Below are 45539 nucleotides of genomic sequence, written 5' to 3'. Positions count from 1 at the left end.
CCCCATCCCGGCCTTCCCCCAGAGGGGGAAGGAGCAATTCGGGGTGCGGAGGGGTCGCATCGTCAATGTTCCGTGCCGAGGTATGCGCGGATCACGTCCTCGTTGTTCCGTACCTCATGTGGCGTTCCATCGCCGATCTTCTTGCCGTAGTCGAGCACCACCACGCGATCCGAGATGTCCATCACCACGCCCATGTCATGCTCGATCAGCACGATGGTGGTGCCGAACTCGTCGTTCACGTCGAGGATGAAGCGGCTCATGTCTTGCTTCTCCTCGACGTTCATGCCGGCCATCGGCTCGTCGAGCAGCAGCACCTGGGGCTCCATGGCGAGCGCGCGTCCGAGGTCGACGCGCTTCTGCAGGCCGTAGGGCAGGCGACCCACCGGTGTCTTGCGGTGTAACTGGATCTCGAGGAAGTCGATGATGCGTTCGACGAACTCGCGCTGCGCGAGCTCCTCGCGTTCCGCCGGGCCCCAGCGCAGCGCCTGCGCCAGCAGGCCGCTCTTCATCTTGAGGTTGCGGCCCGTCATGATGTTGTCGAGCACGCTCATGCCCTTGAACAGCGCCAGGTTCTGGAAGGTGCGCGCCACGCCCATCTCGGCCACCTGACGAGAGTTCATGTGCTTGAACTGCTGCCCGCGGAAGGTAATGGAGCCCTGCTGCGGCTGGTAGACGCCGTTGATGCAGTTGAGCATCGAGCTCTTGCCCGCGCCATTGGGACCGATGATGGCGCGCACCTCGTGCTCGCGTACGTTGAAGCTGATGTCCGTCAGCGCCTTCACGCCACCGAAGCTCAGGCTGATGTTCTGCACATCCAGGATGACCTCGCCGATCTTCCTGTTCATTGCGGCCCCCACGCTCGGCACGTCGTGTCCTCGCTGCCCCCCGAGGGGGTGCGAGCTTGCTTGGGGCGGCCCGGCGCTGCGCTCGTCATGCGGCCGCCTTCATGGGCGCGAAGCCCTTGGCTTCGACGATCTTCAAGGTGGCGCTGACCATGCCCGTGCGGCCGTCCTCGAACTTGACCTGCGTCTCGATGTACTGCTCGGACTTGCCACCGTAGAGCGCATCGACCAGCACCGCGTACTTGCCGGCGATGAAGCCACGGCGCACCTTGCGCGTGCGGGTGAGTTCGTCGTCGTCGGGGTCGAGCTCCTTGTGCAGCACCATGAAGCGCGCGATCTGCGTGTCGGCCATGCCTTCCTCCCCGGCGAGGTCGGCGTTGACCTTGGCGATGCAGTCGGCCACCAGCGCCAGCACTTCCGCCTTGCCGGCGAGATCGACGTAGCCGCCGTAAGGCAGTCCGCGGCGTTCCGCCCAGTTGCCCACGGCCTCGTAGTCGATGTTGATGAAGGCGCAGACCTGGTCGCGCTCGTGGCCGAAGCACACGGCCTCCTTGATCTGCGGAAAGAACTTGAGCTTGTTCTCGATGTAATTGGGCGCGAACATGGCCCCGGCGGCGGCACCGACCGGCGCGGCCATGCGGCCCACGTCCTTGGCGCGGTCGATGATGCGCAGGTGGCCTTCCGCGTCGAGCACGCCGGCGTCGCCGGTGTGGAAGTAGCCATCCGCGTCGAGGACCTCGGCGGTCGCGTCGGGCCGCTTGTAGTACTCCTTGAGCACCGACACGCCGCGCACGAGCACTTCGCCATCCGGTGCGATCTTGAGTTCGATGCCGGGCGCGGCGCTGCCCACGGTCTGCAGCTTGACCTTGCCGTCCTGCTGCAGGCACACGTAGGCACAGGTCTCGGTCTGGCCGTAGAACTGCTTGAGGTTGACGCCGATGGAGCGATAGAAGCGGAAGAGGTCCGGTCCGATCGCGGCGCCCGCCGTGTATGCCACCCGGATGCGGCTCATGCCGAGCACGTTGCGCAGCGGCCCGTAGATCACCAGATTGCCGATGGCGTACATCAGCCGGTCGCCGAATCCGACCGGGGCGCCGTTGAGGATGTCGGCGCCCACGCGTCGCGCCAGCGCCATGAATTTCGCATACAGCCAGCGCTTGGGCGCTGCGGCGTCTTCCATGCGGATCGATACCGCCGTGAGCAGGCCCTCGAAGGTTCGCGGCGGGCCGAAGTAGTAGCTCGGGCCGATCTCGCGCATGTCGTTCATGACCGTGTCGGACGATTCCGGACAGTTGAGCGTGAAGCCGCCGACCAGCCATTGCGCCACCGAGAACAGGTGGTCGCCGACCCAGGCCATCGGCAGGTAGCTCATGATGTTGTCGCCCGGGCCGAGCTTGTCGGTTTCCACGCCGCCGCGGCCCGCTGCGATGAAGCTCGCATGCGTCTGGCACACGCCCTTGGGTCGGCCGGTGGTGCCGGAGGTGTAGAGGATGACCGCGACGTCCCCAGGCTGACCGGCCGCCACGCACTGGTCGAAGATCCCGGGGTGCGCGGCGTCCCAGGCGCGGCCCAGTTCGCACAGCTTCTCGTAACTCATCAAGCCCGGCTGGTCGTAGTGGCGCAGGCCGCGCGGGTCGTCGTAGACGATGTGGCGGATGGCGGACCGCTTGTCCTTCTGGATGTCGCGGCACTCGAGCAGCTTGTCGACCTGCTCCTGGTCCTCGACGATCACGAACTCGACGGAGGCGTCCTCCAGCATGAAGACCATCTCGCCGGCAACGGCATCCTGGTAGAGCGGCACGGGCACGCCGCCCAGGCTTTGCGCCGCGACCACCGCCATGTAGAGATGCGGCCGGTTCGCGCCGACGATCGCGAGGTTGTCGCCGGCCTTGAAACCCAGGCTTGCCAGCCCGCACGCAATCTCTCGAACCTCCCGCGCGACCGCGGACCAGCTCCAGGTCTGCCAGATGCCGAGATCCTTCTCGCGCACGGCCGGCGCGTCGGGCTGCTGCCTGACGTGGCTCAGCAGGAGGCGAGGGAAGGTATTGGCTGTGGTCTGCACGATGGGCGGACTGTAGAACCAGCTTTGACGCCAACTTGTCGTTCCGACGACAATCCTAGGGACACTACTCCCGGGAGTTTCCCGATGCCCATCGGCAGTGACGGCGGCACTTCATCGATCCGCGACCGCGTGCGTCCGGCCAGCACGGAGGAGCTCGACAACATCCCCTGGCTGCGCACGCTCTCGCCCGTCGAACGCCGTCGGGCCGAAACGGCCGTGGTGGTCGGCGAGGCCGAACCCGGCGATCTCGTGTGCCGCATCGGCCGACCGCCGACCTACTGGTTCGGTGTGGTCGAAGGCCTTCTCAAGATGAGCAACGACAATGCCGACGGCACCTCCATGACCTACAGTGGACTGCCGCCCGGCGGCTGGTTCGGCGAAGGCACGGCGCTCAAGCGAGAACCCTATCGCTACAACATCCAGGCGCTGCGGCGCAGCCTAGTGGCGGGATTGCCGGTCGACGATTTCCACTGGCTCCTCGACCACTCGATCGGCTTCAACCGCTTCGTGATGAACCAGCTCAACGAGCGGCTGGGCCAGTTCATCGCCGCGCGCGAAGCCGACCGGCTCAACAACCCCGATGCGCGCGTGGCGCGCAATCTGGCGGCGCTGTTCAATCCGGTGCTGTTCCCCGGCGTGGGCGAGTTGCTGCGCATCACCCAGCAGGAACTGGCCTATCTCATCGGGCTGTCGCGCCAGCGGGTCAACGAGGCGCTACGGACCTTGCAGGCCCAGGGCGCGATACGTGTCGAATACGGCGGATTGCGTGTCACCGACCTCGAAGCGCTGCGGGTGAACGGGTTGTCGGGGAAGGGTGCAGGCTAGAGCCTACGCGTCGACCGGCAGGGCCCGGCGCACCAGCTTGTCGTCGGCATAGGGCCGAAGGTACGCGGCTGTTTCCTCGACCGGGCAGTGCAGCCAATCGTCGATCCACGCGTCGCGCAGGATGACGCTGCGGCGTCGCTCGGGCTGTTCGGGAGCGCCAAAAGTCAGCAGCGCAAAGCTCTCGACGCACTCGCCGGCGGGCGATCGCCAGCCGTTCCACAGTCCGGCCAGAGCCAGTGGCTGGCCATCGACGCGCGAAACGCGGACAACCGATTCCTCGGTTTCGCCGGCCTGGAAAATGGCGTCCGCCAGGATCACACAGCGGTGTCCGCGCTTCCAGGGCTGGTAGAAATTGCGCTCAGCGGACGCGGTTTCGCTGCGGGCCTCAAAAGTGTCCTGGTCCTGCCCGTCCTTCGAGAAAAGCGGGATCAGGCCCCAACGGCCGGGCGCGACCTCGAAGCGCGCCAGCGCATCCTGGCTGGTGCGATCCGCGCGGGGGCATCGAACGAACAGACCCTGTTGTCCTGGCCGGACGATCGCCCCGTCCGGTTGGCATGCGATACCAAAACGCTGGGCGAAATGGTTCGGCTCGCTCGCTGCTTGGTAGTGGGTTGGCATGGCCGGGAATGTAAGAAGGGCGCCCGATTTTAGTCAACACATCGATACCATCGCCTGGGCGCGGAGCCATCGCCCGCACAACCTTTCTCACGAAGACGCTCATGACTTCATCTCACCTCACCGTCATCACCGGCGCCTCCCGCGGCCTGGGCCGCGCCATGGCCGAGCAGTTGCTGCAGCCTGGTCGGCGCCTGCTTTGCATTTCGCGCCAGAGCGACGGGCAGCTTGCCGCGCTCGCCCGTGACGCCGGCGCCGAACTGGAGCAATGGCAACAGGACCTCGCCGATCCGGTCGCCGCCGCCGAGCGCCTGTCGGCCTGGCTGAAGGCGATCGACCCGCAAGGCGTCGACAGCGCCACGCTCATCAACAACGCCGGCACCGTCGGACGCCCGTGTCCCCTGTCGGAAGCCGTACCAGCGGAGTTGGCGCAGACGTTGCGCGTGGGCCTGGAGGCGCCGATGTTGCTGACGTCCGCCTTCCTGGGTGCGACCAAGGGCTGGCGCGCCGTTCGCAAGGTCCTCAACATTTCGTCCGGCCTGGGCCGCAACGCGATGGGCAGCCAGGCGCCCTACTGCGCCTCCAAGGCGGGCATGGACCATTTCTCGCGCGCCGTGGCGCTCGAGGAAAAGGGCGATGGCGGCGCAAGGATCGTCTCGCTCGCACCCGGCGTGATCGACACCGACATGCAGGTCCAACTGCGCGAAAGCGAACCCGCCATGTTCCCGGACTACGCGCGCTTCCAGAAGCTCAAGGCCGAGGGCCTCCTCGACTCCCCGACCTCCGCCGCCGCAAAGATCCTCAAATACCTCGACCGCCCCGATTTCGGCACCACCCCCGTAGCGGACATCCGCGACCAATAGGCCGGCCGGCGAAGCCAGGCCCCTTCGCGGAACACCGCGGAACCGGCTCCGCCGGGCCGCCGGTGTTGCCCCCTGCAAGGGGGTGGAGAGTGACACGAAGTGCACGAGCCTGGGGGTGTGCCTATTCAACCGTTGCGCCAGAGGCCTGCACGATGCCGCGCCACTTCTGGTAGTCGGTCTTCAGCAGGGCGCCGAACTGTTCCGGCGTCATGCTCTGCGGCTCGGCGCCCTGGGCGATGATCGCGGCCTTCATCTCGGGCGTCGCGAGCAGCTTGTTCACCTCGGCGTTCACGGTCATGACGATTTCCTTGGGCGTGCCCGCCGGCACGAACAGGCCATACCAGGTGCTCACGTCGAAGTCCTTGTAGCCCAGCTCGGCCACGCTCGGCACGTCGGGCAGCGAGCTGCTGCGGCGCAGGGAGGTCACCGCCAGCGGGCGCAGCTTGCCCGACTTGATCTGGGCCATCGCCGAAGGTAGCGAGGACACCATCAGGTCGACGTTGCCGGCCAGCACATCCATCATCGCGGCGTTGGAGCCCTTGTAGGGCACATGGCGCATCTTGATGTTCGCGGCGGTCTTGAAGATCTCGCCGGCCAGGTGAATGGTCGTGCCGTTCCCCGGCGATCCGTAGGTGATCGAATCGGGCGCCGCGCGCGCGGCATTGACCACATCGGCCAGCGTCTTGAATTTCGATTCGGTGCGGGTGACGATCACCACGGGCGTGTAGGCCACGTGCGCCACGGCCGTCAGGTCCTTGGTCGGGTCGTAGCTCAGGTTCTTGTAGAGCCACGGCGCGACGACCATGTTGTCCTTCTGGCCCATCACCATGTCGTAGCCGGTGGGTGCGGAGCGCACGGCCTCGGCGATGCCGATGGTGCCGCCCGCGCCGGCGCGGTTGTCGGGCACCACCGTCCACTTGCTGGTTTCGGTGAGCTTGTTCGCGACCAGGCGCGAGAGGATGTCGGTGCCGCCGCCTGGCGGGAAGGGCACGATCAGTCGGATCGGCTTGGCGGGGTAGGGTTGGGCGTGTGCGACGGCGGCGAATGCCAGCCCCAGGGCGACAGAGGTGAGCAGCTTTCGGATCATGGGATGTCTCGTTGTGTCGGAGCGCCACCGGGTGCGGCGCTGTGCGCCGGTCAGTGTGCCGGAACGGGACAACCCAAGCGTTCGCGATTCGAGATGGCCGCCGTATCGAACGGCGACTTCCTCGAAAGCGCCGGGCTCAGTGGATCGTGGGCGGACCGAGATCCTCGAACGGATCGACGTAGGCCGTCACGATCGGGGCGACGCTCGCGCCGGGCCCGCGGTCGTCGGCGCGACGCTGCAGCGCCGCGATGCCGGCCATCATGGCCGCGCCGTAGGTAGGCATCGGGCCTGCGGCGGCGTCGATGGGTCGGCAGTCGCAGCCGTCCTGCTTCTGCAGCACCCAATAGAAGTGGCCGGCGATCGGTTCGTCGACGACCAGTGCGATTGCTTCGGCGTCCATGTCATGTTCCCTTCGTCACTGCGGATGTAGGGGTTGTACGCATCGCCCGGGCGATCGGATAGCAACGAATTCACGTCCCGGTGGGCGCCATTGCAAAAGGGCGGGCATTTGTGCAATACGCACACTTCGCGGCGGCGAAATGCGAAAAGTCTGATGGCATTTACGCTTTCTTTACGGCCTCCCTTCGACTCTCTTCCCCCTTTTTACGCACGCCTGCCGAGACTGGAGCCCTTGTCTCGCATCAGGAGTGATAGATGGACATCGTGTGGATTGCCGCCCTCGCGGCGCTGTGGGTCGTGATGGCCGAGATGGTGGTCGGGCTCTTCAAGCTGGCCGGCCCCAAGGGAGAGCGTTCGTGATCAGCCTCGAAGTCCTCTACGGATTCGGCGGCCTGCTCACCGTGATTCTGTTCGCCTACCTTGTGTTCGCGCTCATCTGCGCGGAGGAGTTCTGAAATGAACGCCTCTGCCTGGGGCCTGCTGGCCCTCTACCTCGTCGTCCTGGGCGTTCTCGCCTGGCCCCTCGGCCGCTACCTCGCGGCCATGTGCGATGGCCGCCTGCCGCGCTGGATGCAGCGCGTCGAAGCGCCGGTCTACAAGCTTGCGGGCGCCTCGCCCGAGGCTTCGATGCACTGGCGCACCTACGCCCTGGCGCTGCTCGCATTCAATGCGATCGGCGCCGTGGCCGTCTACGGCCTGCAACGCCTGCAATCGCTGCTTCCGCTCAACCCGGCAGGCATGTCGGCGGTGTCGCCGGATTCGGCCTTCAACACTGCCGTGAGCTTCGTCTCCAACACCAACTGGCAGGGCTATGCCGGTGAATCGACGATGAGCTATCTCACGCAGATGCTCGGACTCACGGTGCAGAACTTCTTCTCCGCTGCTACCGGCATCGCGGTCGCCTTCGCGTTGGCGCGGGGCTTCGCCGCGCGCAGCACGGACGGCAAGGGCTTCGTGGGCAACTTCTGGGTGGACGTCACGCGCATCACCGTGTGGCTGCTGCTGCCGATCTCCTTCGTGCTCGCGATCTTCTTCGCCGGCCAGGGCGTGATCCAGAACTTCGATGCCTACAAGACCGTAACCACGGTGGAGGCCACGGCTTACCAGAATCCCAAGCTGGACGCCGCGGGCCAGCCGCTGAAGGATGCGTCGGGCAACCCGGTGACGGAGGACGCAACGACCACCACGCAGACCCTCGCCATGGGTCCCGTCGCCTCGCAGGAGGCGATCAAGATGCTCGGCACCAACGGCGGCGGCTTCTTCAACGCCAACTCGGCGCATCCCTACGAGAACCCGACCGCGCTCGCCAACTTCGTGCAGATGCTGGCGATCTTCCTGATCCCGGCCGCGCTTTGCTTCGCTTTCGGCCGCGTGGTCGGCGACCTGCGCCAGGGCTGGGCAGTGCTGGCTGCGATGACGGTGCTCTTCGTCGCCGCGGTCGTCGTGGTCATACCCGCGGAGCAGGCCGGCAATCCGCTGATCGGCGCACTGGGCGTGGACCAGGCTTCGAGCCTGATGCAGGCGGGAGGCAACATGGAAGGCAAGGAAGTGCGCTTCGGCATCGCCGCCTCGGGCCTGTTCGCGGCGATCACGACCGCTGCATCGTGCGGTGCAGTCAACGCGATGCACGACTCCTTCACGCCGCTCGGCGGCATGGTGCCGCTGGTGTTGATGCAGCTTGGCGAGGTCGTCTTCGGCGGCGTCGGCACGGGGCTCTACAGCATGCTGATCTTCGCGATCCTCGCGGTCTTCATCGCGGGGCTCATGATCGGCCGCACGCCCGAGTACCTCGGCAAGAAGATCGAGATCCACGAGATGAAGCTGACCTCGATCGCGATCCTGGTCACGCCCATCCTGGTGCTGGCTGGCACGGCCGTCGCGGTGATCGCGGACGCGGGCAAGGCGGGCATCGCCAACCCGGGTGCGCACGGCTTCTCCGAGATCCTCTACGCGCTGACCTCCGCCGGCAACAACAACGGCAGCGCCTTCGCGGGGCTGTCGGCCAATACGCCTTTCTACAACGCGCTGCTTGCGGTGGTGATGTGGTTCGGCCGGTTCGGCGTGATCGTGCCGGTCCTCGCCATCGCCGGCGCACTGGCCGCCAAGAAGCGCCTGCCGGTGACCGCCGGAACGATGCCCACGCACGGCCCGCTCTTCGTGACGCTGCTGATCGGCACCGTGCTGCTGGTTGGCTTGCTCAACTATGTGCCTGCGCTGGCCTTGGGCCCCGTTGTCGAGCACCTGATGCTCTGGAAGTGATCGATATGCAAACCAAGACTTCCCTGTCGCTGTTCGATGCAGCGCTTCTGCGCCCCGCGCTGTGGGCCTCGGTGACCAAGCTGAGCCCGAGCGTGCAATGGCGCAACCCGGTGATGTTCATCGTCTACATCGGCAGCATCCTCACGACGCTGTTGTGGGTGCACGCGATGAGCTTCCCGGGCGACACCGGCATGCCGGCGCCCTTCGTTCTCGCCGTCTCGATCTGGCTGTGGTTCACGGTGCTCTTCGCCAACTTCGCCGAAGCCCTCGCCGAAGGCCGCAGCAAGGCGCAGGCGGCGTCGCTGCGCGGACTGCGCAAGGACACCTGGGCCAAGAAGATGGAGCAGCCCTTCCACGGCGGCAAGTGGTTGCCGCTGCAGGCGCCCGACCTGCGCCGTGGCGACGTCGTGTTGGTCGAGGCCCATGACGTGATCCCGCTCGACGGCGAGGTGATCGAAGGCGTGGCCTCGGTCGACGAGAGCGCGATCACCGGCGAATCGGCGCCTGTGGTGCGCGAATCCGGCGGCGATTTCTCTGCCGTCACCGGCGGAACGCGGGTGCTGTCGGACTGGCTGGTCGTGCGCATCACGGTCAACCCGGGCGAGTCCTTCCTCGACCGCATGATCGGCATGGTCGAAGCGGCCAAGCGCCAGAAGACGCCGAACGAGATCGCGCTGACGATCCTGCTGGTGGCGCTCACGCTCGTGTTCCTGGTCGTCACCGCGACGCTGCTGCCCTACTCGGTGTTCAGCGTCGGCGCGGCGAACGCCGGCACGGTGGTGTCGCTCACGGCGCTGGTCGCGCTGCTCGTGTGCCTGATTCCGACCACCATCGGCGGGCTGCTGTCCGCAGTGGGCGTGGCAGGCATGAGCCGCATGATGCAGGCCAACGTGATTGCCACATCGGGCCGCGCCGTCGAGGCGGCGGGTGACGTCGACGTGCTGCTGCTCGACAAGACTGGCACCATCACGCACGGCAACCGGCAGGCGAGTGCATTCCTTACAGCTCCCGGCGTTCCGCAGGACCGGCTGGCGCGTGCCGCACTGCTCGCGTCGTTGGCCGACGAAACGCCCGAAGGCCGCAGCATCGTCGAACTGGCTCGCCGTGGCGGCACCGACGACAAGGGGGCCGAAGGCGCGCACTTCGTGGCCTTCACCGCGCAGACCCGCATGAGCGGCGTCGACCTGCCGCCCGCGCCGAACAGCCTCGACGCTGATGCAATCACGCTGCGCAAGGGCGCGGTGGACGCGGTGCGCCGTCACGTCGAGGCGCTCGGCGGCACCATGCCCGCCGAGGTGCTGCGCGCCGCGGACACCGTTGCGCGCCGCGGCAGCACGCCGCTGGCGGTGGCCGAGGACCGGCGCGTGCTCGGCATCGTCGAGCTGAAGGACATCGTCAAGAACGACATCAAGGAGCGCTTCGCCGAGCTGCGCCGCATGGGCATCAAGACTGTGATGATCACCGGCGACAACAAGCTCACCGCCGCCGCCATCGCGGCCGAGGCCGGCGTGGACGATTTCCTCGCCGAGGCCACGCCGGAGGACAAGCTGGCGCTGATCCGCCGCTACCAGGCCGACGGCCGCCTCGTCGCGATGACCGGCGACGGCACCAACGACGCACCGGCGCTGGCACAGGCCGACGTGGCCGTCGCGATGGGCAGCGGCACGCAGGCCGCGAAGGAGGCCGGCAACATGGTCGACCTCGATTCGAACCCGACCAAGCTGCTCGAAGTGGTCGAAACCGGCAAGGCGCTGCTGATGACGCGCGGCTCGCTCACCACCTTCTCGATCGCCAATGACGTAGCGAAGTACTTCGCGATCATTCCGGCGATCTTCGTGTCGACCTATCCGCAGCTGGGCGCGCTCAACGTGATGCGACTGGCGAGTCCGTCGTCGGCCATCCTGTCGGCGGTGATCTTCAACGCGCTGGTGATCGTTTTCCTGATCCCGCTCGCGCTGAAGGGCGTGCGCTACCGGCCCGTCGGTGCGGCTTCGCTGCTGCGGCGCAATCTCGCGATTTACGGCCTGGGCGGCCTCATCGTGCCCTTCGTCGGCATCAAGTTGATCGACTGGCTGCTCGTGGCGGTCGGCCTGGTCTGAGGACTTCATCATGAACAACATTCTTCGTCCCGCCCTGGTGCTCTTCGTGCTGCTCAGCGCGATCACGGGCATCGTCTATCCGCTGGCCGTCACGGGGGCCGCGAAATCGGTCTTCCCGGCGCAGGCCGCCGGCAGCCTGGTCGTGCGCGACGGGGTGACGGTCGGCTCCGCGCTCATCGGCCAGAACTTCACGGACCCGAAGCACTTCTGGGGACGGCCCTCGGCGACGGCGCCCATGCCCTACAACGGCGGCGCCTCGGGCGGCGCCAACCAGGGGCCGCTGAATCCGGCGCTGGTGGATGCGGTCAAGGGCCGCATCGAGGCCTTGCGCGCAGCCGACCCGGGCAACACCGTGGCGGTGCCTGTCGACCTCGTCACGGCTTCGGCCAGCGGGCTCGATCCGGACATCAGCCCGGCCGCGGCCCACTACCAGGCGGCACGCATCGCGCGGCTGCGCAGCCTGCCGATCGGCCAGGTCGAGCAACTCATCGACGCCCATACCCAGGCGCCGCTCTGGGGGCTGCTCGGCGAGGCACGCGTCAACGTGCTGGCACTCAACCTGGCGCTCGACGCACAACAACCTTCTCCTTGAACCGGAGCCTCCATGACCTACGCCGCCTACCGTGAACACCCCGGCGTGACGCGCACGCGCAGCTCGACGCTGTGGCAAGTGCTCGACGTCACCGTCACCTGTGCCGACGCCCAGCGCGTGCGCCTGGCGATCGCGCGTTGCCCCGATGCAGATCGGGCGCCTCGTCAGTTGGCGCGATCATCTGGCGCGTTGCGGGCCGCGCCATGGCCGATGACGTGATTCACGCCCTGTGCGCGCTCGTGGCCCTTTTTATCCCGATGGGCTTCGTGTGGTTGGTGGTCTCCCGCACGGCGCGGCGGCATCACCGTGCGGGCCGGCGCAAGGATCGGTCGATGAGATAACCTGCGTCGCCTTGCTCCGATGAACGACGACGCCCGCCCCGACCCCGACGTCCTGCTCGCCCAGTTGCGCGCGGAGGAGCAGCGCTCGCAACGCGGCAAACTGCGCATCTATTTCGGCGCCAGCGCGGGTGTCGGCAAGACCTGGGCGATGCTGAGCGCCGCGCAGCGCGAACGGGCCGCCGGGCGCGACGTGCTGATCGGCGTGGTGGAGACGCACGGCCGCAGCGAGACAGCGGCGCTGCTCACGGGCCTGGACACGCTGCCCTTGCGCGAGGTGGCCTACCGCGGCCACACGCTCGCCGAACTCGATCTCGACGCCGCGCTCGCGCGCAAGCCGGCCGTGCTGCTCGTCGACGAGCTGGCGCATTCCAACGCACCCGGGTCTCGCCACGCCAAGCGCTGGCAGGACGTGCAGGAGTTGCTTGCGGCAGGGATCGAGGTCTGGTCCGCGCTCAATGTGCAGCATCTGGAGAGCCTCAACGGCACGGTCGGCGCGATCACCGGCGTGCGCGTGCACGAGACCGTGCCCGACACAGTGCTCGACGAGGCCGACGAAGTGGTGCTGGTCGACGTCACGCCCGACGAACTCACGTCGAGGCTTGCTGCGGGCAAGGTCTACCTGCCGCAGCAGGCCGAGCGCGCGGCGCAGAATTTCTTTCGCAAGGGCAACCTCATTGCGTTGCGCGAGATCGCGCTGCGCCGCACCGCCGAGCATGTGGAAGACGACGTTCGTGGCTGGCGCGTGGAGCAGTCGGGTCCGCAGGGCGATGCCGGGCCGCCTGCGTGGAACACCTCCGGCGCCATCCTGGCTTGCGTGGGTCCGCACGAAGGCGCGGGACAGACGGTGCGTACGGCAGCCCGGCTGGCCGCGCAGCTCAATGTGCGCTGGCATGCGGCCTACGTCGAGACGCCCCGGTTGCAACGCCTCGATGCGGCACAGCGGGACCGCATCCTCGCCGTGCTCAAGCTGGCCGAGGAACTCGGCGCCGAGACGGCGGTGCTGACCGGCGTCGATGTCGCCGAGGAACTCGCCGCCCAGGCCCAGCGACTCAACTGCGCCACGCTGGTCGTGGGGCGCGCCGAGCCGGCGGGCGCTTGGGCGCGCTGGTGGCCTGCCCCCGCGGTGACAGCCGAACTGGCGCGCCATGCGCCGGGCGTGGACATCGTCGAGGTCGCACGGGCCGACAGCTCGCGCCGCCTTGCGCAGGGTCGACCGGGCGGGCGGCGTGGCGATCCGGAGGTGGAAGACGTCGACCGTCCGATCGCCCGTTGGCCCGGCTACGCATGGGCGGCCGCCACCAGCGTTGCGATCACGCTGCTCGCCATGCCGCTGGTCGGGGTGCTGGAGCTTGCCAATATCGTCATGCTGTTCATGCTCGGTGTCGTCGGCGTGGCGATGCGCTTCGGGCGCGGCCCGGCCGCCTTCGCCGCGATGCTCAACGTGGCGGCCTTCGACTTCTTCTTCGTCTCGCCGCGCTTTTCCTTCGCAGTCAGTGACGTGCAGTACCTGGTGACCTTCGGCGTGATGCTCGGCGTCGGGCTGCTGGTCGGCCAGTTGACGGCGGGGCTGCGTTTCGCCGCGGGTGTGTCGTCGAGCCGCGAGAGAAGGGCGCAGTCGCTGTTCGAACTCACGCGGGAGCTGTCCGCCGCGCTCGAGAGCACGCAGGTCGTGGCGCTCGGCGCGGCGGCGGTGCAGGGGCATTTCGGCGGGCCTGCCGTGGTACTGGTGACGGATGCCAACGACCGCCTCGTCATGCCCGTGGACCCGCCACAGGGTTTCGACCCCAGCGTGGCCGACTGGACTTTTCGACAGGGGCAGCCGGCGGGCCTGGCAACCGCCACCCTGGCGGCGCAGCCCTGGCATTACATCCCGCTGAAGGCCCCGATGCGCGTGCGCGGCGTGCTCGCGCTGAAGCCCGCGCAGCCGCGCTGGCTGCTGATCCCCGAACAGGCCCGCCAGCTCGACACGCTGGCCCGCCAGATCGCGATTGCGCTGGAGCGCGTGCACTACGTCGACGTGGCGCAGCAGGCCGTGGTCGAGATGGAATCGGAACGTCTACGCAACGCCCTGCTCGGCGCCATCTCGCATGATGTGCGCACACCGCTGACCGCGCTGATCGCCTTGGCCGAATCGCTGCAGACGCTGCCCGCATGCACCGGCGAGCAGCGCGACGCGGCGCGCGCGATCGTCGCGCAGGCGCACCAGCTCCACGCGCTGGTGAACAACCTGCTGGACATGGCGCGACTCGAAAGCGGCATTGCCGGCGGCGCCGTGAATCTCCGGCGCGAATGGCAGTCCGTCGAGGAAGTGGTGGGCTCTGCCATCCGCGCCGCGCGTCCGGCGCTGGGCGACATGGCTGTGCAGACCGTGTTGCCGCCCGAGCTGCCGCTGGTCGAGTTCGATGCGGTTCTGATCGAGCGCGTGCTCGTCAATCTGCTGGAGAACGCTGGCAAGTACGGTGCCGCGCCCATCGTGGTCGGCGCGCGTGCGACCGACCGTGCGCTGGTGCTGAGCGTGCGCGACCATGGTCCAGGCCTCCCGTCGGCGCTTCGGGGCCGCGAGCAGACACTGTTCGACAAGTTCACGCGCGGCCAGGCCGAATCGGCGACACCCGGGGTGGGCCTGGGCCTGGCGATCTGCAAGGCGGTGGTCAGCGCGCACGGCGGCGAAATCACGGCGGCGAATGCGTCGGGCGGAGGGGCAGAATTCACCGTCATGCTGCCGCGTCGCGAGCCGCCCGAGCCTGCGGAGTCGACTGCCATTTCCGGCTGATTTTCCGCATCGATTTCCGATCGAGAATCCGACCATGCCCAGCCCCACAGCCATCGTGATCGAGGACGAGCCGCAAATACGCCGCTTCGTGCGCGGCGCGCTCGAGGCGGAGGGCTGGCAGGTGCACGAGGCCGGCACGCTGCGCGACGGACTGGCCGCGGCAGGCACGCGTCAACCCGACCTGCTGGTGCTCGACCTGGGGTTGCCGGACGGCGATGGTGTCTCGCTGATCCGCGACGTGCGGGGGTGGTCGGGCGTGCCGATCATCGTGCTCTCGGCGCGCACCGACGAGGCCGACAAGATCGCCGCGCTCGATGCCGGCGCCGACGACTACCTGACCAAGCCCTTCGGCACCGGCGAGCTGCTGGCCCGCGTGCGCGCCAACCTGCGCCGTCCGCGGACGGCGAACAGTGGCGAAGAGCCCGAGCCCGTGTTCCGCTTCGGCGAGGTCGAAGTGGACCGCACCGCACGGCTGGTGCGACGCGCGGGCGCCGAGGTGCATCTCACGCCGACCGAGTACCGGCTGCTGTCGGTGCTGATCGCCAATGCCGGGCGCGTGATCACCCAGCGCCAGTTGCTGCGGGAAGTGTGGGGTCCGTCGCACGGCGAGCAAAGCCACTACCTGCGCATCTACATGGGCCATCTGCGGCAGAAGCTCGAAGCCGATCCGGCGCAGCCTCGGCATCTGCTGACCGAGACAGCGGTGGGCTATCGGCTGGTGGCGTGAGCACGGGCGAGCAGCACGACAGCCACGCCGCCCAGCACCGCGACCGATGCAATGACCAGCCGCAGGCTGACGGATTCGCCGAGGAAGAGCACGCCGCCGAAGGCCGCGATCACCGGCACGCTGAGTTGAACGGTGGCGGCGCTCGTCATCCTGAGGCCGCGCAGCGCGGCGTACCAGATCACGTAGCCGATCCCGGAGCTCAACACGCCCGAGGCGAGCCCGTAGCCGATGCCTGCGAGGTCCCATTTCATCGAGGGCAGCATCGCGGCACTGACGGCCAATGCCAGCGGCGCGGCGCGCACGAAGTTGCCGGCCGTCACGCGCGTGGGGTCGCCTGCGCCCTTGGCTCGCAGCGAGTAGACGGCCCAGGCCACGCCCGCTGCAGCCATCAGCAGGGCGCCCTGCAAGGGCGGCGCCGACAGGCCGGGCAAGAGCAGGAAGATCAGCCCGCCGACCGCGAGCACGAAGCCGGTGATCTGCAAAGGTGTCAGGCGTTCTCCCCGATACAGGCCCCAGCCGATCATGCTGATCTGGACCGCCGCGAAAAGCAGCAGCGCGCCCGTGCCGGCCGACAGGCTGAGGTACGCGAAGGAAAAGGCTTCAGCGTAGACGAACAAGGCGAGAGCCGAGAGCCATCCGCCCTCCAGGCTCTTCGTGCCCGGTCCGCTGCGCTGCGCGGCGATGAGCCAGAGCACCAGGGCACCGGACAACAGGCGCACGGAGGTGAAGGTCGCCGCATCGATGCCCGTGTGCAGCAGCGCCAACCGGCACAGCAACGAGTTGCCGGCAAAGGCCAGCATGGCGAGCGCGGTGAGGATGACAAGTTTCATCGGTGAGCCTGGAGGCGGCGGCACGATTGGAACACCGCCGGTCGAATGGCGGAGAATCATTCGCCACCCGAACCCCTCCGCGACTCCATGCCCGACACGTCCGCCCCCTCCCGCCTGAACAAACGCATGGCCGAAATGGGCCTGTGCTCGCGCCGCGAAGCCGACGACTGGATCGCCCAGGGCTGGGTCAAGGTCAACGGACAAGTCGCCGAGATGGGCGTGAAGGTGACCCCCTCCGATCGCATCGAGGTCGACAGGAAGGCGCAGAACCAGCAGCAGCAACAGGTCACGATCCTGCTCCACAAGCCGATGGGCTATGTGAGCGGGCAGGCAGAGGATGGCCACGAGCCGGCGGTGGTACTGATCAATCCGCGCACCCACTGGCGCGAGGATCCGAGCCGCAATCGCTTCTCGCCGCCGCAGTTGCGCGGCCTCGCGCCGGCCGGCCGGCTCGACATCGATTCGGTGGGGCTGTTGGTGTTGACGCAGGATGGGCGCGTTGCGCGCCAGCTGATCGGCGAGGACTCGGGCATGGAGAAGGAATACCTCGTGCGCGTCTCCTATGGCCCGGTTGCGCAGAACTCGCAGGCCGCGTTTCCGCGCGAACAGTTGGCGAAACTGCGCCATGGGTTGAGCCTGGACGGCCAGCCGCTGAAGCCGGCCAAGGTCGACTGGCAGAACCCGGAGCAGTTGCGCTTTGTGCTGACCGAAGGGAAGAAGCGGCAGATTCGCCGCATGTGCGAGCTGGTCGGGCTCAAGGTCGTGGGATTGAAGCGCATCCGCATCGGCAACGTGGTCCTGGGCAACCTGCCTGTGGGGCAGTGGCGCTACCTGGGGGCGCACGAGCGCTTCTAGCGTCGGGCCGGCGTCACCGATCGACCGACCGGCGTTCGGACTACGCCGCGCAAGCCTTGTTGTGCGAAGCGTGCATTCCTTTGGCCTTGGCATCGGCCTCTGTCATGTACTCGCCCTTCTTGGTCTTTCCGTAATAGCGGTCGCCCATGCAGTGATAGACCTTGGTGTCGTGATTGGCCCATACCTTGCCGGCGCCGCCGCCGGGGGCGGCCGCCATCTTCGACGGATCAGGCACGGCAGGAGCCTTGGCTGTCGCCGAAGCCGGCGCGGCTGCAACTGCACCCGCCGGGAGTGGTTGTGCCTGGGCGGCCCATGCGCCCATCATGCCGACCATGATCAACGATGCCCTGAGGGGAAGATTCATCCGGGATGCTCCTGAAACATGTGTGACATGACTCGACCATGTTGCGGGGGCAATCCCAGCGCTGGCTGACCATGGCCCGGGGCTGCCGGCCACACGCTCATGCGTGACTAAGAAATCAGGCGTAGCCTCGCCGGGTATGGTCTGCGGACCCAAGGAGAGCCTGTGCGCGCACTGCTGGTGGAAGATGACGAAATGATCGGCCGGAGCCTTCAGCATGCGCTGGACAACGCGGGCTGGTCGGTCGATTGGGTCCGCGACGGCGCACTGGCCCACAGCGCACTGGCAGACGGCGGCTACACCTGCGTGCTGCTCGACCTGGGCCTGCCCAAGACCGACGGCACCGAGGTCCTCCGACGCGCCCGCAAGCGCGGCGATGCCACGCCGGTGCTGGTCCTCACCGCGCGCGATGGGCTCGACGACCGCGTCCAGACCCTCGATCTTGGCGCGGACGACTATCTGATGAAGCCCTTCGAGCTGCGAGAACTCCTGGCACGCATGCGCGCCGTGGTGAGGCGCAGGGACGGCGCCGCGCATTCGGTCATCGGCACCGCCGCGCTCCAGCTCGACCTCACCACCCGCGACGTGATCGTCAACGGCGTGCGCGAAGTCCTCACCGCGCGCGAGTTCGCCCTGCTGCACGCCCTGCTGGAGCGACCCGGCGCCATCCTGTCGCGCGAGCAGCTCGAGGAACGCATCTACGGCTGGGGCGAGGAAGTCACCAGCAACGCCATCGACGTGCTGATCCACGGCATGCGGCGCAAGCTGGGCGCGGAGGCGATTCGCAACGTGCGCGGGCTCGGCTGGCGGGTCGTGCCGGCGTGATCATGCCGGGATTGCGGCCCCGGTCGCTGCGCGGGCGACTGCTGCTGTGGCTTGTCGCTCTTCACCTGGTCGCGATCGCGACGACGGCCTGGCTGTCCTACGTGGCCTATGGGCGCCTGGTCAACAACTTCATGGACGACCAGATGAGGCTGGTGGCCGAGTCCCATGCGACGCACCACCGCCTGCCGTCGCTGCAGCCGGCGACCGACGACGAAGTGCTCCTGCGTGGCACCTTCGTCGTCCAGATCTTCGACAACGACGGAAGCACGCTCCTCGCGAGTTCATGGCCCGAGCTCTCGCTGCCGCTGCAGTCGCAGCCGGGCTTCAGCGACCTGCGTCTCGGCACGCGGGACAGCGACGCATGGCGCGTCTACACCGCCGAGGGATCGGTGGCGGACATGCCGCGGGTGCAGGTCGTGCAGAACGACAGCTTCCGGCGCAACCGCATCGTGCGCCGTGCCTTGCTGGAGAGTCTTCCGATCCTGGTGCTGCTGCCGGTGACGCTCCTGATCCTGCTGCTGATCGTGTCGGCCGCGTCGCGTTCGCTGCGCGCCGTGGCGAATGAAGTGGCGACGCAGGAGGTCGGCAGCCCGGCCGAGTTGTCGGTCACGCGCGTGCCGGAGGAAATTGCGCCGCTCGTCACCGCCTTCAACAGCCTGCTCGCCCGCCTGCGCAATGCCTTGTCGACGCAGCGCCGCTTCATGCAGGATGCGGCGCACGAGTTGCGCACGCCGATGACCGCGATCGGCCTGCAGATCGAAAACCTTCGCGCTCATGTTCCGCCGGGCGATGCAACGGATCGCTTCGCGCAGCTCGAAGGCGGCGTGAAGCGCGCCCAGCATCTCATCGAGCAGTTGCTGCGCCTGTCGCGGCAGGACGCGCCCGCGGCCAGCGCGCGCGGGCCCGTGGATGTCTCCGCGCTCCTGCGCGACAGCGTCGGGCAGCTCCTCGTGCTGGCCGACCAGCGCGGCGTGGACGTGGGCTTCGAGGGCCGCATTGCGCCGCTGTTGTCGGCGCCGCCGGCCGAACTGCGCAGCGTGTTCGACAACCTGATCGACAACGCGGTGCGCTATGCGCCGGAAGGCGGCGTGGTCGACGTGCGGATGCATGAGGTCGACGGGCATCCGGTGGTCGATGTGACGGACAACGGGCCCGGAATTCCGACGGAACAGATCGAGCGGGTCTTCGACCGGTTCTTCAGGGTGGCGGGCGCCCCGCCGGGCGGCAGCGGACTCGGCCTTGCAATCGCGCAGACGGCCGCCGTGCGACATGGCCTGCGCATCGTGCTGTCGAACCGGACGGATGGCCACGGCCTGCGCGCTCGCGTGTATCTGCCGCGCTCATCCTGAGCTAAGTCTTCGCTCATTCCGGCCTCATTCAGGGCGCCTAGAGTGGCCAACACCAATCCAGGAGACCCTTATGCATGCTTCTCTCAAAGTCCTCGCCGCCGGAACCTTCGCAACGCTCGCCGCATTCGCTTCGATGAGCGCCGTCGCACAATCCGACGGCTCGGACTATCACCCGATGCAGACGAACAACACGACGTCGAGCGCAGAGGTGAGCGCTGGTGCGATGGCGGCGGCACGTCCGACCGGCACCGAAGCCGTCGGCCAGTCGACAGCGGCACCGGTGGGCAATTCGCAACTCACGCGGGAAGAGGTCTACAAGGGCGCGGTCGAAGCCTCGCACCCCATGCAGACCGAAGCGCTCGGCCAGTCGACCGGCATGGCCGGCATCACTTCGGGCACGCCGCACTGAGCGTTTGCGACCCTGCCGACTGCGCGTTGCCGCGCAGTCAGGCGTCAGCCGGGGGTCTCACGGGTCCTGGTCCTCAGAGGCCGTGGACCACGAAGACGCCGGCGGGCGGGGCGGGGATGGTCAGTTGCGCTTCGCCGACGCGGGTGAAGCGATATTCGATGCCGTTGAGAAGGACCGACGGCACGTTGGTCCATACACGGTACTGGTAGCCCGTCCTTGACGGGCGTGACCTGCAGCACGCGGAACACCGGCGGGATCACCATCTTGAACGAGAGATGGGTGGAAGCGCTCGTCGATCCTACGGTCGATTCGGCGATGCAAACCGGCGGCGCGAGCAACAGCGCGAGCAGGATGCCCCTGGCCGTGCCCGCGCCGCTGCCGCGCCTTCGACCCATCCATATTCCCGACATAACGCGCCACCCTTCCAGTTCTGGGGTGTCGGCATCCCGACGATGCCGACATCGGGATATCGGCAAGTGGGGCGGGTCAGCGATCACGCTGGGTCGGAAAGTCGGCTGTGGCGGTGTCGCGCACGAGGACATAGTTCTCAGAAAAATCTCAAGGAGTACTTTTTGTAAAAAATTGCGGGTAAAACCCTGCAGCCGTCCTCGTCGTCCGTAGCGTGATGTTCTTCACGATGGCTCCGTCAGTGCGTGTCTTGTAAAGTTGTCTGCTCGCCGATTGCGGCGTTTTCCTCTTCGATTGCTCTCAGCCCCATGACCATTTCAAAGACCAAACTCCCCTTCCAGGCCGAAGTCGCACAACTGCTCTACCTCGTCACGCACTCGCTCTACTCCAACAAGGAGATCTTCCTGAGAGAGCTGATCTCGAATGCGTCGGATGCGTGCGACAAGCTGCGTTTCGAGGCCATAGACCAGCCTGCGCTCTATGAAGACCAGCCCAGTCTCGACGTGCGCGTCTCCTTCGACAAGGACGCGAAGACGCTCACCATCACCGACAACGGCATCGGCCTGAGCCAGCAGGAAGCCATCGACAATCTCGGCACCATCGCCAAGAGCGGGACCAAGGAGTTCATGAGCAAACTCTCGGGCGACCAGAAGGCCGACGCGCAGCTCATCGGCCAGTTCGGCGTGGGCTTTTACTCCGGCTTCATCGTGGCCGACAAGATCACCGTCGAATCGCGCCGCGCGGGCTTGCCGGCCGAAGAGGGCGTGCGCTGGATCAGCGGCGGCGCCGGCGATTTCGAGGTCGACAGCATCACGCGTGCGCCGCGTGGCACCAGCGTCATCCTGCATCTGCGCGACGACGCCGATGAGTACCTCAACGCCTGGAAGCTCAAGTCCATCATCGGCAAGTACTCCGATCACATCTCCCTGCCCATCCTCATGGAGAAGGAGGAGTGGAAGGAAGGCGAGGACAACAAGGGCGGCGCTATGGTCAAGACCGGCGAATGGGAGCCGGTCAACCAGGCGAACGCACTCTGGAGCCGTGCCAAGAAGGACATCACCGAAGAGCAGTACGTCGGGTTCTACAAGAACATCAGCCACGACTACGAGGCGCCGCTCGCCTGGAGCCACAACCGCGTCGAAGGCAATACCGAGTACACGCAGCTCCTCTACATCCCGTCCAAGGCGCCGATGGACCTGTGGAACCGCGACAAGGGCGCGGGCGTCAAGCTCTACGTCAAGCGCGTCTTCATCATGGACGACGCCGAGGCGCTTCTGCCGAGCTACCTGCGCTTCGTGAAGGGCGTCATCGATTCCGCAGACCTGCCGCTCAACGTGAGCCGCGAACTGCTGCAGGAAAGCCGTGACGTGAAGGCGATCCGCGAAGGCAGCACCAAGCGCGTGCTGAGCATGCTGGAAGACCTGGCAAAGAAACAGAAGACCGGCAGCGAGAGCAGCGAGGGCAAGATCGACGTCGGTTCCGGAGAATCCGTACCCACGCCCGAGCCGACCGAAGGCGTGACCGACGTCGTGGACAAGAAGGCTGCCGACACCACGCCCGCGGCCGAGGCTGCAGCGGGCTACACCGACGAATCCGGCAAGTACGCCAAGTTCTATGCCGAGTTCGGCGCCGTGCTCAAGGAAGGCTTGGGCGAGGACTTCGGCAATCGCGAACGCATCGCGAAGCTGCTGCGCTTTGCATCGAGCACGAGCGACACCGTCAGCGTGAGCTTCGCCGACTACAAGTCGCGCATGAAGGAAGGCCAGGACGCGATCTACTACATCACCGCCGACACCCTGGCCGCAGCGAAGAACAGTCCTCAACTCGAGATCTTCAAGAAGAAGGGCATCGAAGTTCTGCTGATGACCGACCGCGTTGACGAATGGGCGCTCAACTACCTGACCGAGTTCGACGGCACGCCGCTGCAGAGCGTGGCCAAGGGCGCGGTCGATCTCGGCAAGCTGCAGGACGAAGGAGAGAAGAAGGCAGCCGAGGAGGCGGCGGAGTCGTTCAAGCCGCTGCTGGAGCGGCTCAAGGAAGCTCTCAAGGACAAGGCCGAGGACGTGCGCGTCACCACTCGTCTGGTTGATTCTCCCGCCTGCCTCGTGGTGCAGGACGGCGGCATGAGCACGCAGCTCGCGCGGATGCTGAAGCAGGCCGGCCAGCCTGCACCGGATGTCAAACCGGTGCTGGAGGTGAATGCCGAGCATCCTCTGGTCAAGAAGCTGGAAGGTTCAGATCACTTTGATGATCTGGCCAACATCCTCTTCGACCAGGCCCTCCTGGCCGAAGGCGGCCTGCCGGCCGATCCGGCCGCCTATGTGCGGCGCGTCAACGCGCTGCTCGTGTGAGTTGAGCCTCGCCCGAACTGCCGCAGCCGCCTGAGCTGCCGGTTTTTGATTTGCACGGACCGGGCGCGCTGCGCGAAGCGACACGGGTCGCCATGCGCAGCGTCGACAGCTTGCTCTGAGGGTGGCACACCAAAAGCTTCGTCTTCAGGATTCGCTGCCGCCCCCGCGCGTGCGCAACCTGATCGCCCTTGCGACCACGCCCAAGGCGATTCACGTCGTTCGCTCTCCAAATAGGCCGTGTGGCCTTCGACTCGAAAACGCGCCATTTCGTCACGACGAGCCTCGCGCGACTCGGGGTTTTCGATCGGCAATTCCTTACGCTCGGACTGTCCCTGCGCGTTGCGGCCTGCTTCGAGCCCTCGCCAGTCACGCGCACTTCACGCGCGAAATCCGTGATGCACTGAAGTTTTCGACGGAGCCGGCAGTCGTCCGTTTCCGCCGTCGAGCCCAATTCAATGGCGCGGCGAACGGTACGTCCTTGGAATAAACATCAATTTCGTGAGGTTATCGCACTCCGATGCTTGAGGCAGGTCGGTGCGAATGCTTGCCTTTTGGAGTTGCCGCGGAATTTTCTCAAGGCGTCTTCTTTTTCTCGAGCTTCGGAGTTTCGGAGTTTTGAGATTTTTCCCGTGTTTATTTCGGGTCGCATTTGATATTACCGTTGCAGGTTATTGGTGCGCCGTGATTCGGCAGCGTTCGCACTTTGTGTCGATTTTGGCTTCAGCCGCCGAAAGACCAACCCAAATCTCGAATCATGCGCGATTCGTGGGCAGACGAGTCCGATCCAAAGACCTCGATCGCCGCCATTCGCAGATTGAGAATTTTCTTGATCACCGCCCCTTTTCTCGAGGTCCTCCGCGTTCTCCGAAATTTCTCATGTTTCCATTGCGTCTCTTTCAATAAAGTTACTGGGTGCTTGTTAATTGGAGCGCGTGCCGGGGGTGATCAGGCTCCCGATCTGTGCGATTCCTGTTTGAGTTTGCGCTGGCTTGCAGGCCCTGTTGCCTAGTATTTCGAGCCGCGCCCATTTTTTTATTTTTATTAGAGGTGCTTTATGGCTAAGAAGACTGTGGTTTCCATCAATAAGAACGGCAACAACGTGGGCGACGCGATCGCCTTGGACGGCGCCAAGCCGGTCAAGCTCAAGGCCCAGGCGGGCGTCAAGTACCTGCTTAAGGACGCGGGCGACGTTGCTCCCGAAAACGCCACCCTGACGCGCGTCGGCGACGACCTGCATGTCACGCTGGAGGGTGAAAGTGCTCCTGCCCTGGTGCTCGAAGGCTATTTCGGCCTGTCGGAGCCGGCCGGCATCTATGGGGTGGCCGAGGACGGTCAACTCTATGCCTACGGTCGTACTGATGGAGGCGACATCTTCTCGCTGGCCGACGGCGAGTCGTCGGCGATTGCGCTGGCCGGCGATCCGGTTGCACGCGACTCGGACGGCGAGGACGACAACTTTGTGTTCTGGCCCCTGCTGCTTGCGGGTGGCTTGGCAGCGGCTGGTTTTTCAGCTGTGTCGAACGGCGGCGGCTCGAAGAATGTCGCGCTTCCTGAAGCCAACGACGTCCCCTCGCCCGCAAAGGCCTGGGTAAGCAACAGCATCGAAGGCACCATCGACGACGTGGGTCCCGTCACGGGCCCGATCGCCAACGGCCAAGCGACCGACGACACGCGTCCAGAATTCAACGGCGTTGGCAAGCCGGGCTCCAAGATCATCATCGAAGACAACGGCCAGGTCATCGGCACGACCGTAGTGGACGAAGACGGCAACTGGTCGTTCACCCCACCGTCTACACCAACCTGGGCGGCACCAGCGAACTGCTGATCGAGGACAAGGTCCACGTCACGATCCTGTAAGCCTCTCGTCGGGCGTGGTGGCTCTCTCGCCGCCATGCCCGCCAGGGCACAGCCTTTTCAAGAACATTCCCTTCAGATTTTTAACGCGCCCCCATTGGGGCGTCGGGAGCTTTTCATGCAATCGTCAACATTTCTTTCTTCTGGCCATCGCTCGCGCATTGGCCAAGGCATCGCCGCCGCGGCGCTGTCCGTTCTGTGCCTGCTCAGTGCGCCGTCGGCCTTTGCACAGGGCACATCGCAGACTCGGCAAGGCGTCGTCTATAGCCCAGTGCCGCCGGTGGCGGCGCAGCAGGCGCAGGTCGTCTTCTTCAGGAAGGCGGCCAGCAATTCCACTGCCCGCGTCGAACCCGCGCACATTTACATCGATGGCGTCTTTCACACGGCGTTGAAGCCCGACATGTTCACGCGCTTCTGCATGCCCACGGGCAGCCACTCGATCGAGGCCCACATCGGTGACGCGCCGAAGTTCGTTGCCAAGGCGCAGCAGGCGACGCGGGTCAGCCTGCAAGGCGGCAAGACCTACTTCGTGGCGGTCTCCGAGAATTGCAGTGGCGATCCCGTGCCAATGCCTCGCGCCGAGGCCGAGCAACTTCTTCAGGGCGCTGTCGAGCAGCGTCGATTCGTCAACCGCTCGAGCACCGTCGTGTCGTGCCAAGAGGAAGTCCAGCCGGTGAAAGAAGAGGCGCCCGAGCCGAAGAAGCAGGAGCCGGTCAGCTTCACGCTCAGCGGTGATGTGCTGTTCGACTTCGGCAGGAGCGACTACGCATCGATCACTTCGCGTGGACGCGATGAGCTAGGAAAGGTCGCCCAGCAGGTTCGCGAGTATTCGTCGAGCCCGGTGAGCCGCGTCACGGTGCGTGGCCATGCCGACCCGATCGGTTCGGTTCAGGGCAATCTCCTGTTGTCCGAACAGCGCGCCAGCACCATCGCCCGCGTGCTTTCGGAAGAGGGCATCTCGGCGGAACGCATGCGCTTCGAAGGTGTCGGAAGCGCGGAGCCCGTCGTGTCTTGTCCGACCAGCGGTCCCAAGGAAGCACGCGTGAGTTGCAATGCGCCCAATCGCCGCGTCGAGATTTCCGTTGCCGGCGGTGCGGCGAAGTAACGAACCTTGACTCTGGGCTTCGTCGATCTCGACGAAGCCCTTCAGGCGTACAGCGGCTCTTCTTCCATCGATTCGCACTGGTCCTGGAGCATCTGGATCTGGCCCTTCCAATAGTCGCTCGAACCGAACCACGGAAAGTTGATCGGGAAGATCGGATCCTCCCAGCGCCGCGCAAGCCAGGCGCTGTAGTGGATCAGGCGAAGGGTGCGCAGCGGCTCGATCAGCGCAAGCTCGCGGCGGTCGAAGTCGCGAAACTGCTCGTAGCCGTCGAGCAGCCCGCTCAGTTGCGACGTACGCTGGGCACGATCGCCCGACAGCAGCATCCAGAGGTCCTGCACCGCGAAGCCGGTGCGTGCGTCGTCGAGGTCGACGAAATGCGGGCCGCCGCCGGGGCGGTCCGTCGGGGTCCAGAGTATGTTGCCGGGATGCACGTCGCCATGCAGGCGCAGCTTCTTCAAACCTTGCTCGGCGGGTGCATGTCCGCCGGCGCCAAGCGCCGTGGCCGAGATCATCTCGAAGGCAGCGTTGCAAGCCGTTTCCCACTCGCGCTGCACGTCGAGCGGAACCATCTCATGGCCCAGCAGCCAGTCGCGCGAGGCGATGCCAAATGTCTGGAGATCGAGCGCCGGACGTGATGCGAAGGGCTTCGCCGAGCCCACGGCATGGATCCGCGCGAGAAAGCGGCCTACCCACTCGAGCACCTCGAAGTCATCGAGTTCCGGCGCCCGCCCGCCACGGTAGGGGCTGACGCTGAACGCAAAGCCGCCGTGACGATGCAAGGTCTGGCCATCAACTGCGATCGGCGGCACGGCAGGCACCTCGGCGGCTGCGAGTTCGAGCGAGAAGCCGTGCTCCTCGAGGATCTCGGCATCGGACCAGCGGCCCGGCCGGTAGAACTTGACGACGACGGCGCTCCGATCCTCCAGGTAGACCTGGTAGACGCGGTTCTCGTAGGAATTCAGCGCGGTGAGCCGCCCGTCGCCGTGCAGGCCGAGCGTTGCCAGCGCGTCGAGCACGACGTCAGGCGTCAGGTTTTCGTAGGGATGGCCGGCCGAAGCCGCATCGGAGGAGGGGGAAGTAGAAGACGCCACAGCGACATTGTCGGCTCTGGCGGCATCGGCGATGCATAAGCTCGGTTCAAGACCGACGCTGCATGGCTTCGGCGGTCTAACCGGTCGACGATGCCGAGAGCGACAGGATGTGCCCGATGCGGGGATCCCCGCGCCCGGCCAGCACCGCGGCATAGGCCGCTTCCACAGCCGCGGCGCCATCATGGTGTTCCGCCCGCAGCCATGGCGCCTTGGCGTCAGTCACGTGCGCGATGAAGGCGCGCCAGGCCTGCAACATGCGCTGCCCGAAGGCCTCGGCGCCCCATTCGGAAGTGCGCTTCTTGATCTGGGCCGGTGCAAAGAACAGCGTTGCGCGGGGGGCGGGCAAGTCCTTGCCGGAGCCGCTTGCAGCGAGCTGCTCGACGTGCGTGCCGCCGATGGAGGCGCTGTGCTTCAGCTGGGTGAAGCGTGTGTGGATCGCGCGCCGGAGCGCGCCGTTGCCGGCGAAGTCCACGTAGACGCAGGGGGTGTCGACCGCAAGCTGGTCGAGCTCGTCATAGGCCAGCACGCGGTCGTAGCAGCCCAGGCTTTCGCAGAAGCCCCTGTTGGCGGCCGAGGTCAACCCGATCACTGCCATGCCTTCACGCTGTGCGAGTTGGAAAGCGGTGCCGTACGCCGTCTTGCTCGATGCACTCGACAACAGCGCCGCGCCCGGGCGCGCACCGAAGAAATCGTTGTCGTCGAGGAAATCGTCGATCAGCCAGGACGTGATGAAGAGCGGTCGCAGCAGCGCCTGGATGTCCTCGGTGTCGGCGCTGTAGAGCGGATCCGATCTGGAGCGGAAGTACTGGTTGTAGACCGCCGGCAGCGCAGCCCGGTGCGCGGCGCCCTCGGTGAAGCGTTCGGGCGACACGCGCTCGGGCGTCAGCACCGCCGCGGAGGCCATGGGGAAATAGCCGTAGAGCCGCTCGCCGACGGCGACGCCGGGGTGCAGCGAATGAACGACCGATGCGAAGCCCCACACAGGGATCGTGCCCCAGCCTTCCTCGCCGGTCGGATAGAACTGCCAGTAGTTCATCGCCTCGCCGAATGCGGCGTACGTGATGTTGTTGGCGGTGAGCGCGAAGCTGTCGATGCGTACCCGCACCTGGCCGTCGGCGAGCCGCTGGTCTTCGGCGGTGCGCACGCGGGTGGAAGCGAGGTCGTCCTTGCGGATCAGCAGGTCGGTCGTGCTCATGATTTCTCCTGTGCGCTGCGATGTTCCGGAAGACCTTAGCGCAGGCCGGCGTCCGTTGCATGAAAAAGACCCGGCAGACCGTCGCGTAGGCGACGCCCTGCCGGGCCCTGGATCAGGCCGCGCCTGCGATCAGGCGATCGCGAGCTCGACTTCGACGTTGCCGCGCGTGGCGTTCGAGTACGGGCACACCTGGTGGGCGGCCTCGACCAGCAGCTTCTTCTGCGCATCGTCGAGGCCCGGCAGCGTGATCGCGAGCTTCACCGCGATGCCGTAGGCGGCGCCGGCGTCGATCGGTCCGAGCGAAACGCTGGCGTCGATGGCGACGTCGTCAGGCACCTTGACGTTGATCTTGGGCGCCACGGCCCGCATCGCGCCGATGAAGCAAGCCGAGTAACCGACCGCGAACAGCTGCTCGGGGTTGGTGCCGGGCTTGCCGGAGCCGGGGGAGCTGAGCTTGACGTCGAGCGCGCCGTCGCTGGTCTTGCCGGCGCCTTCGCGGCCGCCGATGGTGTGGGCCTGGGCGGTGTAGAGCACTTTGTCGAGTTTCTTGACCATGGTGGTTCCTTCGGTTGGTTGGAGAGAAAGGGTGCTTCGAGGGATCGAAGCGAGGGGAAAAAACTAGGCGGCCCTGATGCGGTCCCGCAGGTTTTGCATCTGCTGCGTGAGAGCCATCAGCTCGTCCACGGAGCATTGCGACGAGGCCAGCAGGCAGGCCGGAACGCTGGCGGCTCGTGCCTTGAGCTTGCGGCCAGCGGCGGTGAGACTGACGTGCACGCGGCGCTCGTCGCCGACGTCGCGGATGCGCGCTACGAAGCCATTGGCTTCGAGGCGTTTCAGCAGCGGCGTCAGCGTGCCGGAATCGAGGAAGAGCCGCTCGCCCAGCTCGGACACCATGAGCCCGTCGCGCTCCCACAGCACCAGCATCACGAGGTATTGCGGGTAGGTGAGCTGGAGCTTGTCGAGCAGCGGCTTGTACAGCTTGGTCATGGCCAGCGATGCCGAATACACCGCGAAGCAGAGCTGGTTGTCCAGCTGCAGCAGCTCGTCGGAGCTCAGGGCGGGAGAGGCAGTGGTGCGCATGGTCTGAAGTCTATCTTGCAATTGAATTGCGTGCAATTTAATTTGTAGCAATGTGTTTGTCATGCGGCGCCGCGCCCCGCATGCGTTCAACGACCGCTGAATCGCGCCGGACGCCGCTCGATGAAGGAGCGCACACCTTCGGCCGCATCCTCGCTGTTGGCAAGACGCTGCTGCACCGGGATGAAATCTTCCACCGCCGCGAGCGGGCCTTGTTCGATCGCCTTCACGACGTTGAGCCGGGTGGCAACCACGGCCAGCGGAGCCTGCGCCGCGATGCGCTGCGCGATGCGCAAGGCCTCATCGAGTTCCTGCCCGGCCGGCACCACCCTTTGCACGAAGTTCAGGCGGAACGCTTCGGCGCTGTCGAATTCATCGGCCGTCAGCAGGTGCAGCATGGCGTTGCCCAGGCCCGCGCGCTCGGCCATGCGCAAGGTGGCGCCGCCCGTGGCCATGATGCCGCGCTGCACCTCCATTTGCGAGAAGCGACAGTTGTCGGCCGCGACCACGATGTCGGCACCGAGCATCAGCTCGATGCCCACCGTGAAGCAGATCCCCTTGACCGCGACCACCATCGGCTTGGTGCGGCGACGGTAGCCGGGCAGGCCGAAATCGTGCGGCTCCACCAGCCCTTGCGGAATCGCCTTCTCGCCGTGCTTCATGAACTCCGTCACCGCGGGCAGGTCCAGCCCGGCAGTGAAATGATCGCCGAACGCGTGCAGCACGCCCACACGCAGTGAAGGATCGTCGTCGAGCCGCGTATAGGCCTCGGCGAGCTGCTTGAACATCGGTGGCGTCCAGCCATTGCGCTTGGCCGGCCGATTGATGCCGACCAGCAGCACATGGTCGAGCACCTGCGTATCGATACAGCCTTCAGCCGGCGGCGCGGTGGGCGTTGCGGTCATTCGGGTCTCCATTCCAAAGATCAACTGCGGCTGCTCCCCCAAAACCCGGAAATACCGCGGAACCGGCTCCGCCGGGCCGCAGGTATTGCCCCCCGAAAGGGGGTGGGCGGCCACACGAAGTGGGCAAGCCTGGGGGTCAGTACGTATACACGCCGCGACCGGTCTTGCGGCCGAGTTGACCCGCGGCAACCATTTCCTTCAGCAGCGGGCAGGGACGGTACTTCGAGTCGCCGAACTGCTGCAGGTACACCTCCATCACCGCCAGGCAGACATCCAGCCCGATCATGTCCGCGAGCGCCAGCGGGCCGATCGGCTGGTTGCAGCCGAGCCTCATGCCGGCGTCGATGTCTTCCGCCGTCGCGAGGCCCTCGGCCAGCACGAAGAAGGCCTCGTTGATCATCGGCACCAGGATGCGGTTGACCACGAAACCGGGCGCGTTCTTTACCGTGATCGGCGACTTGCCGAGCTTCACCGACAGCTCCTTCACCGCGTCGTGCGTTGCGTCGCTGGTGAGGTAGCCGCGGATGATCTCGACCAGCGCCATCATCGGCACCGGATTGAAGAAATGCATGCCGATGAACCGGTCGGCGCGCGAGGTGGCTGCGGCGAGCTGGGTGATCGAGATCGACGAGGTGTTCGACGCGATGATCACCTCCGGCGGCAGCATGGCGTCCACCTGCTTGAGGATCTTCAGCTTGAGCTCGTGGTTCTCGGTGGCGGCCTCGATGACGAGGTGGGCGACCTTGAGGTCGTCGTAGTTCGTCGAGCCCTTGATCAGCGCGAGCGCGGCGTCTTTCTGCTCGGCGGTGAGCTTGTCCTTCTTGATGAGCCTGTCGAGGCTGCCCGCCACCGTGGCGAGCCCCTTGTCGACCGCGGCTTGCGCGATGTCGACCATGACGACGTTCACGCCCGCGACGGCGCAAGCCTGCGCGATGCCGTTGCCCATTGTTCCCGCACCGATGATGCCGACCGCCTGGATTGCCATGCCAAATACTCCTTGAACTGAATGATGAAAGGGGAGGGAATTCGCCCGCGATCCGGCGACCCATGCCCGAGATTGTGAAACAGCGGCCGGCCGGCGCCGTTGCCGCTTGTGACAGACGAGTGATTTAAAGTGCCGCGTTCACATCCCCCAGCGACGGAACCGCACCATGACCACCCTCGGCACCCCCCTCTCCCCCTCCGCCACCCGCGTGATGCTCCTGGGCTCCGGCGAACTCGGCAAGGAGGTGCTGATCGCCCTCCAGCGCCTGGGCGTGGAGACCATCGCCGTCGACCGCTACGAGAACGCGCCCGGCCAGCAGGTGGCGCACCACGCACACACCATCACCATGAGCGACCCGGCCCAGCTCAAGGCGCTGATCGAGGCCGAGAAGCCGCAACTCGTCGTTCCCGAGATCGAGGCCATCGCCACGTCCATGCTGCAGCAGCTCGAAGAGGCCGGCGTGGTGCGCGTGATCCCGACCGCCCGCGCGGCGCGCCTCACCATGGACCGCGAAGGCATCCGCCGCCTCGCCGCCGAGACGCTGGGCGTGCCGACCAGCCCCTACAAGTTCTGCGACTCGCTGGCCGAACTGCAGGCGGCGATCGACGGAGGCATCGGCTACCCCTGCATCGTCAAGCCCGTGATGAGCAGCTCGGGCAAGGGCCAGAGCAAGATCGACGGCCCCGCCGACGTGCAGAAAGCCTGGGACTACGCCATGGCCGGCGGCCGCGTGAGCCACGGCCGGGTGATCGTCGAGGGCTTCATCGACTTCGACTACGAGATCACCCTGCTGACCGTACGCGCCCCCGATGCCGCTGGCGCGGGGCAGACGCACTTCTGCGACCCCATCGGCCACGTGCAGGTCAGCGGCGATTACGTCGAAAGCTGGCAGCCGCATCCCATGGCGCCCGCCGCGCTGCAGAAGGCGCAAGAGATCGCGCAAGCCGTGACCGCCGACCTCGGCGGGCAGGGGCTTTTCGGCGTGGAGCTGTTCGTCAAGGGCGATCAGGTCTGGTTCAGCGAGGTCAGCCCGCGTCCGCACGACACCGGCATGGTGACCATGGCGACGCAATGGCAGAACGAATTCGAACTGCATGCGCGCGCCATCCTCGGCCTGCCGGTCGACACCACGCTCAAGAGCCCGGGCGCCAGCGCTGTCATCTACGGCGGCGTGGACGCCACCGGCATCGCCTTCGACGGCGTGGCGCACGCGCTCGCCGTCCCGGGCACCGACGTGCGGCTCTTCGGCAAGCCCGAGAGCTTCGTCAAGCGCCGCATGGGTGTCGCGCTGGCGCATGCCGCCGATGTCGACATCGCGCGCCGCAACGCCAAGGAAGCGGCTTCGCGCGTCAAGCCGCGGAAGGCCTGATCCCTCAACCTCCCGGAGTACTTCATGCTGCATCCTCAAGCCCAGGCGTTCATTGACTTGCTCGTCCAGCGCGGCGTGCCGCCGACCCACACCCTGTCGCACACCGACGCGCGCAAGTTCTATCGCGAGCGGCGTGCGATCACGCAGCCGGACCCGGGCGAGGTGGCGGAGGTGCGCGAGCTGAGCGCCCAAGGCCCGCACGGCCCGATCCCGATGCGGCTCTACCGGCCGCTGGGCTCGAATGCCGCGACGGCGCTGCCGGTGCTCGTCTACTACCACGGTGGGGGCTGGACCATCGGCGACCTCGACACGCACGACACACTGTGCCGCGAGCTGGCCAACCTGTCGGGTTGCGCGGTCGTGGCGGTCGACTACCGCATGGGCCCGGAGCATCGCTTTCCCGCGGCCGTGGACGACGTGCTCGCCGCGACGCGCTGGGTGCGCAAGGAAGCGGCCGCGCTCGGCGTCGATGCGAGTCGGCTGGCCGTTGGCGGCGACAGCGCGGGCGGCAACCTGGCGGCAGTGGTCGCCATCGCGGCACGCGATGCCGGTGACCTGCCCATCGCCTTCCAGCTCCTGATCTATCCGGCGACGGACATGCGGCGCGGGCACCCCTCGCACACGACCAACGGCCAGGGCTACGTGCTGACGAAGGACACGATCAGCTACTTCCACGACCACTACATCACTGACGCGAAGGACGACCTCGACTGGCGCGCCTCGCCGCTGCTGCACAAGAATCTCGCGGGTCTGCCGCCGGCGCTGGTGCTGACCGCCGGCTACGACCCGCTGCGCGACGAGGGGCTCGACTACGTACGGGCCCTGACCGAGGCGGGCAACCGCGCGACCTACGTCTGCTTCGAGCGCCAGATCCACGGCTTCATCACCATGGGCCGCCTGCTCGACGAGGCCAACGCCGCAGTGTCACTGTGTGCCAGCGAGCTGCGCCGCGCGCTGAAGCCGCGCGCCTAGGGTAAGTCCCCGCGCAATCGGCGTCGACGCGCCGGATTGCGCCGCTACGATCCTCTGAACCGACGGCGGCCATCGGCCATCGTCGCAGTGCGGAGGAAAGGGCATCCTGGTGACCAGACAACCGAAGGACGCGGCGCGCGGAAGCCAGGGCGAGCGTCTCATGTGGATCACGACGCAGCGCGTGTTCTACGCAGGGCTTCTCGGCGAGGCGGCGGAACGCAGCCTTGGCGGCCATGGCGTCTATGTTTCACCCACGGGTGCCCCGCTGCGCATCCGCATCGGCGGCAGTGCGTGGCAGAGCGGCGAACTGCTGGTCGTGCCGCCGCAGGTGCCGCACCAGGTCGCGACCGACCACCGGCTGATCCTCAACCTCCTCGTCGAATCCGAATCGGTCGACCCCGCGCTGCTGCCGGACTTTCTCCAGCATTGCGGACCGGTGGAGGCGCCGCAGTTCGTCCGCCGCGTGCGCGATGCGCATGCGCGGCTGCTCGAAGCCTCCGGCCGCGAAAGCTTCGACGCCTTCGACTTCGACACGCTCTTCTTCGGCCATGCGCTCGCGCCGCGTCCGCTCGATCCGCGCATCCGCACGGTGGTCGACCGCATCAACGCCGACCCGGCCTCGCCCATGTCGGCAGAGGAGTGCGCGGCAGCGGTGAAGCTGTCGTTCTCGCGCTTCCTGCACCTGTTCAAGCAGGAAACCGGCGTTCCCTTCCGCGCCTTTCGCGCTTGGAAGCGTGCGCGCAGCCTGCTGCGCCATGTGCGGCAAAGCGCGACGCTGACCGACATCGCGCTCGACACCGGCTACCCCGATTCGACCCATTTCAGCCATTCCATCCGACAGGTCTACGGCCTGCGACCCAGCGACATCCTCGCCGGCTCGCGGCGGCTCGCGGTGCACCAATGACGCGCACGGCAGTGCGGCACGGGATGCGGGACAACCCTCTGCGTCGCGCGCGGTGCTCGCCGCTATAAACCGCGAAACCCGCACGAGACCACCCTTTGCAAATCCTCCAGCTCCTGCTCTCAGGCATCGCGCAAGGCTGCATCTACGGCCTGATCGCCCTGGGGTTCGTGCTGATCTACAAGGCCACCGAAACGGTGAGCTTCGCGCAGGGTGAACTCATGATGCTCGGGGCTTTCTGCGCCTTCGCCGGCATGTCGCTGTTCGGCCTGCCGTTCTGGCTGGCGGCGCTGCTGGCGATCGCGGCCATGGTGGCCTTCGGTGTGCTGGTGGAACTGGTCGTGATCCGGCCGATCCTCGGGCAACCGCAGTTCTCGATCGTGATGCTGACCATCGGCATCGGCTACGTGGCACGTGGACTGATTACGATGATCCCCGCCATCGGCACCGAGACGCACGCCTTGCCCGTGCCGTACAAAGACCAGATCTGGAAGGTGGGCGAGCTCGTCGTCAACGTGGAGCAGATGGCGATCATCGTGTCGACGGCGGCACTGTGCGGGCTGCTCTTCGCGATGTTCCGCTACAGCAAGCTCGGGATCGCGATGCAGGCCTCGTCGCAGAACCAGCTCGCCGCGTACTACATGGGCATTCCCGTGAAGCGGCTGAACGGCCTGGTGTGGGGACTGGCGGCGGCGGTCGCGGCCATCGCCGGCATGTTGCTGGCGCCCATCACCTTCGTGCACGCCAACATGGGCTTCATCGGGCTCAAGGCCTTCCCCGCGGCGGTGGTGGGCGGCTTCGGCAGCTTGCCGGGCGCGATCGTCGGCGGCCTGGTCATCGGCATCGTCGAATCGTTCGCAGGCTTCTATCTGCCGGACGGCTTCAAGGACACGGCCCCGTACATCGTGGTGCTGCTGATGCTGATGGTGAAGCCCAATGGCCTGTTCGGCGAGAAGCTGCGGAAGAAGGTATGACCATGCTCTCCCCCAGGCTCGCGCACTTCGTGTCGCTCTCCACCCCCTCGCCGGGGGCAACCCCGGCGGCCCGGCGGAGCCGGTTCCGCGGGGTTTCTGGGATTGGCTGCTGTTGGGTGGGAGGCTGACGTGCGCTATACCTTCAAGACCAGTTACTCGCAGGACATCGACCTCGCCAAGCACGGCGGGCATGTGTTCTGGTACAGCCTGCTGGGTGCGGCGCTGATCGTGGCGCCGTGGGTGCTGCCGGAATACTGGCTCGCGCAACTGACCTTCGTGCTGATCTACGGCATCGTCGGGCTCGGGCTGATGCTGCTGGCGGGCTTCACGGGGCAGTTTTCGATCGGGCATGCGGCCTTCCTTGGCACCGGGGCCTATACGCAAGCGGTGCTGAACAACCTGGGCGTGCCGTTCCCGTTGGCACTGGTGGCGGCGGCCGCGCTGTCGGCGTCGGTGGGTGTGGTGGTGGCGTTGCCGGCTTTGCGGGTGAAGGGCATCTACCTCGGGATCGCGACGCTGGCCTTCGGCTTCATCGTCGAGGAAGTGTTCGCGCGCTGGGAAAGCGTGACCGGCGGCAATTCGGGGCTGCATGTGAAGTCGCCGAAACTGCTGGGTATCGATCTCGGGTCGAGCGAGAGTTTCTATCTCGTGTGCCTGCTGGTCGCTGTGTTGTGCACGCTGGCGATCCTGAACCTGTTGCGTTCGCCGACGGGGCGCGCATTCGTCGCGATTCGCGATTCGGAGATTTCGGCGCAGAGCATGGGCATTCACCTGGCGCGCTACAAGACGCTGTCGTTCGCGATCTCGGCAGCGCTCGCGGGACTGGGCGGCGCGCTGTATGCGCACAAGCTGAGCTTCATTTCGCCGGACCAGTTCAGCATTCTCCAGTCGATCGATCTGCTGCTGCTGGTGGTGATCGGCGGGCTGGGGTCGGTGCATGGCGCGTTCCTCGGTGCGATCTTCCTGATCGCGATGCCGCAGTTGATTGCGTTGGGCAAGGATTGGCTTCCTCCGGTCGTGGGTCAGGCGCCGGGCTTGCAGGGGTTGGTCTACGGCTTGGTCTTGATCGCGTTCGTGATGTTCGAGCCGCTGGGGCTGTACGGGCGATGGCTGAAGGTCCGCACGTGGCTGCAGTTGTTTCCGTTCTATCGGAAGGGACTGTTCAAGCGTCAGAAGTCGTTCACCAAGTCGGATCGTCTGAGATGAGTGCCGACGATCTTCTCCTCTCTGCAAAGGATCTGAGCGTGCGCTTCGGCGGTGTGCTTGCGGTCAACAAGGTGAGCTTCGATGTGCGACGCGGCGAGGTGTTCACGCTGATTGGGCCGAACGGCGCGGGCAAGACCACTGTGTTCAACCTGATCAGCCGCATCTATACGCCGACGACGGGTGAGATCGTGTGGCATGGCGAAGACAAGCCGATCGCGCTGACGCAGCAGGCGCCGCACGAGATTGCGGCACTGGGCATTGCGCGCACCTTCCAGAACATCGAGTTGTTCGAGCACGCGACTGTCTTGCACAACTTGTTGATCGGCCGTCACACGCATCGCAAGACGGGCTTCTGGAGCGAGGTGTTCTTCACGCCTGCGACGCGCCGGGCAGAGATCGAAGCGCGCGAGAAGGCGGAGCAGGTGATCGATCTGCTGGATCTGCAGCATCACCGCGATTCGATGGTGGCGGGGCTGCCTTACGGGGTTCGCAAGGTCGTCGAACTGGCGCGTGCGTTGTGCACGGAGCCAAAGCTGCTGCTGCTCGATGAACCCTCGTCAGGGCTCAATGTCGAGGAGACGGCGGACATGGCGTTCTGGATCCAGGACATCCAGCACGAGCTCGGCATCTCGGTGCTGATGGTGGAGCACGACATGTCTTTGGTGTCGAAGGTGTCGGATCGGGTGCTGGCGATGAACATGGGGGAGGCACTGGCTAGTGGCACTCCACGCGAGGTTCAGTCGGATTCGCGCGTGATCGAGGCCTATCTGGGGACTGTGGATGACGTGAGCAGTTTGCGGAGGGCTGCTTGATGTCGGCCGCCGGTGTGTCCCTTGGAAGGTTCCGCCCGGTAGGCGGTGCGGGCTGTGCAACCCCGCTGCGCCGGCCCTTCGGGCTGCCCTGCAGTGCTCGCCTCAGGCGGGGTCCGCGCAAACTCGCTTCGCTTAAACACGCGCGGCCCTTTTTCCGCCTGAGGCTGCGCGCTTCGGCGGCGCAGAGGGGTTGCACAGCCCGCACCGCCTACCGGGCTCCGTGGGCGTTCAAAGGGGTTGTGCGCCTCCAACGTAGTCGCGCTGCGCTTGAACAACAGCCGTCGAGGCGGACAGTTCAACCCCAACGTGTCAGCGGCGGCGGGTGGTGTGCCCTGTGCCGGCCGTTGAGGCACCGCCGAGCAGCGCAGCGGTGCGCGGAAAAAGGGCCGCGCGTGTTTGAGCGAAGCGAGTTTGCGCGGACCCCGCGTACCGTGAGCAGCGCAGGGAAGCCCGAAGGGCCGGTGACGTCGGCCGGCACAGGGCACACTGCCCGCCGTCGCCACCCCCAGCCATCACGCAAGGACGTTCGAACATGAGCGAAGTAGTCCTCCAGTTGCTGAACGTCGAAAGCGCCTACGGCCCCATCAAGGCCATCCGAGGCGTCAGCCTGAAAGTACGTGCAGGAGAAATCGCAACGGTCCTGGGATCGAACGGCGCAGGCAAGACCACCATCCTGAAGACGATCTCCGGAATCATCGACCCACGCAAAGGCAGCATCGAATTCAAGGGCCAGAACATCACCGCCAAGGATCCTGCGTACATCGTCCAGCAGGGTCTGAGCCACGTTCCCGAAGGCCGCGAAGTCTTCCCGTTGCTCTCGGTGCGCGACAACCTCCTGATGGGCGCCTACACCCGCAAGGACCGCGACGGCGTGGCCCGCGACATCGAGACCGTCTACACCTACTTCCCCATCCTCAAGGAGCGTGCCACGCAGGACGCCGGCCTCCTCTCCGGTGGACAACAGCAGATGCTTGCCATCTCGCGAGCCATCATGGCCGCACCGCATCTGATCCTGCTCGACGAACCCAGCCTCGGGTTGTCTCCCAAGCTCACCAAGGAAATCTTCGAGATCGTCGTGCGCATCAATCGCGAACGCGGCACCACCATCCTCCTGGTCGAACAGAACGCCAACATGGCGCTCAATGCCTCCGACTACGGCTACGTCCTCGAGAACGGCCGCATCGTCATGGAAGACATCTGCGACCGCCTGCGCGAGAAAGAGGACATCAAGGAGTTCTACCTCGGCCTCAAGGACGACGGCGTGCGCGGCGAGCGGCGCTGGAAGAAAAAGAAGACCTGGAGATGAACAACGCCATGCATGCCAAGGCACCCGCCGGACTCTGGGACCTGGACCACCTCCAGCCCCGGCAGAACATCGCGGTCTCCGGCGACACCATCCCCGCCATGTTCTGGAACGCGGCCAAGGCGCGGGCCGACAAGGTCTGGATGCGACAGAAGAAGCTCGGCATCTGGCGAAGCTGGACATGGCAGCAGACCGCCGACGCCGTCCGCGAGATCGCCGGCGGCCTGATGGCGATCGGCTTTGTACCCGGCGAGTGCGCTTCCATCCTGTCGAACACCGTCATCGAATGGGTGCTGTGCGACGTCGCGGTCCTCAGTTGCGGCGGTGTATCCAACGGCATCTATCCGACCGATGCCGCGTCGCAGGTGCACTATCTCTGCGAGGACTCGCGAACCACCATCCTCTTCGTCGAGGACGACGAACAGCTCGACAAGGCGCTCGAAGTGCGCAGCGGATTGCCCCTGTTGCGCAAGATCATCGTGTTCGACATGGAAGGCCTGCGCGACCTTCGCGAAACCGACGTGATGAGCCTCGACGCACTGCGTGCGTTGGGCCGCGACTACCTGCAAGGCCATGGGCGCGAACTGGAGCAACGCGTCGCCGCCTGCCGTCCGGAAGACCTTGCCATCCTCGTCTACACGTCCGGCACCACCGGGAAGCCCAAGGGCGCGATGCACAGCCATCGCGGACTGGTCTACACCGCGCGCGGCTACAACACGCTGATCGCGCAGGACGAGCACGACGAGCGCATGTGTTTCCTGCCGCTGTGCCACATCGCCGAGCGCATGGGCGGCGAGTACTTCGCGATGTACACCGGCTCGATCCTCAACTTCGTCGAGAACCCGGAGACCGTGCCGGAGAACGTGCGCGAGATCGCGCCCACTGTCTTCACCGCCGTGCCACGCGTGTGGGAGAAGTTCTACTCGGGCGTGATGATCGCGCTCAAGGAAGCGAGCGCGCTGCAGCAGGCGGCCTACGGCTGGAGCATCGGCGTGGGCACCACCATCGCCGATCGCGTGCTCGCGGGCGAGGCGATCGGCGGGATGCTGCGCTTCAAGTTCAGAATCGCGCGCTGGCTGGCGCTGGACAACGTGCGCAAGCTGATCGGCATTCACCGCGCGCGCTTTCTCGTGACCGGGGCCGCGCCGATCTCGCCCGAGCTGGTGCGCTGGTACCTCGCGCTGGGCGTGCCGATGCTGGAGGTCTGGGGCATGACCGAATCGTGCGGAGCCTCTACGGGAGTGCCCGCGACGCGCATCAAGCCGGGCGCCATCGGGCCGGCCGCGGGCTACAACGAGGTGCGCATCGACCCGGTCACCGGCGAGATCCTGGTGCGCGGCACCAACGTCTTCATGGGTTACCTCAACCTGCCCGAGAAGACCGCCGAGACCATCGACGCCGATGGCTGGCTGCACACCGGCGATGTCGGCACGGTCGACCAGGACGGGTATTTCCGCATTACCGACCGGATGAAGGACATCATCATCACGGCAGGCGGCAAGAACATCACCCCGAGCGAACTGGAGAATGAACTCAAGTTCAGCCCCTACATCACGGACGCGGTGGTGATCGGCGACGCCAAGCCCTACCTCACGGTGATCGTCATGATCGACCAGGAGAACGTCGAGAAATTCGCGCAGGACCACGACGTGCCCTTCAGCAACTACCAGAGCCTCACGCGCTCGCAGGAGGTGCAGGACCTCATCCAGGCCGAGATCGACCGCGTGAACGCGAAGTTCGCGCGCGTCGAGCAGATCAAGAGGTTCTTCCTGCTCGAGACGCAGCTCAGCGCCGAGGACGAAGAACTCACGCCCACGATGAAGCTCAAGCGCAAGCTGGTCCAGACCAAGTACGCGGAGCGCATCGAGGCCATGTACGCGTAGCCGACCGATTCCTTACGTCAACCCAGAGGAGACAGCTGTATGAAGATCAAGACACTCATCCCCCTTGCCGCGGCGTCGAGCCTGGTGCTGGGTTCGGGCCTGGCCGGTGCGCAGCAGCAGGGCGTGAGCAAGGACGAGATCCGGATCGGGACGATCCAGGATCTCTCCGGGCCGCTCGCCGGCTTCGGGAAGCAGTCGCGCAACGGCATGCAACTGGCGGTGGACGAGCTCAACGAGCAGGGGAGCGTGCAAGGCCGCAAGCTCAAGCTCTTCGTCGAGGACTCCGGCTACGACCCCAAGAAGGCGGTGCTGGCGGCGCAGAAGCTGGTGAACCAGGACAAGATCTTCATCATGGCCGGCCACATAGGCACCGCGCAGAACATGGCGGCGATGCCCGTGCAGTTCGAGAAGAACATCGTCAATTTCTTCCCGATCACCGCCGCGCGCGAGATGTACGAGCCGCTCAACCGGCTCAAGTACTCGTTCGCCGCCACCTACTACGACCAGATCCGCCTGGCGCTGCCCAAGATGATCAAGGAGAAGGGCGCCAAGAAGGTCTGCACGATCTACCAGGACGATGAGTTCGGCCTCGAAGTGCAGCGCGGCGCCGAAGCCGGCCTGAAGACCGCGGGCATGGAGCTCGCCGAGAAGACGTCCTTCAAGCGCGGCGCGACCGACTTCTCGTCGCAGGTCGCGAAGATGAAGGCCGCCAACTGCGATCTCGTCGTGCTCGGCACCATCATCCGCGAGACCATCGGCACCGTTGGCGAGGCGCGCAAGACGGGCTTCAACCCGACCTTCCTCGGATCGAGCGCGGCCTACACCGACCTGATCCACAAGCTCGGCGGCAAGCCGATGGACGGCATCTACGCCACCATGACCGTGCAGAACCCCTACACCGACGAGCAATCGCAGCCGCTGCGCTTCTGGGCCAACAAGTACAAGACCAAGTTCAATGAGGACCCGACGGTGTTCTCGGTCTACGGCTACATGATCGTCCAGAGCTTCATCCAGGCGGCGAACAAGGCCGGACCGAATCTCACCACGGACACCTTCATCAAGGCCATGGACAGCAGCACATTCGAACCCGACATGTTCGGTGCGCCGAAGATGACTTTCAGCGCGACCAAGCGGCTGGGGAACGAAACGTCGCGTCTGTCTCAGATCGTGGATGGCAAGTGGAAGGTGGTGTCGGACTACGTTGCACCTTGATTCCAGATTCGTGAATCGGTTCGCTGGGATGCGCGTGGCCGCCCGCCCGCCCGTTGGCATGCTTGTTGCAGCGCAGCAAAAATCGCCCTGCAACTTGGGCGTCGCGGAGTGTGCCCATGCGATGGTTGCTGATGCTGTGGATGGTCCTCGCCTGCGGTGCGGCCCGCTGCGAGGACGCCCGCCCGACGCCTGACATCATCGGCGTGCTGCAGATGTCGCAACAGAAGCAACTCGACGCCATGACGCCGGCCGATGCCGCGAGTCCGCGCGCCGCGAAGGTGCGCGAGTCCTTCGAGAAGCTCTTGCGCGGCCTGGGCGGTCTGGGTGGTCCCGCCCTGTCGAAGGTCGAGTTGCGCGTCGTGCGTGGCGACGTGGTCGGCGAGACGTTGCAAGGCCACATCGTGGTGGCCAATGTGGCCCTGGGAGACCTGCCGGAAGGCGAGCGCATCTTCATCCTTGCGCACGAACTGGGGCACGTGATGCTCGACCACTGGTCGCAGATGGGCCTCGTCTACGCGAAATGGGTGCCGGGCCCCGTCGAGCAGCAACACACCGATGCCATCGCGGACCGCCTGGGCCGTGATGCGTCGGCACTGGCCTATCGGCAGGAATTCGAGGCCGACGCCTTTGCGCTGAGCACCCTGCGCGCCTTGGGCTTGCCGGACCAGCATGTGGTCGCCGCCTTCATGGACCTCGGCTTGCGCAACGACACCGCGACGCACCCGGGCACGCGCAAGCGCCTCGCGGCATTGCGTGCCCTGGGCCCGGACGCGCGTTCGGTGCAGCCCTGAGCTCGGCCATGCCGCCTGCGCGGCTGCCAAGCTTAGTAGCGGTAAGGATTGTTGGGGCGGCGATCGTAGCGGTTGGGTACGCCGTCGCCGTCGCGGTCCATATAGGCGCCGCCACGTGGCGGCGGCGGACGGTAGTTGTCGTACGGCGCGACGATGCAGCCCGACAGGGTCAACGCGGCGAGAACAAGTGCGAGGCTTTTCATCTGGGTCTCCTTGGGTTGGAGATTCCATCGTGGGACGCTCCGGTGTCGCTCGCGTGTCGTCAGCACGCTGAAGCATGAAGCTCCGTTACCGGATGTGCGCTTCGCCCTCGGCCATCTGAATAGGGCCGTCGCTATACTCCGCCCCGTCACGCCAAAAAAAGACGTGATCGGGTTTGACAGCCCGAAGCAATCTGAGAACGCAAGCCGCAGTCCCGCACAGTGACTGCGGCTTAGTTGTTCGTGCCACCATTTTTGAATGAAAGGGACATCCCCGTCCCGAGTGACCCACCGTGAGTGGGTCGACGGCAACCAAGTGCCATGATGGGATAGTCAACTCTCATCAACTGCTGGAAAGGGGATGCCATGATTATCGTAACTGTCGGAATCGACTTGGCAAAAAATGTCTTTGCCGTGCATGGTGTCAATAAGGCAGGCAAACCCGAGCTGGTCCGTCCCGATGTCAAGCGAGCCAAACTGCTCGAACTCATCGCCAGTCTGCCACCGTGCCTGATCGGCATGGAAGCCTGTTCCGGCTCTCACTACTGGGCACGCGAATTTCAGAGGTTCGGGCACACGGTTCGCATCATGGCGCCCAAGTTTGTGGCTCCTTACCGCATGAGCGGAAAGCATGGCAAGAACGACGCGGCCGATGCGGCGGCGATCTGCGAGGCGGTGACGCGACCGAACATGCGCTTCGTGCCAATCAAGACCATCGAGCAGCAGGGCAAACTGTTTGTGCACCGGGCGCACCAGGGCTATGTCGCCGAGCGCACCGCACTCATCAATCGCATCCGTGGATTGCTCGGCGAACTGGGCATCGTTCTGCCCCAGGCGTTCAAGGCATTTCATCGGGGTGTGCACGAAGCACTGGAAGACCTGCCGGGGTCTTGCAATGAGGTCATAGGCGATCTGATGAACGAGCTCAGCCATCTGCAAGATCGCATTGCCCAAAGCGAGCGCCAAATCCAACTGCTTGCCAAGGCGGATGGCCAAGCTCGGTTGCTAATGCAGCTGCGTGGCATCGGGCCAACCACAGCCAGCGCCATCGTCGCCACTATCGGCAGCGGGCACGACTTCAAGAACGGTCGCCAGTTCAGCGCCTGGGTCGGTTTGGTACCGAGCCAGCAAAGCTCCGGCGGCAAAGCCAAGCTGGGCCGTATTACCAAAGCGGGCGACAGCTACCTGCGCACACTGCTGATATTGGGGGCCAAGTCACTGATGATGAAGGCCACCGACAAGAACGATCCGATCAGCCGATGGGCTTTGCAACTTAAGGAACGCCGTGGCTTTGGCCGTGCCGTGGTCGCCATAGCGGCGAAGAACGCACGTATGTGCTGGGCGGCGCTGAGCTTGCAGGAGAAATTCAAGGTTCCGGCCTGAGCATTGCCAGCAACCGGAGCATCGGCAACAGGAATACGACCGCCGCGTGATGTGCATCAAGTGATGAGTTGAAGGTTTGGACCTGCGCCGCAGAGTACTCGACGAGCCGCCAAGGTACGTCTGCCTGATTTTTGAATGGAGTCTGTGGTGCGCGTCTTTCATCAGGGTCCGCAACCAGCCCAGTGGCTAGGGTGCACGAATGACCGTTTATAGGCTTGCTGTCCGCAACCTTTACTTCGTCGCCTGAAATGCACCTACGCAGGGGGTTGACCCACCAGAGGATGTCCTTATAGGCGGCTCGAACGGGGAGCCGCAAGGTTCGCCGGTTTTCCTTGGATTGCCCGGTCTGTCAACCCGTTCGAGCTGCCGCCATCGTTTGACAGCGGGCGCGGCGGTTGTAGCAAACCGCAATCCTTGGAGGCCACTCTTGGCACACCCTTCTTGCGCGCCCGCGCGCCACCCCACGACACCATCCGCCGGCGAGTCCGCGCCTGACTCGACCAAGACGGACCTCGCCGTGCTGACCCGACAGGCAACCGCCGACGTCGACGCTGTCAGAGAGGCGCATATCGCCTTGGCATGCGTCAACAAGCTGCTGCTTCACGCGCGCAGCTTCCCGGGTGACAAGGGCCCCGTCAGTCTCTTCGAGCTGAAAGCGCTTGCAGCTCTGACCAAGGCGGAAGTCGAGCGCCGTCTGCGAGCGGCTCATTCGACGATTGCGTCGATGAAGGACATCGGAGCAGTCGAGCCGCGCCGCTTCGAGGCCTTGATGGAAGGACTCCCCGACTAAGAGTTGAGTCGACGATCGCGATACAGCGCCCAGAAAAAAACCGCCCTCGGGCGGTTTCTTCTTGCTCTCTCTCTCCCATGGAGAGGGAGAGGAGTCGATCTTCATTCTTCGACGAAGGCCTCTTCCCGCTTCGCCTTGATCGACGGCAGCAGCACGATGCCCAGCAGCAGGCACGCAGCCACCAGCAACCCGGCCGACAGCGGCCGCGTCACGAACACGCTCCACGTGCCGCGCGACAGCAGCAACGCACGGCGCAGGTTCTCTTCCATCATCGGCCCCAGGATGAAGCCCAGCAGCAGCGGCGCAGGCTCTGTCCGCAGCTTGATGAACAGATAGCCGATGAAGCCGAAGGCCGCCACCATCCAGATGTCGAAGGTGTTGTTGTTGGTCGAGTACACCCCGATCGCACAGAACAGCACGATGGCAGGGAACAGGAACTTGTAGGGCACCGTCAGCAGCTTGATCCACATGCCGATCAGCGGCAGGTTCAGGATGATGAGCATGGCATTGCCGATCCACATCGAGGCGATCAGGCCCCAGAAGAGTTCGGGGTTGCTGGTCATCACCTGCGGGCCGGGCTGGATGTTGTGGATGGTCATCGCACCCACCATCAGCGCCATCACGGCGTTGGGCGGAATGCCCAGCGTCAGCAGCGGCGG

43 protein-coding genes are annotated in these 45539 nt (G+C 65.8%); 28 read left to right on the top strand and 15 right to left on the bottom strand.

The window, feature by feature from the left end:
• Positions 1–62: 62 nt before the first annotated feature.
• Together AC1D3B_RS33860 and AC1D3B_RS33855 are read right to left on the bottom strand one after the other, a co-directional pair.
• Positions 63–845, bottom strand: a complete 783-nt coding sequence (locus AC1D3B_RS33860) for an ABC transporter ATP-binding protein (RefSeq protein ID WP_478195053.1) — start codon at positions 843–845, stop codon at positions 63–65.
• A gap of 85 nt (positions 846–930) precedes the next feature.
• Positions 931–2904: an AMP-dependent synthetase/ligase gene (locus AC1D3B_RS33855; protein WP_478195052.1), complete on the bottom strand. Its 1974-nt coding sequence runs from the start codon at positions 2902–2904 to the stop codon at positions 931–933.
• 84 nt (positions 2905–2988) lie between these two features.
• On the opposite strand from AC1D3B_RS33855, the gene AC1D3B_RS33850 reads away from it, so the two are divergent.
• Positions 2989–3729 carry a Crp/Fnr family transcriptional regulator gene (locus AC1D3B_RS33850; RefSeq protein WP_478195051.1) on the top strand — a complete coding sequence of 247 codons (741 nt, stop codon included), beginning with the start codon at positions 2989–2991 and terminating at the stop codon, positions 3727–3729.
• Between the two features lie 3 nt (positions 3730–3732).
• Here AC1D3B_RS33850 and AC1D3B_RS33845 read toward each other — a convergent pair whose 3' ends face one another.
• Positions 3733–4347 carry an SOS response-associated peptidase gene (locus AC1D3B_RS33845; RefSeq protein ID WP_478195050.1) on the bottom strand — a complete coding sequence of 205 codons (615 nt, stop codon included), beginning with the start codon at positions 4345–4347 and terminating at the stop codon, positions 3733–3735.
• Between the two features lie 101 nt (positions 4348–4448).
• Here AC1D3B_RS33845 and AC1D3B_RS33840 point away from each other — a divergent pair, with 101 nt between their 5' ends.
• Entirely contained in the window at positions 4449–5207 is a 759-nt protein-coding gene (locus AC1D3B_RS33840; RefSeq protein WP_478195049.1) for an SDR family NAD(P)-dependent oxidoreductase, read from the top strand.
• Between the two features lie 121 nt (positions 5208–5328).
• Here the strand turns inward: AC1D3B_RS33840 and AC1D3B_RS33835 are convergent, their stop codons facing one another.
• Positions 5329–6294, bottom strand: a complete 966-nt coding sequence (locus AC1D3B_RS33835; RefSeq protein ID WP_478195048.1) for a Bug family tripartite tricarboxylate transporter substrate binding protein — start codon at positions 6292–6294, stop codon at positions 5329–5331.
• 136 nt (positions 6295–6430) lie between these two features.
• Positions 6431–6694, bottom strand: coding sequence for a hypothetical protein (locus AC1D3B_RS33830; protein ID WP_478195047.1), 264 nt, complete (start codon positions 6692–6694; stop codon positions 6431–6433).
• Between the two features lie 355 nt (positions 6695–7049).
• Between AC1D3B_RS33830 and kdpF the strand changes: the two genes are divergently transcribed.
• From kdpF to kdpE, 7 genes are all read left to right on the top strand, one after another.
• Positions 7050–7148, top strand: coding sequence for a K(+)-transporting ATPase subunit F (kdpF, locus tag AC1D3B_RS33825; protein WP_478114019.1), 99 nt, complete (start codon positions 7050–7052; stop codon positions 7146–7148).
• Between the two features lies 1 nt (position 7149).
• The gene (gene kdpA, locus AC1D3B_RS33820; RefSeq protein ID WP_478195046.1) at positions 7150–8952 is read left to right on the top strand and encodes a potassium-transporting ATPase subunit KdpA; all 1803 of its coding nucleotides are present in this window, start codon (positions 7150–7152) and stop codon (positions 8950–8952) included.
• 5 nt (positions 8953–8957) lie between these two features.
• The gene (gene kdpB, locus AC1D3B_RS33815) at positions 8958–11051 is read left to right on the top strand and encodes a potassium-transporting ATPase subunit KdpB (RefSeq protein ID WP_478195045.1); all 2094 of its coding nucleotides are present in this window, start codon (positions 8958–8960) and stop codon (positions 11049–11051) included.
• 10 nt (positions 11052–11061) lie between these two features.
• Complete coding sequence (gene kdpC / locus AC1D3B_RS33810) at positions 11062–11643, top strand: potassium-transporting ATPase subunit KdpC (protein WP_478195044.1); 582 nt, start codon at positions 11062–11064, stop codon at positions 11641–11643.
• 12 nt (positions 11644–11655) lie between these two features.
• Positions 11656–11862, top strand: coding sequence for a hypothetical protein (locus tag AC1D3B_RS33805; protein ID WP_478195043.1), 207 nt, complete (start codon positions 11656–11658; stop codon positions 11860–11862).
• Between the two features lie 141 nt (positions 11863–12003).
• Entirely contained in the window at positions 12004–14757 is a 2754-nt protein-coding gene (locus AC1D3B_RS33800; RefSeq protein WP_478195042.1) for a DUF4118 domain-containing protein, read from the top strand.
• Positions 14758–14791: 34 nt separating this feature from the next.
• Positions 14792–15484 (top strand): two-component system response regulator KdpE, encoded by a 693-nt coding sequence (gene kdpE, locus AC1D3B_RS33795; RefSeq protein WP_478195041.1) that lies wholly within the window; start codon positions 14792–14794, stop codon positions 15482–15484.
• On the opposite strand, the gene AC1D3B_RS33790 is transcribed toward kdpE, so the two are convergent.
• Positions 15466–16314: a DMT family transporter gene (locus tag AC1D3B_RS33790; RefSeq protein WP_478195040.1), complete on the bottom strand. Its 849-nt coding sequence runs from the start codon at positions 16312–16314 to the stop codon at positions 15466–15468. The two genes, kdpE and AC1D3B_RS33790, sit on opposite strands and share 19 nt — an antisense overlap.
• An 87-nt stretch (positions 16315–16401) precedes the next feature.
• Between AC1D3B_RS33790 and AC1D3B_RS33785 the strand changes: the two genes are divergently transcribed.
• Positions 16402–17169 (top strand): pseudouridine synthase, encoded by a 768-nt coding sequence (locus tag AC1D3B_RS33785; RefSeq protein ID WP_478195039.1) that lies wholly within the window; start codon positions 16402–16404, stop codon positions 17167–17169.
• Positions 17170–17209: 40 nt separating this feature from the next.
• Here AC1D3B_RS33785 and AC1D3B_RS33780 read toward each other — a convergent pair whose 3' ends face one another.
• Positions 17210–17626, bottom strand: coding sequence for a signal peptide protein (locus AC1D3B_RS33780; RefSeq protein WP_478195038.1), 417 nt, complete (start codon positions 17624–17626; stop codon positions 17210–17212).
• Between the two features lie 69 nt (positions 17627–17695).
• Between AC1D3B_RS33780 and AC1D3B_RS33775 the strand changes: the two genes are divergently transcribed.
• The 6 genes from AC1D3B_RS33775 to AC1D3B_RS33750 all read left to right on the top strand — a co-directional run bounded on the left by AC1D3B_RS33775 (position 17696) and on the right by AC1D3B_RS33750 (position 25831).
• On the top strand, positions 17696–18355 hold the full coding sequence (locus tag AC1D3B_RS33775; protein WP_478195037.1) for a response regulator: 660 nt from the start codon (positions 17696–17698) through the stop codon (positions 18353–18355).
• 2 nt (positions 18356–18357) lie between these two features.
• Positions 18358–19704: a sensor histidine kinase gene (locus AC1D3B_RS33770; protein ID WP_478195036.1), complete on the top strand. Its 1347-nt coding sequence runs from the start codon at positions 18358–18360 to the stop codon at positions 19702–19704.
• Between the two features lie 70 nt (positions 19705–19774).
• Positions 19775–20113 (top strand): hypothetical protein, encoded by a 339-nt coding sequence (locus AC1D3B_RS33765; protein WP_478195035.1) that lies wholly within the window; start codon positions 19775–19777, stop codon positions 20111–20113.
• A gap of 716 nt (positions 20114–20829) precedes the next feature.
• Complete coding sequence (htpG, locus tag AC1D3B_RS33760) at positions 20830–22872, top strand: molecular chaperone HtpG (protein ID WP_478195034.1); 2043 nt, start codon at positions 20830–20832, stop codon at positions 22870–22872.
• A gap of 1099 nt (positions 22873–23971) precedes the next feature.
• Positions 23972–24697, top strand: coding sequence for a hypothetical protein (locus AC1D3B_RS33755; RefSeq protein WP_478195033.1), 726 nt, complete (start codon positions 23972–23974; stop codon positions 24695–24697).
• A 147-nt stretch (positions 24698–24844) separates the two neighbouring features.
• The gene (locus tag AC1D3B_RS33750; protein ID WP_478195032.1) at positions 24845–25831 is read left to right on the top strand and encodes an OmpA family protein; all 987 of its coding nucleotides are present in this window, start codon (positions 24845–24847) and stop codon (positions 25829–25831) included.
• Positions 25832–25872: 41 nt separating this feature from the next.
• Here AC1D3B_RS33750 and AC1D3B_RS33745 read toward each other — a convergent pair whose 3' ends face one another.
• The 6 genes from AC1D3B_RS33745 to AC1D3B_RS33720 form a co-directional block, all read right to left on the bottom strand.
• Positions 25873–26922 (bottom strand): serine/threonine protein kinase, encoded by a 1050-nt coding sequence (locus AC1D3B_RS33745; protein ID WP_478195031.1) that lies wholly within the window; start codon positions 26920–26922, stop codon positions 25873–25875.
• A gap of 76 nt (positions 26923–26998) precedes the next feature.
• Positions 26999–28117 (bottom strand): DUF2855 family protein, encoded by a 1119-nt coding sequence (locus tag AC1D3B_RS33740; RefSeq protein ID WP_478195030.1) that lies wholly within the window; start codon positions 28115–28117, stop codon positions 26999–27001.
• 129 nt (positions 28118–28246) lie between these two features.
• Positions 28247–28672, bottom strand: a complete 426-nt coding sequence (locus tag AC1D3B_RS33735; RefSeq protein WP_478195029.1) for an organic hydroperoxide resistance protein — start codon at positions 28670–28672, stop codon at positions 28247–28249.
• A gap of 63 nt (positions 28673–28735) precedes the next feature.
• Complete coding sequence (locus AC1D3B_RS33730) at positions 28736–29197, bottom strand: MarR family winged helix-turn-helix transcriptional regulator (protein ID WP_478195028.1); 462 nt, start codon at positions 29195–29197, stop codon at positions 28736–28738.
• Between the two features lie 86 nt (positions 29198–29283).
• Complete coding sequence (locus tag AC1D3B_RS33725) at positions 29284–30099, bottom strand: crotonase/enoyl-CoA hydratase family protein (protein WP_478195027.1); 816 nt, start codon at positions 30097–30099, stop codon at positions 29284–29286.
• Between the two features lie 136 nt (positions 30100–30235).
• On the bottom strand, positions 30236–31084 hold the full coding sequence (locus tag AC1D3B_RS33720; RefSeq protein ID WP_478195026.1) for a 3-hydroxybutyryl-CoA dehydrogenase: 849 nt from the start codon (positions 31082–31084) through the stop codon (positions 30236–30238).
• A 166-nt stretch (positions 31085–31250) separates the two neighbouring features.
• Here AC1D3B_RS33720 and purT point away from each other — a divergent pair, with 166 nt between their 5' ends.
• From purT to AC1D3B_RS33670, 10 genes are all read left to right on the top strand, one after another.
• Positions 31251–32453: a formate-dependent phosphoribosylglycinamide formyltransferase gene (purT, locus tag AC1D3B_RS33715; RefSeq protein ID WP_478195025.1), complete on the top strand. Its 1203-nt coding sequence runs from the start codon at positions 31251–31253 to the stop codon at positions 32451–32453.
• 24 nt (positions 32454–32477) lie between these two features.
• A complete protein-coding gene (locus tag AC1D3B_RS33710) occupies positions 32478–33425 on the top strand; it encodes an alpha/beta hydrolase (RefSeq protein ID WP_478195024.1) in 948 nt (315 codons plus the stop codon).
• A gap of 160 nt (positions 33426–33585) precedes the next feature.
• Positions 33586–34329, top strand: coding sequence for a helix-turn-helix domain-containing protein (locus AC1D3B_RS33705; RefSeq protein ID WP_478195054.1), 744 nt, complete (start codon positions 33586–33588; stop codon positions 34327–34329).
• A 95-nt stretch (positions 34330–34424) separates the two neighbouring features.
• Positions 34425–35300, top strand: coding sequence for a branched-chain amino acid ABC transporter permease (locus AC1D3B_RS33700; protein ID WP_478195023.1), 876 nt, complete (start codon positions 34425–34427; stop codon positions 35298–35300).
• 129 nt (positions 35301–35429) lie between these two features.
• Positions 35430–36506, top strand: a complete 1077-nt coding sequence (locus tag AC1D3B_RS33695) for a branched-chain amino acid ABC transporter permease (protein WP_478195022.1) — start codon at positions 35430–35432, stop codon at positions 36504–36506.
• Entirely contained in the window at positions 36503–37318 is an 816-nt protein-coding gene (locus tag AC1D3B_RS33690; RefSeq protein ID WP_478195021.1) for an ABC transporter ATP-binding protein, read from the top strand. The genes AC1D3B_RS33695 and AC1D3B_RS33690 overlap by 4 nt, the downstream gene beginning before the upstream one ends.
• A gap of 532 nt (positions 37319–37850) precedes the next feature.
• On the top strand, positions 37851–38624 hold the full coding sequence (locus tag AC1D3B_RS33685) for an ABC transporter ATP-binding protein (protein ID WP_478195020.1): 774 nt from the start codon (positions 37851–37853) through the stop codon (positions 38622–38624).
• Complete coding sequence (locus AC1D3B_RS33680; protein WP_478195019.1) at positions 38621–40504, top strand: AMP-dependent synthetase/ligase; 1884 nt, start codon at positions 38621–38623, stop codon at positions 40502–40504. Before AC1D3B_RS33685 ends, AC1D3B_RS33680 begins: the two co-directional genes overlap by 4 nt.
• A gap of 39 nt (positions 40505–40543) precedes the next feature.
• Complete coding sequence (locus tag AC1D3B_RS33675) at positions 40544–41716, top strand: ABC transporter substrate-binding protein (RefSeq protein ID WP_478195018.1); 1173 nt, start codon at positions 40544–40546, stop codon at positions 41714–41716.
• 116 nt (positions 41717–41832) lie between these two features.
• Positions 41833–42507, top strand: coding sequence for a M48 family metalloprotease (locus tag AC1D3B_RS33670; RefSeq protein ID WP_478195017.1), 675 nt, complete (start codon positions 41833–41835; stop codon positions 42505–42507).
• A 32-nt stretch (positions 42508–42539) separates the two neighbouring features.
• Here the strand turns inward: AC1D3B_RS33670 and AC1D3B_RS33665 are convergent, their stop codons facing one another.
• Positions 42540–42710 carry a hypothetical protein gene (locus AC1D3B_RS33665; protein ID WP_286613947.1) on the bottom strand — a complete coding sequence of 57 codons (171 nt, stop codon included), beginning with the start codon at positions 42708–42710 and terminating at the stop codon, positions 42540–42542.
• 363 nt (positions 42711–43073) lie between these two features.
• Here AC1D3B_RS33665 and AC1D3B_RS33660 point away from each other — a divergent pair, with 363 nt between their 5' ends.
• Positions 43074–44090, top strand: a complete 1017-nt coding sequence (locus AC1D3B_RS33660) for an IS110 family RNA-guided transposase (RefSeq protein ID WP_478195016.1) — start codon at positions 43074–43076, stop codon at positions 44088–44090.
• Between the two features lie 427 nt (positions 44091–44517).
• Complete coding sequence (locus tag AC1D3B_RS33655) at positions 44518–44880, top strand: hypothetical protein (protein WP_478195015.1); 363 nt, start codon at positions 44518–44520, stop codon at positions 44878–44880.
• 101 nt (positions 44881–44981) lie between these two features.
• On the opposite strand, the gene AC1D3B_RS33650 is transcribed toward AC1D3B_RS33655, so the two are convergent.
• Positions 44982–45539: tripartite tricarboxylate transporter permease (locus AC1D3B_RS33650; RefSeq protein ID WP_478195014.1), on the bottom strand; the 558-nt coding region annotated here is incomplete at its 5' end.

It is taken from the genome of Variovorax sp. P5_A3, from assembly GCF_056400665.1.
The sequence above is the reverse complement of the archived record's forward strand: the minus strand, read 5'-3'. Positions and strand labels throughout refer to the sequence as shown.

Coding starts and splice junctions, on each gene's coding strand:
- AC1D3B_RS33860 (WP_478195053.1), bottom strand. CDS start 845: ATGAACAGGAAGATCGGCGAGGTCATCCTGGATGTGCAGAACATCAGC.
- AC1D3B_RS33850 (WP_478195051.1), top strand. CDS start 2,989: ATGCCCATCGGCAGTGACGGCGGCACTTCATCGATCCGCGACCGCGTG.
- AC1D3B_RS33845 (WP_478195050.1), bottom strand. CDS start 4,347: ATGCCAACCCACTACCAAGCAGCGAGCGAGCCGAACCATTTCGCCCAG.
- AC1D3B_RS33840 (WP_478195049.1), top strand. CDS start 4,449: ATGACTTCATCTCACCTCACCGTCATCACCGGCGCCTCCCGCGGCCTG.
- AC1D3B_RS33835 (WP_478195048.1), bottom strand. CDS start 6,294: ATGATCCGAAAGCTGCTCACCTCTGTCGCCCTGGGGCTGGCATTCGCC.
- AC1D3B_RS33830 (WP_478195047.1), bottom strand. CDS start 6,694: ATGGACGCCGAAGCAATCGCACTGGTCGTCGACGAACCGATCGCCGGC.
- kdpA (WP_478195046.1), top strand. CDS start 7,150: ATGAACGCCTCTGCCTGGGGCCTGCTGGCCCTCTACCTCGTCGTCCTG.
- kdpB (WP_478195045.1), top strand. CDS start 8,958: ATGCAAACCAAGACTTCCCTGTCGCTGTTCGATGCAGCGCTTCTGCGC.
- kdpC (WP_478195044.1), top strand. CDS start 11,062: ATGAACAACATTCTTCGTCCCGCCCTGGTGCTCTTCGTGCTGCTCAGC.
- AC1D3B_RS33805 (WP_478195043.1), top strand. CDS start 11,656: ATGACCTACGCCGCCTACCGTGAACACCCCGGCGTGACGCGCACGCGC.
- AC1D3B_RS33800 (WP_478195042.1), top strand. CDS start 12,004: ATGAACGACGACGCCCGCCCCGACCCCGACGTCCTGCTCGCCCAGTTG.
- kdpE (WP_478195041.1), top strand. CDS start 14,792: ATGCCCAGCCCCACAGCCATCGTGATCGAGGACGAGCCGCAAATACGC.
- AC1D3B_RS33790 (WP_478195040.1), bottom strand. CDS start 16,314: ATGAAACTTGTCATCCTCACCGCGCTCGCCATGCTGGCCTTTGCCGGC.
- AC1D3B_RS33785 (WP_478195039.1), top strand. CDS start 16,402: ATGCCCGACACGTCCGCCCCCTCCCGCCTGAACAAACGCATGGCCGAA.
- AC1D3B_RS33770 (WP_478195036.1), top strand. CDS start 18,358: ATGCCGGGATTGCGGCCCCGGTCGCTGCGCGGGCGACTGCTGCTGTGG.
- AC1D3B_RS33765 (WP_478195035.1), top strand. CDS start 19,775: ATGCATGCTTCTCTCAAAGTCCTCGCCGCCGGAACCTTCGCAACGCTC.
- htpG (WP_478195034.1), top strand. CDS start 20,830: ATGACCATTTCAAAGACCAAACTCCCCTTCCAGGCCGAAGTCGCACAA.
- AC1D3B_RS33750 (WP_478195032.1), top strand. CDS start 24,845: ATGCAATCGTCAACATTTCTTTCTTCTGGCCATCGCTCGCGCATTGGC.
- AC1D3B_RS33740 (WP_478195030.1), bottom strand. CDS start 28,117: ATGAGCACGACCGACCTGCTGATCCGCAAGGACGACCTCGCTTCCACC.
- AC1D3B_RS33735 (WP_478195029.1), bottom strand. CDS start 28,672: ATGGTCAAGAAACTCGACAAAGTGCTCTACACCGCCCAGGCCCACACC.
- AC1D3B_RS33730 (WP_478195028.1), bottom strand. CDS start 29,197: ATGCGCACCACTGCCTCTCCCGCCCTGAGCTCCGACGAGCTGCTGCAG.
- AC1D3B_RS33725 (WP_478195027.1), bottom strand. CDS start 30,099: ATGACCGCAACGCCCACCGCGCCGCCGGCTGAAGGCTGTATCGATACG.
- AC1D3B_RS33720 (WP_478195026.1), bottom strand. CDS start 31,084: ATGGCAATCCAGGCGGTCGGCATCATCGGTGCGGGAACAATGGGCAAC.
- purT (WP_478195025.1), top strand. CDS start 31,251: ATGACCACCCTCGGCACCCCCCTCTCCCCCTCCGCCACCCGCGTGATG.
- AC1D3B_RS33710 (WP_478195024.1), top strand. CDS start 32,478: ATGCTGCATCCTCAAGCCCAGGCGTTCATTGACTTGCTCGTCCAGCGC.
- AC1D3B_RS33705 (WP_478195054.1), top strand. CDS start 33,586: ATGTGGATCACGACGCAGCGCGTGTTCTACGCAGGGCTTCTCGGCGAG.
- AC1D3B_RS33690 (WP_478195021.1), top strand. CDS start 36,503: ATGAGTGCCGACGATCTTCTCCTCTCTGCAAAGGATCTGAGCGTGCGC.
- AC1D3B_RS33685 (WP_478195020.1), top strand. CDS start 37,851: ATGAGCGAAGTAGTCCTCCAGTTGCTGAACGTCGAAAGCGCCTACGGC.
- AC1D3B_RS33680 (WP_478195019.1), top strand. CDS start 38,621: ATGAACAACGCCATGCATGCCAAGGCACCCGCCGGACTCTGGGACCTG.
- AC1D3B_RS33675 (WP_478195018.1), top strand. CDS start 40,544: ATGAAGATCAAGACACTCATCCCCCTTGCCGCGGCGTCGAGCCTGGTG.
- AC1D3B_RS33670 (WP_478195017.1), top strand. CDS start 41,833: ATGCGATGGTTGCTGATGCTGTGGATGGTCCTCGCCTGCGGTGCGGCC.
- AC1D3B_RS33665 (WP_286613947.1), bottom strand. CDS start 42,710: ATGAAAAGCCTCGCACTTGTTCTCGCCGCGTTGACCCTGTCGGGCTGC.
- AC1D3B_RS33660 (WP_478195016.1), top strand. CDS start 43,074: ATGATTATCGTAACTGTCGGAATCGACTTGGCAAAAAATGTCTTTGCC.